The organism is Microbulbifer okhotskensis, from assembly GCF_023895975.1.
In the GTDB taxonomy this organism is placed as follows: Bacteria; Pseudomonadota; Gammaproteobacteria; order Pseudomonadales; family Cellvibrionaceae; genus Microbulbifer; species Microbulbifer okhotskensis.
Window position 1 is genome coordinate 1 of the sequence record NZ_JALBWM010000002.1, and the last position, 57,428, is coordinate 57,428.

Annotated in this window: 57 protein-coding genes (1 of these 57 running past the window's edge); 29 read left to right on the plus strand and 28 right to left on the minus strand. The window is 51.8% G+C overall.

Translation table 11 applies throughout. The features are described from left to right. From MO867_RS00545 to MO867_RS00555, 3 genes are all read left to right on the plus strand, one after another. Nucleotides 1–735, plus strand: a 735-nt coding sequence (locus MO867_RS00545) for a hypothetical protein (RefSeq protein ID WP_252463985.1), incomplete at its 5' end; no start/stop codon positions are given. An 86-nt stretch (nt 736–821) separates the two neighbouring features. Then, nucleotides 822–1,319, plus strand: coding sequence for a hypothetical protein (locus MO867_RS00550; protein WP_252463986.1), 498 nt, complete (start codon nt 822–824; stop codon nt 1,317–1,319). Nucleotides 1,320–1,333: 14 nt separating this feature from the next. Continuing rightward, nucleotides 1,334–1,693: a hypothetical protein gene (locus MO867_RS00555; RefSeq protein WP_252463987.1), complete on the plus strand. Its 360-nt coding sequence runs from the start codon at nt 1,334–1,336 to the stop codon at nt 1,691–1,693. Nucleotides 1,694–1,741: 48 nt separating this feature from the next. Here MO867_RS00555 and MO867_RS00560 read toward each other — a convergent pair whose 3' ends face one another. The 5 genes from MO867_RS00560 to MO867_RS00580 form a co-directional block, all read right to left on the minus strand. Then, the gene (locus MO867_RS00560) at nt 1,742–2,131 is read right to left on the minus strand and encodes an acyl-CoA thioesterase (protein WP_252464082.1); all 390 of its coding nucleotides are present in this window, start codon (nt 2,129–2,131) and stop codon (nt 1,742–1,744) included. Between the two features lie 160 nt (nt 2,132–2,291). Beyond that, nucleotides 2,292–5,873 (minus strand): ABC transporter permease/M1 family aminopeptidase, encoded by a 3,582-nt coding sequence (locus tag MO867_RS00565; protein ID WP_252463988.1) that lies wholly within the window; start codon nt 5,871–5,873, stop codon nt 2,292–2,294. A gap of 19 nt (nt 5,874–5,892) precedes the next feature. Beyond that, nucleotides 5,893–6,786 (minus strand): ABC transporter ATP-binding protein, encoded by an 894-nt coding sequence (locus tag MO867_RS00570; protein WP_252463989.1) that lies wholly within the window; start codon nt 6,784–6,786, stop codon nt 5,893–5,895. A gap of 268 nt (nt 6,787–7,054) precedes the next feature. Beyond that, a complete protein-coding gene (locus MO867_RS00575) occupies nt 7,055–8,419 on the minus strand; it encodes a TRAP transporter large permease (protein ID WP_252463990.1) in 1,365 nt (454 codons plus the stop codon). Further along, the gene (locus tag MO867_RS00580; protein ID WP_252463991.1) at nt 8,416–8,991 is read right to left on the minus strand and encodes a TRAP transporter small permease subunit; all 576 of its coding nucleotides are present in this window, start codon (nt 8,989–8,991) and stop codon (nt 8,416–8,418) included. Before MO867_RS00580 ends, MO867_RS00575 begins: the two co-directional genes overlap by 4 nt. A gap of 182 nt (nt 8,992–9,173) precedes the next feature. Here MO867_RS00580 and MO867_RS00585 point away from each other — a divergent pair, with 182 nt between their 5' ends. From MO867_RS00585 to MO867_RS00615, 7 genes are all read left to right on the plus strand, one after another. Continuing rightward, nucleotides 9,174–10,226, plus strand: a complete 1,053-nt coding sequence (locus MO867_RS00585) for a PstS family phosphate ABC transporter substrate-binding protein (RefSeq protein WP_252463992.1) — start codon at nt 9,174–9,176, stop codon at nt 10,224–10,226. 160 nt (nt 10,227–10,386) lie between these two features. After that, nucleotides 10,387–11,766: a phosphate ABC transporter permease subunit PstC gene (pstC, locus tag MO867_RS00590; RefSeq protein WP_252463993.1), complete on the plus strand. Its 1,380-nt coding sequence runs from the start codon at nt 10,387–10,389 to the stop codon at nt 11,764–11,766. Beyond that, nucleotides 11,759–13,045: a phosphate ABC transporter permease PstA gene (gene pstA / locus MO867_RS00595; protein WP_252463994.1), complete on the plus strand. Its 1,287-nt coding sequence runs from the start codon at nt 11,759–11,761 to the stop codon at nt 13,043–13,045. Before pstC ends, pstA begins: the two co-directional genes overlap by 8 nt. A 105-nt stretch (nt 13,046–13,150) precedes the next feature. Next, a complete protein-coding gene (pstB, locus tag MO867_RS00600; RefSeq protein ID WP_252464083.1) occupies nt 13,151–13,957 on the plus strand; it encodes a phosphate ABC transporter ATP-binding protein PstB in 807 nt (268 codons plus the stop codon). A 23-nt stretch (nt 13,958–13,980) separates the two neighbouring features. After that, nucleotides 13,981–14,682 carry a phosphate signaling complex protein PhoU gene (phoU, locus tag MO867_RS00605; protein ID WP_252463995.1) on the plus strand — a complete coding sequence of 234 codons (702 nt, stop codon included), beginning with the start codon at nt 13,981–13,983 and terminating at the stop codon, nt 14,680–14,682. Nucleotides 14,683–14,765: 83 nt separating this feature from the next. Further along, nucleotides 14,766–15,089 (plus strand): antibiotic biosynthesis monooxygenase family protein, encoded by a 324-nt coding sequence (locus MO867_RS00610; RefSeq protein WP_252463996.1) that lies wholly within the window; start codon nt 14,766–14,768, stop codon nt 15,087–15,089. 290 nt (nt 15,090–15,379) lie between these two features. Then, entirely contained in the window at nt 15,380–16,234 is an 855-nt protein-coding gene (locus MO867_RS00615; protein ID WP_252463997.1) for a putative porin, read from the plus strand. 80 nt (nt 16,235–16,314) lie between these two features. On the opposite strand, the gene MO867_RS00620 is transcribed toward MO867_RS00615, so the two are convergent. Then, nucleotides 16,315–17,601, minus strand: coding sequence for a M48 family metalloprotease (locus tag MO867_RS00620; RefSeq protein WP_252463998.1), 1,287 nt, complete (start codon nt 17,599–17,601; stop codon nt 16,315–16,317). Between the two features lie 72 nt (nt 17,602–17,673). Between MO867_RS00620 and MO867_RS00625 the strand changes: the two genes are divergently transcribed. From MO867_RS00625 to MO867_RS00640, 4 genes are all read left to right on the plus strand, one after another. Beyond that, nucleotides 17,674–18,153 carry a DUF4265 domain-containing protein gene (locus MO867_RS00625; protein ID WP_252463999.1) on the plus strand — a complete coding sequence of 160 codons (480 nt, stop codon included), beginning with the start codon at nt 17,674–17,676 and terminating at the stop codon, nt 18,151–18,153. 69 nt (nt 18,154–18,222) lie between these two features. Further along, entirely contained in the window at nt 18,223–18,999 is a 777-nt protein-coding gene (gene yaaA / locus MO867_RS00630) for a peroxide stress protein YaaA (RefSeq protein WP_252464000.1), read from the plus strand. After that, on the plus strand, nt 18,996–19,607 hold the full coding sequence (locus MO867_RS00635) for a DUF938 domain-containing protein (protein WP_252464001.1): 612 nt from the start codon (nt 18,996–18,998) through the stop codon (nt 19,605–19,607). Before yaaA ends, MO867_RS00635 begins: the two co-directional genes overlap by 4 nt. A 2-nt stretch (nt 19,608–19,609) precedes the next feature. Next, nucleotides 19,610–19,969, plus strand: a complete 360-nt coding sequence (locus MO867_RS00640) for a hypothetical protein (protein WP_252464002.1) — start codon at nt 19,610–19,612, stop codon at nt 19,967–19,969. Nucleotides 19,970–19,991: 22 nt separating this feature from the next. On the opposite strand, the gene phoR is transcribed toward MO867_RS00640, so the two are convergent. The 4 genes from phoR to MO867_RS00660 all read right to left on the minus strand — a co-directional run bounded on the left by phoR (nt 19,992) and on the right by MO867_RS00660 (nt 23,755). Beyond that, a complete protein-coding gene (gene phoR / locus MO867_RS00645; RefSeq protein WP_252464003.1) occupies nt 19,992–21,320 on the minus strand; it encodes a phosphate regulon sensor histidine kinase PhoR in 1,329 nt (442 codons plus the stop codon). A 136-nt stretch (nt 21,321–21,456) separates the two neighbouring features. Then, the gene (gene phoB, locus MO867_RS00650) at nt 21,457–22,161 is read right to left on the minus strand and encodes a phosphate regulon transcriptional regulator PhoB (protein ID WP_252464004.1); all 705 of its coding nucleotides are present in this window, start codon (nt 22,159–22,161) and stop codon (nt 21,457–21,459) included. A gap of 110 nt (nt 22,162–22,271) precedes the next feature. Continuing rightward, nucleotides 22,272–23,153, minus strand: coding sequence for a 4-hydroxybenzoate octaprenyltransferase (gene ubiA / locus MO867_RS00655; protein WP_309143292.1), 882 nt, complete (start codon nt 23,151–23,153; stop codon nt 22,272–22,274). After that, nucleotides 23,150–23,755 (minus strand): chorismate--pyruvate lyase family protein, encoded by a 606-nt coding sequence (locus MO867_RS00660; protein WP_252464005.1) that lies wholly within the window; start codon nt 23,753–23,755, stop codon nt 23,150–23,152. Before MO867_RS00660 ends, ubiA begins: the two co-directional genes overlap by 4 nt. Nucleotides 23,756–23,900: 145 nt before the next feature. Between MO867_RS00660 and MO867_RS00665 the strand changes: the two genes are divergently transcribed. Further along, nucleotides 23,901–25,220 (plus strand): dicarboxylate/amino acid:cation symporter, encoded by a 1,320-nt coding sequence (locus MO867_RS00665; protein WP_252464006.1) that lies wholly within the window; start codon nt 23,901–23,903, stop codon nt 25,218–25,220. A 10-nt stretch (nt 25,221–25,230) separates the two neighbouring features. On the opposite strand, the gene recG is transcribed toward MO867_RS00665, so the two are convergent. Beyond that, nucleotides 25,231–27,336, minus strand: coding sequence for an ATP-dependent DNA helicase RecG (recG, locus tag MO867_RS00670; protein WP_252464007.1), 2,106 nt, complete (start codon nt 27,334–27,336; stop codon nt 25,231–25,233). Beyond that, complete coding sequence (locus tag MO867_RS00675; RefSeq protein WP_252464008.1) at nt 27,315–28,238, minus strand: hydrogen peroxide-inducible genes activator; 924 nt, start codon at nt 28,236–28,238, stop codon at nt 27,315–27,317. The genes recG and MO867_RS00675 overlap by 22 nt, the downstream gene beginning before the upstream one ends. A gap of 189 nt (nt 28,239–28,427) precedes the next feature. On the opposite strand from MO867_RS00675, the gene MO867_RS00680 reads away from it, so the two are divergent. Continuing rightward, a complete protein-coding gene (locus MO867_RS00680; protein WP_252464009.1) occupies nt 28,428–28,688 on the plus strand; it encodes a GlsB/YeaQ/YmgE family stress response membrane protein in 261 nt (86 codons plus the stop codon). Between the two features lie 181 nt (nt 28,689–28,869). Next, nucleotides 28,870–29,754, plus strand: a complete 885-nt coding sequence (locus MO867_RS00685; protein ID WP_252464010.1) for a sugar nucleotide-binding protein — start codon at nt 28,870–28,872, stop codon at nt 29,752–29,754. Between the two features lie 65 nt (nt 29,755–29,819). Here MO867_RS00685 and MO867_RS00690 read toward each other — a convergent pair whose 3' ends face one another. The 8 genes from MO867_RS00690 to MO867_RS00725 form a co-directional block, all read right to left on the minus strand. Further along, complete coding sequence (locus MO867_RS00690; RefSeq protein WP_252464011.1) at nt 29,820–30,203, minus strand: Rid family detoxifying hydrolase; 384 nt, start codon at nt 30,201–30,203, stop codon at nt 29,820–29,822. Between the two features lie 104 nt (nt 30,204–30,307). Beyond that, a complete protein-coding gene (spoT, locus tag MO867_RS00695; RefSeq protein WP_252464012.1) occupies nt 30,308–32,425 on the minus strand; it encodes a bifunctional GTP diphosphokinase/guanosine-3',5'-bis pyrophosphate 3'-pyrophosphohydrolase in 2,118 nt (705 codons plus the stop codon). Between the two features lie 55 nt (nt 32,426–32,480). Beyond that, entirely contained in the window at nt 32,481–32,744 is a 264-nt protein-coding gene (gene rpoZ, locus MO867_RS00700) for a DNA-directed RNA polymerase subunit omega (RefSeq protein ID WP_252464013.1), read from the minus strand. Between the two features lie 98 nt (nt 32,745–32,842). Beyond that, the gene (gmk, locus tag MO867_RS00705; RefSeq protein WP_252464014.1) at nt 32,843–33,463 is read right to left on the minus strand and encodes a guanylate kinase; all 621 of its coding nucleotides are present in this window, start codon (nt 33,461–33,463) and stop codon (nt 32,843–32,845) included. 236 nt (nt 33,464–33,699) lie between these two features. Beyond that, nucleotides 33,700–34,944: a sterol desaturase family protein gene (locus tag MO867_RS00710; protein ID WP_252464015.1), complete on the minus strand. Its 1,245-nt coding sequence runs from the start codon at nt 34,942–34,944 to the stop codon at nt 33,700–33,702. A gap of 300 nt (nt 34,945–35,244) precedes the next feature. Next, on the minus strand, nt 35,245–36,987 hold the full coding sequence (locus MO867_RS00715; protein WP_252464016.1) for a S8 family peptidase: 1,743 nt from the start codon (nt 36,985–36,987) through the stop codon (nt 35,245–35,247). A 711-nt stretch (nt 36,988–37,698) separates the two neighbouring features. Continuing rightward, nucleotides 37,699–38,253: a rhomboid family intramembrane serine protease gene (locus tag MO867_RS00720; RefSeq protein ID WP_252464017.1), complete on the minus strand. Its 555-nt coding sequence runs from the start codon at nt 38,251–38,253 to the stop codon at nt 37,699–37,701. Between the two features lie 89 nt (nt 38,254–38,342). Next, nucleotides 38,343–39,230: a YicC/YloC family endoribonuclease gene (locus MO867_RS00725; RefSeq protein WP_252464018.1), complete on the minus strand. Its 888-nt coding sequence runs from the start codon at nt 39,228–39,230 to the stop codon at nt 38,343–38,345. A 109-nt stretch (nt 39,231–39,339) separates the two neighbouring features. On the opposite strand from MO867_RS00725, the gene rph reads away from it, so the two are divergent. Then, a complete protein-coding gene (gene rph / locus MO867_RS00730; RefSeq protein WP_252464019.1) occupies nt 39,340–40,059 on the plus strand; it encodes a ribonuclease PH in 720 nt (239 codons plus the stop codon). Nucleotides 40,060–40,120: 61 nt separating this feature from the next. Here rph and MO867_RS00735 read toward each other — a convergent pair whose 3' ends face one another. Beyond that, nucleotides 40,121–40,888 carry an exodeoxyribonuclease III gene (locus MO867_RS00735; protein WP_252464020.1) on the minus strand — a complete coding sequence of 256 codons (768 nt, stop codon included), beginning with the start codon at nt 40,886–40,888 and terminating at the stop codon, nt 40,121–40,123. A gap of 114 nt (nt 40,889–41,002) precedes the next feature. Between MO867_RS00735 and pyrE the strand changes: the two genes are divergently transcribed. Next, nucleotides 41,003–41,656, plus strand: a complete 654-nt coding sequence (gene pyrE / locus MO867_RS00740) for an orotate phosphoribosyltransferase (protein ID WP_252464021.1) — start codon at nt 41,003–41,005, stop codon at nt 41,654–41,656. A 47-nt stretch (nt 41,657–41,703) separates the two neighbouring features. Continuing rightward, entirely contained in the window at nt 41,704–42,309 is a 606-nt protein-coding gene (locus tag MO867_RS00745) for a hypothetical protein (protein ID WP_252464022.1), read from the plus strand. A 61-nt stretch (nt 42,310–42,370) separates the two neighbouring features. Here the strand turns inward: MO867_RS00745 and slmA are convergent, their stop codons facing one another. The 4 genes from slmA to coaBC form a co-directional block, all read right to left on the minus strand. Further along, the gene (slmA, locus tag MO867_RS00750; RefSeq protein WP_252464023.1) at nt 42,371–42,979 is read right to left on the minus strand and encodes a nucleoid occlusion factor SlmA; all 609 of its coding nucleotides are present in this window, start codon (nt 42,977–42,979) and stop codon (nt 42,371–42,373) included. 126 nt (nt 42,980–43,105) lie between these two features. Next, complete coding sequence (argB, locus tag MO867_RS00755; protein ID WP_252464024.1) at nt 43,106–44,008, minus strand: acetylglutamate kinase; 903 nt, start codon at nt 44,006–44,008, stop codon at nt 43,106–43,108. 133 nt (nt 44,009–44,141) lie between these two features. Continuing rightward, nucleotides 44,142–46,505, minus strand: coding sequence for a phosphomannomutase/phosphoglucomutase (locus MO867_RS00760; protein WP_252464025.1), 2,364 nt, complete (start codon nt 46,503–46,505; stop codon nt 44,142–44,144). Nucleotides 46,506–46,569: 64 nt separating this feature from the next. Next, entirely contained in the window at nt 46,570–47,775 is a 1,206-nt protein-coding gene (coaBC, locus tag MO867_RS00765) for a bifunctional phosphopantothenoylcysteine decarboxylase/phosphopantothenate--cysteine ligase CoaBC (protein WP_252464026.1), read from the minus strand. 155 nt (nt 47,776–47,930) lie between these two features. On the opposite strand from coaBC, the gene radC reads away from it, so the two are divergent. The 7 genes from radC (at nt 47,931) to MO867_RS00800 (ending at nt 52,591) form a co-directional block, all read left to right on the plus strand. Further along, nucleotides 47,931–48,605 carry a RadC family protein gene (radC, locus tag MO867_RS00770; RefSeq protein ID WP_252464027.1) on the plus strand — a complete coding sequence of 225 codons (675 nt, stop codon included), beginning with the start codon at nt 47,931–47,933 and terminating at the stop codon, nt 48,603–48,605. Between the two features lie 214 nt (nt 48,606–48,819). Continuing rightward, nucleotides 48,820–49,056, plus strand: coding sequence for a 50S ribosomal protein L28 (gene rpmB, locus MO867_RS00775; protein ID WP_067083837.1), 237 nt, complete (start codon nt 48,820–48,822; stop codon nt 49,054–49,056). A gap of 36 nt (nt 49,057–49,092) precedes the next feature. Continuing rightward, nucleotides 49,093–49,248: a 50S ribosomal protein L33 gene (gene rpmG / locus MO867_RS00780; protein WP_020413983.1), complete on the plus strand. Its 156-nt coding sequence runs from the start codon at nt 49,093–49,095 to the stop codon at nt 49,246–49,248. Nucleotides 49,249–49,347: 99 nt separating this feature from the next. Next, entirely contained in the window at nt 49,348–50,163 is an 816-nt protein-coding gene (gene mutM, locus MO867_RS00785; protein ID WP_252464028.1) for a bifunctional DNA-formamidopyrimidine glycosylase/DNA-(apurinic or apyrimidinic site) lyase, read from the plus strand. Between the two features lie 71 nt (nt 50,164–50,234). Then, nucleotides 50,235–50,387 (plus strand): DUF5993 family protein, encoded by a 153-nt coding sequence (locus MO867_RS00790; protein WP_252464029.1) that lies wholly within the window; start codon nt 50,235–50,237, stop codon nt 50,385–50,387. Between the two features lie 14 nt (nt 50,388–50,401). Next, the gene (locus tag MO867_RS00795) at nt 50,402–50,941 is read left to right on the plus strand and encodes a disulfide bond formation protein B (protein ID WP_252464030.1); all 540 of its coding nucleotides are present in this window, start codon (nt 50,402–50,404) and stop codon (nt 50,939–50,941) included. A 111-nt stretch (nt 50,942–51,052) separates the two neighbouring features. After that, entirely contained in the window at nt 51,053–52,591 is a 1,539-nt protein-coding gene (locus MO867_RS00800) for an amidohydrolase (RefSeq protein ID WP_252464031.1), read from the plus strand. A 43-nt stretch (nt 52,592–52,634) separates the two neighbouring features. On the opposite strand, the gene ggt is transcribed toward MO867_RS00800, so the two are convergent. The 3 genes from ggt to rsmD all read right to left on the minus strand — a co-directional run bounded on the left by ggt (nt 52,635) and on the right by rsmD (nt 55,580). Continuing rightward, nucleotides 52,635–54,353, minus strand: coding sequence for a gamma-glutamyltransferase (ggt, locus tag MO867_RS00805; RefSeq protein WP_252464032.1), 1,719 nt, complete (start codon nt 54,351–54,353; stop codon nt 52,635–52,637). Nucleotides 54,354–54,414: 61 nt separating this feature from the next. Beyond that, on the minus strand, nt 54,415–54,891 hold the full coding sequence (coaD, locus tag MO867_RS00810; RefSeq protein WP_252464033.1) for a pantetheine-phosphate adenylyltransferase: 477 nt from the start codon (nt 54,889–54,891) through the stop codon (nt 54,415–54,417). Between the two features lie 107 nt (nt 54,892–54,998). Next, nucleotides 54,999–55,580 (minus strand): 16S rRNA (guanine(966)-N(2))-methyltransferase RsmD, encoded by a 582-nt coding sequence (gene rsmD / locus MO867_RS00815; RefSeq protein ID WP_252464034.1) that lies wholly within the window; start codon nt 55,578–55,580, stop codon nt 54,999–55,001. Between the two features lie 382 nt (nt 55,581–55,962). On the opposite strand from rsmD, the gene ftsY reads away from it, so the two are divergent. Both ftsY and ftsE read left to right on the plus strand, forming a co-directional pair. Continuing rightward, on the plus strand, nt 55,963–57,003 hold the full coding sequence (ftsY, locus tag MO867_RS00820) for a signal recognition particle-docking protein FtsY (RefSeq protein ID WP_373565854.1): 1,041 nt from the start codon (nt 55,963–55,965) through the stop codon (nt 57,001–57,003). Between the two features lie 35 nt (nt 57,004–57,038). Further along, nucleotides 57,039–57,428, plus strand: the 5' portion of a protein-coding gene (ftsE, locus tag MO867_RS00825) for a cell division ATP-binding protein FtsE (protein ID WP_252464035.1). Its footprint extends 297 nt past the window's final position; only the first 390 of its 687 coding nucleotides appear in the window; the start codon lies at nt 57,039–57,041; its stop codon lies off the right edge, out of view.

The window sequence follows — 57,428 nt, forward strand, 5'->3', positions numbered from 1 at the left end:
AGTATCTGGCCGTGGTTCCTACCTATTTCGCCCCCTAAAACTGTCCGAAGTATTGTTTTGGGGATAGTATTTCTTTCGGGTTGTGCGGGGGCACCGCAACTACCTGTAAAGCCGGATCAAAATTTCTGGCAGCAACCAGAAAAGCGTGTAGGTATATTGGTATCTAAGATGCCAACACCTGACGTATATCTTCCGGGAGCAAGTTGTTTACTTTGTCTAGCGGCTGCAAAGGTGGCGAATTCATCACTCAGTAAACACACTAAAAGTTTATTGGTTGATGATGTAGTGGTCATTGCTGCTGATATGAATGAACTACTGCAGTCTAAGGACATTGAGGTACTGGAAATTTCTCAAGAACTCAATTTACGCAAGTTGCCAAAGTATAAATCAGAAACTCCCAACTCTACTAAGAGAGATTTTTCATCTTTTGCAAATCAATACAATATTAGCCACCTTTTGGTTTTAGATTTTAATGCGGTAGGTATGCATAGAACTTATTCAAGTTATATACCTACTAGCGAGCCTAAAGGATATTTTGAAGCTCTAGGTTATTTGGTTGACCTTTCAGATAATACCTATGAGTGGTATCGTCCTGTGCAAGTCCTTAAAGCGGTTTCTGATGAATGGGATGAGTCTCCAAGTTTTCCAGGCCTAACAAATGCTTATTATCGGGCGATCGCGGAAGGAAAAGAAATTATTATCTCCTCTTTTGGAACCGAAAAAATAGTTCAGTAAGGTTTAATTCTCGGCATTTATTGGGCGTTAGTATATTTATTAACGCCCGAACGTAAAAAACGTGTGATCTATCTTCGAGAATTATAATGAAATATCAAGTATTATTTGCTCTATGTGTATTGATGGTGGGGTGTGCAGGTAATAAAACCTCATCATATGTTGAATATATCGATCAATCTATCAGCATTCCTTCAAACTCTTCGATGGCTCTGAAGATTGAAGATTTTGAAAGTCCACCATTTCATGGGCAAGTGAATTTTGACGCCCTAGATGTAAATCACGGTCAGATGGCTTATGTAGGTGTGACTCCGGGAGCTTTTGCTGGTTCCATTCTTGCTCATGCGTTAATCGTGGGAGCTGCTGGAGACAGCAAAAAAAAGGCTGAGCAGGAAAAGGCTGATAAGGTCTTAGATCCATATACAAATATTATCGCTGAATTTACGGCAGTTGATCTTATGACGGTTACTGCAATCGAGTTACAGAAAAAAATATTCGGTTTAGTGTTTGGGGATCAGAAAGTAATGATTCTTGGGTTGTTCATTCATACCCATTATATTTTCTATCTCAAGATAGAAGTACTTTGATTTTGAAGAACGCAGTGTCGATCTTTGATAATAATAATCAAGAAAAACCTAACTACCAAAACTTAATTGAGGTTGTTTCTTCTCCTGTATTTGAAGATAAATCAAATACCATATCGGCGACCGCTCTTAATGAACTCAGTATCAAGTTATTTATTGATTCGCTAGTTGCGATGAAGACTGAGCTATCAGGAAAGCACAAATTAGAAAATAAAGAAAAAACTTTAAGCTTTTACTCTGGCGGAAAGAAAGTCTATGAGCGTGGCCGGATCCTTTCAGAAAGTTGTGGTCGAATGAGTTTTAGAACCTTACGTGGTTGGGTGAAGTCAGTACCAACTGAAAATAAAGGCACCTCATTAACCTGCTTAGAAAGTTAGGCGGTTGGTTCTAGATTCTTGGGGGAGAATACTCCCCCAAAGCCTAAACTAAGGCAGCGGTCGGGTATGCCCTCTATCGTCAATAGCGACAAAGACAAACTCACCTTCGGTGACTTTTACCTGCTCACCGGAATCAACCCGCGTCAGCCATACCTCAACCATTGTTCTAATGGAAGATCGCCCTACTTCACTAGCCTCGGCATAGCAGCTGACTGTAGAGCCAACGGGCACTGGGCGTAAAAACACCATACTGCCAACGGCGACAGTGGTAACCCTACCGCGCGCGATGCTCTGTGCCAAAATTGCGCCGGCAAGGTCCATTTGTGACATCAACCATCCGGCAAAGACATCCCCCTGCGGGTTGGTATCGCGGGGCATGGCCAGAGTTTGCAGGGCTAGCGTGCCCGTAGGTTGCGGGTCTTCATCAAGTGCTGGCAGAGCGGACATCGGGTACTCACAGATTGTTAGAGTTATTGGTTTCCACTACTGGAAAGGTGGCGCATTCTAACACAATTTGGCCAGTATTTAACCAAACAAATTTAGCCCTCGAGTCTTCCCGGGTGCAGCTGCGGCACCTGGGAAGAGGGTTATATTGCCCTTAAAGAGCCTCTATTGTCAGTAAGTTATCGTCCGGATTTTTGTCAATCATTTTGATATAGGGGTCGATGCCGGCGATGCCCGGCTTCTCTGTTACCTCAAACTCCAGCACTGTAGAGCCCTCGCGAATATCGTGTTTAGCGAGGTAGAGCACATTGTCGGAACTGGTATTTTCGTCGGGATCTTCCTTGAAAATGGCGATATCTATCCAGTTTTTAAGGGGAACTTCCTTTTCCTGCCCATCGCCATCCGCCTCGAATTTATGGCTGTTGAGCTCTACAGAGACCCGATAGTTGCCGTTCTCAAGTTGTTCGGTTGAGGCCTTTTCCACCTTGAGGTCGAATAGGACTACCCGCTCGAGCATATCGGTAATCAAATCCTGGTGGTGCGCTTCGGCACGTGCGCGCAGATGGGATATGAGATCCATGCTGGTGGGATAAGGATCACTGGAGAAGCCCTTGTCCTTGAGCAGCGAAGCCAGTGCGGCATTGATGGCCTCTTCACCCATCGCATCTTTGAGCGCGTACATGGCCATGGAGCCTTTGCGGTAGTGGATATAAGGTTGGTTCTCATTGCGGCTGATGGGCAACTCCTCCAGGAGTTCGCTTCCCCGTGCACTTAAGTAGCGGTCCAGCTCATACTTGAGAAAACGGCGTATCTTCTCTGGGCCGTATGCTTGCTCCATTACCATCAGCGCGGAGTACTGAGCCAGGGTTTCCGACAGCATAGTGGCGCCCTGTACATTGGCACCGAGCAATTGATGCGCCCACCATTGGTGTGCCACCTCGTGGGCAGTCACGTAGAAGACGTAATCAATTTCATTCGGGTCCCGCAGGTCGGCGACAAAGCCGATAGACTCCGAGAAGGGCACCGTATTGGGGAATGCCTGAGCAAACTTCTCATAGCCTGGGAACTCGACAATACGTAACTGGCGATATTGGTAGGGGCTGAAAGCCTTACTGAAGTATTCCAGGGACTTTTTCACCCCTTCAACCATTCGGTCCACATTGTAGTCGTGAGGCTTGTGGTGGTAGACCTCGATCGCCACGTCCTGCCACTGATCTTTGACCACGGTGTAGTCCGCGGAAAGGTAGGAGAAGAAGTTGTGAATCGGAACATCCATTTTGTAATGGAAGTAATGGCGCTCCCCCTCTTGCCAGTCTTTTTGCCGGTAGCCCGGTGCCAGCGCCACTTGCCCCACCGAGGTGCTGACGGTGGTTTCAAAATTGATCCAGTCGGAGTCGCTGCGCAGATAGGATTCCCGATAGTGATTCTTGTCCTCCAGTTTGGGCATACGCTGCGGCGGGGGCAGGTTGTGCTTCTTGCGCAGGTGGCGGTCGGTTAACTCAATATTGTTGTTGTAACCGATAAAGGGCAAGGCTTCATAGTTGTTAAAGAAAGTACCATTCCCTACAAGTGTGGTGGAGGAACCGGAATTCATAAAACCGCGATTGATCCTGTTCAGATCAAATTCCAGCGAGAGAGAATCACCGGGTTGCAGAGGCTGATCCAGATCGAAGAAGTAGTGGCCGAAGCGTTCATCCTTTTCGCGCAATTTGGCCTGACTCAGAGACAATTGGTTCACCCTCAAAGCGCGATCCAGTCCGATGACTACTTCATTGATAGCTTCATCGCGTTTATTAACCAGGAAATAACGGCCGCGCACTTGGTAGCGACGCTCATCGGGGAAGATATCCACATCCACTTTGACATCAGTAATATGCGGTGCTGGATTGCCTTCCAGGGCTTTGTACTTTTTTTCGTAGTCTGCGGCCAGTTGCTCGCGATCTTTACTGGTTTCATAGTCGTTGAGAATATTGGTGTTGTAGAAAATAAAGGCCCCGCTAGTAACAAACAGCAGTAAGGCTGTGGCACTGACCAAACGGCTAGGTAGCCCAAGCTGGAAGTGCAGCGCCTTGAACCTGCCCACTAGTGGGGCCAGGGTGCCGCGCTGCCAGAGTCCATAACTCAATATCACCAAAATCAGACTGAAGCTGGTCCAATAAAATGCGAACCAGGTTCTGCCCTGGTCAAAATGGCCGTAGCCATTCATATCTGAATAAGGGGCCGCATTCCAGCCTGCAAATTGATAGAGATTGTGCTCGAAGCCCAGGCTGCCGAGCACAATAGTGCTGATCAGGTAGCCCACCATCAGTAACATACCGAGGAATTTATTACGGGTTAGAACCTGGGCAAAGATGGAGAGGATCGCCATCAGATAGAAGGGCATCGCGAATTGATACCAGAGACCGTAAAAATAGAGCCCTGGCTCCAGGGTTGTATATCCCTTGCCCAGCTGTACAGCGATAGTGGTGAGCATGCTGGCAATCAATATACCGGCAAGAACCACCAGCATTGCAAGAAACTTACTTGCCACAAAAACCCAACTCGGGGTGGGCACTGCATCCATGATTTCGTGGCAGCCTGCCTGCCGTTCGCGCCACACCAATTCAGCGCCGTAGTAGATTAGGATAATCATCATAATCAGGCTAAAAGCACCCTGTATCAGGCTCACCATTGAGCGGGTCACAGGATATACCGAGGTACCGAAGATCGCTTCCAGGTTTAGGGATGCGCCCAGTACGTTGAGCACACCAATTGCCAGGATGACCCAAAAGGCCAGACTTTTCACCACGGCTTTTACTTCAAAACCGCAGCGTACCCGGAACTGTTGCCAAATAGTGGCTGTGCCAAAAGTGGGAGAGATTCGCGGCAAGGGTTTGTGGGTGCGAGGCTCTTCTTCAGGCTGGATTTTAGCGGAGCGACGGCGCGACCAAAGTGGTTTACGCTCGGTAAAGGAAAAGCGTTTATAGCCAAGGCCTATGATTAACAAGCTGGCACTAAGCCATATTATGCGATTGGTCAGGTACTCCCCCTCCAGGGCAATCATGGAAGTATTGCGGTCGAAGGCAGTCCAATAGCGAGTGACACTTTCGAAGGCAGCGAGACCGAAGGGGTCTGCCAGTGCCGCGACATTGCGATAGGCGGGCTCATCCATCATGCCCTGACTGGTGAAATAGAGTACCAGGAAGGCGATCAACCCCAGATAAGTCGCCATCATACTGCGAGTTACGGCAGCCAGGCTGAAAAACAAGGCGCTGCAAAACAACATACTGGGAAGGACGAGAATAAATAGCGTTTGCAGGTAGTGAGATATTTGGGTTGGGCCCAGGCGTTCCGGGTCCAGCCAGGGCATCCAGGAGCCGAATAGCATACCCAGGGCAGATGCTGAAAATCCCAGAAAGGCGACTGCGAATGACCCACTGAAGCGTCCCAATAAATAGTCACGCTTATTGATTGGGGTGCTAAAAACAATACCATCCATTTTCATATCGCGATCGCGCAGCACCGGATTGGCTGCGAATGCGGCAGTAATAAAAATACTGAACACGCACATTACCAACAGGGTTAGCATGATTGCGAAAGGGGAGTTGATCAGGGTGCTGCCGCCGGCACCGCCAATCTGAATATTGTCGACAGTTATGGCGCCGAAAGTCAGCAGAAAAAATACCAGGCTGGTGACATAAAAAACTGGCTGGCGCAGTTGATAATTAAATTCAAACTTAGCAACAGATAAAAACATATCGATACCCTCCCCCGCTTCAGGCGGCGCTAGCTATTCGAGATTCTTTAATACCGAACAGAGTGGAGAAGTAGACATCTTCCAGGTCGGGTTGCAGCTGCTCGAATGCTTCATTCGGCTGGGCGTCTGCCAGGACATGGATTACATGGCGGCCGGCTAGTAGGCGGGTAGAAATCACATCAAATTTATTTCGACACAGTTCCAGCTCCGATTTATTGATGATACGCCGCCACACTCGTCCTCGCAGGTTGGAGGTTAGTGTCTCCGGCTTGCCTTGGGCGACAATTTTCCCGGCGGCGAGAATTGCCATATTGGGACAGAGATCGGCAACATCCTCAACGATGTGGGTGGACAGTATCACCACCACGTTTTCACCGATTTCGCTGAGCAGATTATGGAAGCGATTGCGTTCTTGAGGATCGAGGCCTGCTGTGGGCTCGTCGACAATAATGAGGCGTGGATCGCCGATCAGGGCCTGAGCAATACCAAATCGCTGGCGCATGCCACCGGAATAGCCGCTCAGATTTTTCTTGCGATCGTTAAATAAATTAGTTTGGTGCAGTAATTCCGCCACCAGCTCGTGGCGTTCCTTGCGATCGCCAATACCTTTGAGCACGGCCATATGATCCAGCATATTTTCGGCACTGATTCTCGGGTAGACGCCGAAATCTTGCGGCAGGTAACCCAGGGTGCTGCGGATTCTTTGTGGATTAGAGGCTATATCGATTCCATCAAAAGTGATGGAGCCACTATCGGCAAATTGCAGGGTGGCGATGGTACGCATCAATGAAGATTTACCTGCGCCATTGGGGCCGAGCAGCCCAAACATGCCTTTGGGGATATCCAGATTGACGTTATTTAGTGCGTGCACGCCATTATCATAAGTCTTGGAAAGATTAGAAATTTTCAGCATTTTTAATTCCCTTTACTGTTTTTTTATCCGTTTATGATATCGATAGTCCGGCAGCGCTGTTGATGGAGTAGCGATTACGCCCAATTTTTCAGCTGCTAATGTAACAGGAGCTAGTGATTGATAGGGGGAGATCGAGATGCGTCGATAAATTTAAGGGGCGAAAGGTTTAATAGATATCCATGTTGGTACGGTAGTCTTAGTGAGAGGTTAAGCAGAAGCCGGTATTGGTTCAGAATGGCGTCACTACCGGTCTGTCTGCTTTAGGTGGCTATTGCTGAATGACTCCCGGCAGCCAGGTGGCCAGCGCTGGCCATATTGCCAGCAGGCAAAGCAGCAAAAGTTGAATAGCAATAAAGGGGGCTACCCCGCGATAGATGGCTGATGTGGCCACCGAGCTGGGCGCTACTCCGCGCAGATAAAAGAGCGCAAACCCAAATGGCGGTGTCAGGAAGGAAGTTTGTAAATTGATGGCGATCATAATACCCAGCCATACCGGATCGACGCCCATGGCCAACAAGACTGGGCCTACTATAGGCACTACCACAAAAGTAATCTCAATAAAATCGAGAATAAAGCCGAGTAGGAAGATAACCAGCATCACCAGCAAGGTTGCGCCGATAACCCCTCCGGGCAGGCTGTGGAAAAATCCTGTAACCAGCTCCTCACCGTTGTAGCCGCGAAACACCAGGGAGAACAGCGAGGCGCCGATCAATATGGCAAAGACCATCGCTGAGACCTGTAGTGTGCTTCGGCCGATTTCTCCGGCGCGGTCCCAGCTCAAGGCCTTGCGGCTAAAGGCCAATAACGCTGCACCCATAGCACCGACAGCGGCGGCTTCAGTGGGGGTGGCTGCACCGATAATAATGGACCCGAGCACTATCAACATTAAGGCGATGGGTGGTAAGAGACTTTGCAGTAACTGGGTCTTGCTGGTTTGATTGGGCTGCTCAGCAGGTGCTTGTACAGGGCGGTGGCGGGCTACCCACAACAAGTAAACGATGTAAGCGGCAACCAAGAGTAGACCGGGGATAATGGCCCCGACAAACAGATCTCCCACACTCACCGGCTTGGGGTTAAAAACCCCCGCCGATAGCTGAGCCTGCTGGTATGCATTGGAAAGTGTATCCCCCAGCAAAACTAGGGCAATAGAAGGGGGGATAATTTGTCCGAGAGTGCCAGTGGCACAGATAGTCCCGGTAGCAAGTGTGGGCGAGTAGCCATTTTTCAACATCGTAGGTAGGGACATCAGGCCCATGGTCACCACGGTTGCTCCGACGATACCGGTGCTGGCGGCAAGTAGTGCTCCTACCACGATTACTGAGATTGCTAATCCCGACGGCGCCCAGACAAAAGCTTTGCTCAGGTTAACCAGTAGGTCTTCGGCGATTTTGGCTCGCTCGAGTATGACGCCCATTAAGACAAAAAGCGGCACGGCGACCAGAGTACCGTTTTGCATAATGCCAAAGAGTCTGTTGGGGAAGGCACGTAATAAATCGGCATCAAAGGCACCGTAAACGATGCCCAAGCCCGCCGACAGCAATGCTGTACCTGCGAGAGTGAAGGCTACGGGGTAGCCGAACATCAATAATGCGCAGACAGCCGCAAACATCAGCAGCGGGATCAACTCAATCACGCCTCGACCCCCTCCGCCTGCTTGAGTACGGCTTTTGCCGATGACAAAGGCGTAAGCTCTAGCCGTTCAGACGCCATCAATTGCATTAGCGCACGTAGAAACTGAGCCAGCCCCGCGAGCGCCAGGGTGAGGGAGGACAGGGGGATTAGGCTTTTCAGCAGGAATACTCCAGGCAGGCCACCAGCGTTAGCGCTGCCCTCATAGACAGACCAGCTACTCACGGCAAACGGCCAGCTGCTGATCAGTAGAAAAGCACAGATAGGCAAGAGGAAAACAAGGTACCCGGTTGTATTGACCCATGCCTTGCCGCGGAGACTCATTCTGCGATAGAACACATCCACCCGTACATGGGCATCAGTTTGCAGTGCATAAGCCAAACCCAGCATAAAGGCCGCTCCGTGGAGATAAACCACGGATTCTTGCAGGGCAATTGAACCACTATTGAAGCCGTGACGCAGTACGACGACACCACTTTGTAACAGGACCATGGCCCAGGTAAACCAGGATAGCAGGCGACCTGTCTGGTTGGTCAGGCGCTCGAGTGCCTGCGCACTGCACAGCAGAAAACGCATGGGGGCTTCTCTCTTCACATCTTATTGTTATCTAATCTGCCAGAAGGTTAACGCTTTGCCTGCTCTCATGCCAGCGGGGTGAAAAGCCACTGTAACCTTTTTGTAATCTTTTATTCATAGAATCGTCACCCGTTGTTCCTAGCATCGCCGTGTGAAATATAAATACTCATCGGACTTACACAATGAATAAGCAAATTCTGGCGACTTCCCTGGCGGCTCTGACCTTAGCTACTTCCCAAGTGGCCATGGCAGCTCGTGACTACATTAGTATTGTCGGTTCCTCTACTGTTTACCCCTTCACGACTACGGTGGCAGAGCGTTTTAGCCGTGCTACTCAGTTCAAAACTCCGGTAGTTGAGTCAACAGGTACCGGCGGTGGTATGAAGCTGTTCTGCCAGGGCGTTGGTGAAAGCACTGCAGATATTACCGGTGCTTCCCGTCGCATCAAGCAGTCTGAACTAGAGATGTGTAATCGCAACGGCGTTGACGTTGTTGAAGTACAGATCGGTTACGACGGAATCGTTCTTGCTAATTCCAAGGCGGCCACGCCTTTCAAGCTGACTCGTAAGGATATCTTCCTGGCCCTGGCCAAAGAAGTACCAAACCCCAACGGTTCCGAAACCCTGGTGGCCAATCCTTATAAAACCTGGAAAGACGTAAATCCTGCGCTTCCCAATACCAAAATTGAAGTTTTGGGCCCGCCCCCTACTTCTGGTACCCGCGATGCCTTTGCTGAGTTGGCTATGGAGGGTGGCTGTAAGAAGTTTGGCTGGATCAAAGCCATGAAGAAAAAAGACAAGAGCGCTTACAAAGCGATCTGTCACAACGTTCGTGAAGATGGCGCTTATATTGAAGCAGGCGAAAACGACAACCTGATTGTAAACAAGCTGGTTGCCAACCCGAATGCTCTGGGTATTTTCGGCTTTAGCTTCCTCGATCAGAATACTGACAAGGTACAGGGTTCCTTGATCGAAGCCCAGGCACCGACTTTTGACTCCATTGCTGATCAGAGCTACCCGGTTTCCCGTCCATTGTTCATTTATGTGAAGAAGCAGCATGCTGATGTAGTTCCCGGTATCAAGCAATTCCTGGCCGAGTTCACCAACGAGCGCGCCTGGGGTGAAGAGGGCTACCTGACTGACAAAGGTATGATTCCGCTGCCCACAATGAAGCGCCAACAGGTTGCTAACGATGTGCGTAAGCTGAATGCACTGGGTAACCTAGCAGCCAAATAAATAACCCTGACGCAGTACTGTCAAAGGGAATTGGCGGCCAAGCTCGAGAGGGCTTGGCCGTTCCTTATAAATAGACACTCAAATTGTCGCTACCCCGGCGATGGAAACCGGGGGAAAAGTCTGGATAATGCCGGCGACGATATTTTAGTACGGTAACTCGATGCAAACCCCCACACTGTTCGCTCTTTTACTGCTCTTGATTTTGGTGGCCTACGGCACTGGCTTTCGCCGTGCAGTGAGTACTGCTCGCAGTCTTGGCGGCGTGCGCAATCTGGCTGCCTTGCCCAGTTACTATGGACTGTATACCGCTCTTTGGTGTGGCTTGCCTGCGCTAATATTACTCGGTGCCTGGCTGGTGTTTGACGATGCGATTATTCGTGCAATGGTCTTAAACAGTATTGCCGATAAGCCAGAGATGATTTCTGGGCAAAACCTGCTCTATGCACAGATTCAAAATCTTGCAGCGGGTCACCTGATTGGTGAGAAATCCCCAGAGCTGCAAAGTGCGGCTGATTACTTCAGCTTGTTGCGCAGCCGTTCGAATAACTTGCAAGCTTTCCTGAGCCTGGTACTGGCCAGTGGCTTGGCCGCCTTTGCGCTGTTGCGCCTCTCGCCCAAGCTGCGTGCGCGTGAGAAGGTTGAAAAAGTGCTACGCATTGCGCTGATTGCCTGCGCCTGTGCGGCCATTTTGACCACTGTCGGTATTTTGCTGTCAGTACTGTTTGAGTCCCTGCGTTTCTTCCAGTCGGTCCCCGTGACAGAATTCCTTTTTGGTTTGCACTGGAGCCCGCAAATGGCACTGCGTGCCGACCAAGTGGGGTCCAGTGGAGCCTTTGGTGCTGTACCTCTATTCACCGGTACCTTGATGGTTTCTGCGATCGCCATGTTTGTGGCGGTACCAGTGGGCTTGATGGCTGCAATCTATCTAGCCGAGTATGCCAGCAAACGCGTGCGCTCCCTAGCCAAGCCGATCCTCGAAATTCTTGCCGGTGTGCCCACTGTGGTATACGGCTTTTTCGCCGCATTGACCGTTGCCCCCTTTATTCGCGATTTAGCGACTTCAGTGGGCTTAGAGGCCTCTAGTGAAAGTGCGTTGGCGGCGGGCCTGGTGATGGGAATCATGATTATTCCCTTTGTCTCCTCCCTTTCGGATGATGTTATTAACGCGGTGCCTCAATCTCTGCGCGATGGCGCGCTGGGGCTTGGCTCCACCAAATCTGAGACGGTGCGTAAGGTCGTCATTCCAGCGGCTCTGCCGGGTATTGTCGGAGGCGTATTGCTGGCGGTTTCCCGCGCTATCGGTGAAACCATGATTGTGGTGATGGCAGCAGGGCTTGCTGCCAACCTTACTGCCAACCCGCTGGAGTCAGTCACTACCGTAACGGTACAAATCGTGACCCTGTTGGTTGGCGATCAGGAATTTGACAGTCCCAAGACGCTTGCCGCATTTGCCTTGGGCTTGATGTTGTTTATTTCCACTTTGGTGCTGAACTTTATTGCCTTGCATGTAGTGAAAAAATACCGGGAGCAGTATGACTGATCTTACTCAAGCGCAAGTTCGCGAGCGCATAGAAAAAGGCCTGGCCAGTCGCCATCGCAAAGAAAAGCTGTTTCGTGGGCTGGGAATTGGCAGTATTGCTTTTGGTATACTCGCCGTAGTGATTTTGTTCACCGACATCATCAGTAAAGGTAGTGGCGCATTCGTTCAGACCGCGATACAGCTGGAGGTCCACTACGACCAACAAGTGCTGGGAATTGACAAGGTTGATGATGAAAGCCTGACCTGGGCCAATTTCACCGGGGTAATTCGCCAGTCCTTGCGCGATCGATTTCCATCGGTTGCCGGCCGCAGTGATAAACGTGAACTCTACACGCTGATTTCTTCCGGTGCGCCGTTTACTCTGCGTGACCGCTTGGCTGAAAATCCAGATTTACTTGGCAAGTCAGAAAGAGTATGGCTGTCGGCAGACGACGATGTGGATACTTTCGTCAAGAGCCTGAAGGACTCCAAGGAGGGCTTTCGCGGTCGCACCTCCGACCAGAAGGCCGGGTGGATTGAGCAGCTGCTGGAAAGTGGTGAGCTGAAAAAGCGCTTCAATACTACTTTCTTTACCAATGGTGACTCTCGCGAACCTGAACAAGCCGGTATTCGCGCGGCTTTAATGGGGTCTCTGTTCACTCTGCTGGTAACTTTGGCACTGTCCTTCCCTATTGGAGTGGCGGCAGCCATTTACCTGGAAGAATATGCACCTAAGAATCGCTGGACTGACCTCATTGAAGTCAATATCAATAATCTCGCGGCGGTTCCATCCATTGTATTCGGCTTGCTGGGCCTTGCGATATTTATCAACTTCTTTGAGCTGCCACGTTCGGCGCCACTTGTTGGCGGTTTGGTTCTGACACTGATGACTCTGCCGACCATTATTATTTCTAGTCGTGCAGCTCTGAAGGCGGTACCGCCGTCGATCCGCCAAGCGGCCATGGGGATGGGGGCTTCACGGATGCAGGTGGTTTTTCACCATGTCCTGCCGCTGGCAATGCCGGGCATGCTCACCGGTGCAATTATTGGTATGGCTCAGGCCCTCGGGGAAACAGCCCCTCTGTTGATGATTGGTATGGTTGCATTTATTGTCGATGTACCGACCGGAGTGACTGACCCGGCTACCGTACTGCCCGTGCAGATCTTCCTATGGGCGGACAGCCCAGAACGCGCGTTTATGGAGCGCACCTCTGCGGCGATTATGGTGCTATTGAGCGTGTTGATCGTAATGAATACCAGCGCGGTATTGCTGCGCAAGAAACTTGAGCGCCGCTGGTAACAGAGCGCGGACTATCAGATAGCGGGATAATTTATGAGTACCATGACCCTGGATGCCGCCGGCCGTACTGATACGGCGCAATCCGAAGTAGCGGGTGGGCAGTTAATGACTAACCGGGCTGCGGTAAGAGAAACCGTTGGCCAGCCGTTCTGTGACACCGCCAAGTTGCGTATGCGCAATGTGAATGTTTTCTATGGTGAGACCCAGGCGATTCACTCTGTTGGCCTCGATATTGGCCAAAATGAAGTGGTTGCCATGATCGGTCCTTCTGGCTGTGGTAAGTCCACCTTTTTACGATGCCTCAACCGTATGAATGACACGATTGAAGGCTGTCGCGTGGAAGGTGAACTGAGTCTGGATGGCGATCCAATTTACGGTCCGAAAGTGGATGTAGTGCCTCTGCGTGCTCGTGTGGGTATGGTATTCCAAAAGCCAAACCCCTTTCCCAAATCCATCTACGAGAATGTTGCCTACGGCCCCAAAATTCACGGTATTGCCAGCCGTCGCGCCGACCTGGATGAAATTGTGGAAAACAGCCTGCGCCGCGCGGGTCTGTGGAATGAAGTCAAAGACCGTCTGGATAAACCCGGTACCGGTTTATCCGGTGGCCAGCAACAACGTCTGTGTATCGCCCGCGCTATTGCGGTGAGTCCAGAGGTGATTCTGATGGATGAACCCTGCTCGGCTCTGGACCCAATCGCGACAGCGCGAATTGAAGAGCTGATCGATGAGCTGCGAGAGAACTACACTATCGCTATCGTCACTCACTCGATGCAGCAAGCCGCACGTGTGAGTCAGCGTACTGCCTACTTCCATCTGGGGCATTTGGTGGAAGTTAATGATACTGAAACGGTGTTCACCAACCCCGAGCACGAACTCACAGAAGCCTACATTACCGGCCGCTTCGGCTAAGGTTCCTGCCCGGAGGGAAAACAATGGAAATGCACTTCGATCAACATATCTCACGTCAATTTAATGAAGACCTTGAAAGTTTAAAGACAGAAATGTTGGAAATGGGCGGCATGGTCGCCCGCCAAGTCGCTGATGCAGTCGACGCGTTGGCCAATGCCGACAGTGAACTGGCAGATGAAGTTCTGCGCATAGAAGAAGTAATCGACAAAACAGAAATGGCGTTGGATGAACACGCCACACTGATCATCGCCAAACGCCAACCGGCTGCATCAGATCTGCGTATGGTGCTGTCTGTGATCCGCATTGCTCGCGACCTGGAACGAATTGGTGATGAAGCGAGCAAGATTGCCAAGATGGCAATAGCACTCACGGAAGAGGGTACGTCACCGCGTGGTTACACCGAGATTCGCCATATCGCCAATGCCGTACGAAAAATGCTCAACGATGCGCTGGATGCCTATACCCGCTTCGATGTGCAATCGGCCCTGCAAACCCTGGCTGAGGATGAGCAGGTGGATATGGACTACCGCACGGCAGTGCGTGAGCTGGTGACCTATATGATGGAAGACCCGCGCAGCATTTCCCGGGTTATCAATGTGCTGTGGACCTTGCGTTCACTGGAGCGGATTGGTGATCATGCGAAGAATATTTGTGAGCAGGTAGTGTATTTAGTGGAAGGGGCAGATATTCGACATGGACACCAGGAAAATTTACGGAGATCCTGAGAGATTCCGCTAATCAAGAAAGGTCGCCTAGTGCGGCCTTTTTTTTGCTGTTATCAGCCTCTGGATCGTTAGGTGAAAAGCAGATGAAATATATTTTTGAGATCCATCTACAAGAAGGCTATGAGGCTGAAGACTATGCTGATGCCTGGAGACGCGCCTCAGAAATTATTCAGCGGGCGCCGGGCGCGCTGGGAACAGAGCTTCATCGAAAAATAGATGATCCACGGATACTTATTGCCATAGCAAGCTGGCGGAGCAAGAGGGATAGAGATGCTATGCGGGCTGAGGACCGTATAGAGGTTGACAGAATCATCGGCAGTGTAGCGCCCTTTGTAAAAATTAAACTAATTGGGGAATTTTATGATCCGCAATGGGTCGTAAGCTGTAGCAATAAGCAAGTTTACTGAATTGATCCTGAACGAATGCTGAATAGAGTTTGATTCGGCAATTTTTTTTAAACTCACTATTTTATTTCTTTTCTTGAGTTGAAGTTTTCTCAATTTATTACACTTTATTACAGGCTATTTTTAATCAATAAATTTAACCAATAAAATAATTCATCGAATAAATCCATTCGTTTTACCGCAAATTTGGCCCAAATTGCTTTTGTTGTAATTGGCTGTTGTTGCGTCCCAGAAAACTTTTGTTACAATCCGCAGCCCAATTTGGATCGCCACGTTAACGAAGGATTTTTGAAATGAGATTCAAGCTTGCCGCTCTTCCCCTGATGCTCCTCGCTGCAACAGCAGGTGCTGAAGAATACAACTCAATTACCACTGCCGGTTATTCCAATCTGGATTTCGATGGCGCTGATGGTAATCAGTTTACTGCTGAAACCACCTACTACTTTGGTGGCAAAGAGGCCCTCGGTCCTCTGAAAGAATTTGAATATATCAATAAAGTTAGCAATGTATCTGCAGCTTACTCGCACTACGATGTGTCTAACTACGATACTGATAACTTTGCTGTAGCCGGTGAATATTTTGCCGGCAACGGCTTTATGTTCGGCGCCAACTTAACTGAAGTTGCCGATGACAACGTCAATACCGTTGCCCTGGGTTACCTGTTTACCCCGAACTTCTTGGTAAAACTCTCCCATACAGATTTCGATTCTGATGACGAGACTTTTGTAGAATTTCGCTACAATCACCAGCTGAGTGGTTCTGACTACATCGGTTTCGATTTCGTCACTGATGACGATTTCGATGCGAGCGTTCTCTCTTCCAAGTACTTCACTAACTTGGGTGGAGACCAATACCTGACTGCAGAATTCTCCTACGCCGATTACGATGGTGGCGACGATTACTGGCAGATTGGTGCGGACTACTTCTTTACTCAAAATACTTCTGTTGGTCTGAAGTTGGATGAAAATGAAGATATGAAGCTGGCCTTCTCTCACTTCTTCAACCGCAATGTTGCTGTAGAAGCGGCGTACAGCACTATGCTGGGAGACGGTATGAATATCCGTAGCTTTGGTAACGAAGCTTATGGAGCAGGCAGTGCCGATATTGAAGTAGATAAGTTTGAGCTGGGCTTAACAGTACAGCTGTAAGCGATCTTAAAAAAGGGCTATCAGTGATAGCCCTTTTTACTTTATCGCTTTATTAAAAAGTCACTTTTGAAAGTCTATTTTTACCCTTTATCGGTTATCGCCTTTATCCTACCTTGCGCCATAGTACCAATTTCGCCGCCCGCTCCAGCCGCTGTTTGATAGTGCTTATAGGCACTTTGTTGGTTGCCCTGCTTTTCGTAAGTCTCACCCAAATAATAATGCGCGTAGGCTGTGTCCAGAAAACGCAATGAACGGGTTAGGTCTCTTTCCGCTGCTACATAGTCCTTTAATTGTAGATTGATAAGCCCGCGTTTTAGCCAGTTGGAAAAAAGCGAAGGGTTTTTTTGGATGGCATGATCGTACGCCTTGTAGGCGTTTTTAAACTGCTTGGTCTCCCCGAGTAAATCCCCCTCTAAAGTAAAGAAAGCAGCCTCTTTGGGTTGTTGCTTTTGAGCTTTTCTTACCAACGTCAGCGCGGAGTCAAATTTTTTGTTATTGGCTGCCGCTACTGCTTCATCGTAATTGTCGTAGGCGCTGGCATCGCGTTTTAGTTGTGCTATGGCTTTTTGGTAGACAGCTCGATGGGTGACTCCACCCTTTGGGAGAGATTCACTGTGTTTGATATTGGCGCTGACCCGGGATTGGGAAGGGGGGTGGCTGGCGAAGAGCGCTTCCAGACCTCCAGTTTGTCGATCCTTCGACAGTTCAACAAACTTTCTCTGCAGGCGCACTGCACCCTGGAGGTCATAGCCAGCGGCGGCCATATATTTCATGCCATATTGATCTGACTCTAACTCATTTCCCCGGCTGTAGCGGGCGATATAGGCAGAGCCCCCCAACTGGCTTCCGCTAGCAATCAAGTCAGAGTATCCAGTGTTCTGTGTGGCGGCCCCAACAATAGCCAGCCCCGCACCCAACAATTGCTGCTGTGACATGGCGGTAGCAGAGTGGCGCGCAGCGGCATGGACTATCTCGTGGCTCAGTACCGCAGCGAGTTCCGCTTCGTCGTCCAACAGTATCAGCAGGCCGCGATTGACGGCGATTTTTCCCCCAGGTAAGGCCCAGGCATTCGGGATTGAATTATTGAGTACGACAAATTCATAAGGCAGCTGGGGTTGGTCTGATACCCGTGCCAATTTATGGCCAACGGCGCTGACATAGTCTTGCAAGGCTGGGTCAATGGTGTACTGGCCGCCCTGCTGTTGCTGATTCGCACTGTAGTGCTGTTGCCCCAGTTGCAGTTCCTGCTGTGTAGAGATTAATGACACCTGCTTCTCACCGGTGACCGGGTTAACCACACAGCCATTGAGAATGGATGTCGTTAGTAGGGCCGCGCTTGCGGCTAAAGCCTGGGTACGCGAGATCATTGCCTCCCTCCCTGTATAATGTCGAACAGTTTAAATGGTTACTCATTGTACACAGTACGGGAATCGAGGTTTATGACGGCACTTCAGGTCATTGAGTTATTTGCGGGCAACAACCCGGATGGCGAGCCGGTGGTAGAGCGGCTGCAGGTGAGTGTTAACGAGGATAACAGCTGCCAGCTGGTGCGTTCCCCGGTCTTTATCAAGGGGATCGCCAGCGGGGATTATATTAAGGTAGATAAAGAGACCCAGCAGTTTGAGTTGGTTAAGCGCTCAGGAAATTTGGCGGTTCGTATTTTTTGTCGGGAAGACAGTACAGGATTGTCGGACAAGCTGACCCCTCGTTTGGAAAAGCTCGGTGGAGAGCTGGATCTCGAGACAGCCAGGGTTTTGGTATACAGCATCCATGTCAGCTGTGGTTTTGATAAGATCGAAGAGATCCTTAACAGTGTTTGTGATGGAGCCAATAGCGTCTGGTATTACGGTAATGTTTACGATCCCAAGGATGGCCAGACACCGCTTAACTGGTGGCAGGATGTTTTAAAGCCTGAGTAGTGCCTGCGACTATCAGTAATAGATTGCTACCGTGTGTCTTAGGCGATAGCGAAGCGAGAAGAACACCCGATGTTAATAGTTATTTCACCGGCAAAAACGCTGGACTATGACAGTGATATTCCCTCACTGGAAACAACCCAGCCGGATTTCCTGAAAGAATCTGCAACCTTGATCCGGGAGTTGCGCGGGCTGAGCCCGCAACAGGTCTCCAGTTTGATGAAAATTTCAGACAAGCTCGGGGTCCTGAATTACGACCGTTTCCACGCATGGAAGCGCCCTTTTACCGATAATAATGCACGCCCTGCTCTGTTTGCTTTTAAGGGCGACGTTTACACAGGCCTGGAAGCTGAGAGTATGGGCAAACGGGATTTTGCCTATGCCCAAAAGCACTTGCGGATGTTATCCGGTCTATACGGATTGTTGCGCCCCCTGGATTTGATGCAGCCCTATCGTCTCGAAATGGGCACCAAGTTTGAAAATGCTAGGGGTAAAAATCTGTATGAATTCTGGGGAGATAAGATAACCGGGTCAGTTAATGAGCAACTACAAACCATAAAAAGTCGCGAGTTGATAAACCTGGCATCTAATGAGTATTTTAAATCAATAAAAGCAAAGCAACTCAATGCTCAGATCATCACGCCGCATTTCAAGGAATTAAAAAATGGTCAATATAAGATGATCAGTTTCTTTGCTAAAAAGGCGCGGGGCATGATGAGTCGTTGGGCCATTGACCAGAGGGTGAAAAAGGCAGAGGAACTCAAAAGGTTTGATGTTTCGGGCTATCGCTATAACCCGAGTATGTCCACTGAATGGGACTGGGTATTTACCCGGGATGAACCACAATGAGCCGTGCCGAACTGCCTGATGCCCCTGCCTGTGCGCGTAACCGCGACTCAATCCTCATGCACCTGGCTCGCTTGCTTTGCGGTAGTTCCAGGGTGTTGGAGGTGGGTAGTGGCACCGGCCAACATGCAGTGTATTTTGCTCCGCGCTTGCCACATCTGCAGTGGCAAACTTCAGAGAGGGCGCAGGAACTTACGGGGGTTGAGTCCTGGCTGGTAAAGCGGCCCTCGGAGAATTTACCTGCTCCTCTGCAGCTGGATGTTGATGGGGCTTGGCCAGGTATTAGGGCAGATGCTATTTTCACGGCCAATACCCTGCATATTCTGTCTATGCGGTCGGTACAGCACTTTTTCTGCCGTGTTGCCGATATCCTCGAGCCTGATGGACTGCTTATTGTTTATGGCCCCATGAAAATCAAAGGGGAGTTTGTCGGCTCCACTAACGCTGATTTTGATCTCGAGCTGAAAACACGTGACCCCGAAAGAGGAATCCGTGACCTCGAATGGCTCGATCAGTTAGCCACTGATGCGCGGCTGAGTCGTGAAGAATTAAACTACCTGCCAGCCAATAACCAATTGGTGGTCTGGCGTAAAAACGATAACAAGGAGTAACTATGCCCGAGTGGTTTGAAGTGGCGGTGATCGTGGCATTTGCGATCGGAGCTGTGTTCTTTTTTGCCAAGTACCGCGAAACGGCTGCGGCCTTACACGAAAGTGAGCGGATGAAAGTGCGCTTGTCCAATGATTTGAATCGTTACCGGGATGTTCCCAGGCTGCGCGCTCTGCGCGATGCCCTGGTCGGTGTAAAGCCCCTGCCTACCGACGATGAAGGCAATGAGCACCTGCTGTTACGCGATGCCGATTTGCAGTTGCATCACTTGGTATTGCGGCGGGAGAGTAGTGCTCTCGGCAAGGAGGAAGCTGCCAGTTACACCAGAGATGGCAAATCGGTTGCGCTACAAGAGCTCGAGTAGCCCCAAAGTGGTCCTGGCATCGCTATAAACCAGCCGCCTCAGAGTTGACGGCTGGGGTCGCCTTGCTGGTCAGCTTGCCCACCGGGAAGTGCAGGGTGAAGAGACTGCCTTGTCCGGGTGTGCTTTCCACGCCCATTTCCGCATTGTGTCGCAGCAGAACATGTTTCACGATCGCAAGTCCCAAGCCAGTACCGCCGCTGTCTCGGGAGCGGCCGGGGTCAACGCGATAGAAACGCTCGGTCAAGCGGGGTATATGGATAAGGTCGATACCAATACCGTTATCCTCCACCGAAAAGTGGCCCCCTTGATTATCCTGCCGCCAGCGCAAGTGGATCTCACCCTTTTCAGGTGTGTATTTCACGGCATTTAAAACGAGATTGGCGAAGGCACTGTGTAATTCGCCGGGATCGCCACTGATAGAGGTGTTGGTATCGCACTGGACTTCGATATGGTGGCGGCCGCCGCTGAAGCTGCGTGCCTCTTGCGCTACCCGCTCTATCAGCTCGGTCACCGCTACCGCCATATCCCCGTTTTTGCGCTCCGAAGTTTCCAGGCGGGCGAGAAGCAGAAGGTCGTTGACCAAGCTGGTCATACGGGCAGCTTGCTCCTCCATCTGTGTCAGGGGCCTTTTCCAGGCTGGCGGCGCCATATCACTGCTCTGTAATGTCTCCAGGTAGCCGGCAATGACGGTCAGCGGAGTGCGTAATTCGTGAGAGACATTGGCGACAAAGTCCCTGCGCATTTGTTCGAGATTGTGCAGTCGGGTGATGTCTCGAACAATGACCAGTGCTTCATCCTGGCCGTATCGGGTCACCTCAAGCTGGAGCATGCAGGCTTCGTTACCCGGTGCAGGGAGTGTCAGAGGTTCGCGGGAGTTGCCATTTTCACTGTGCATGTAGTCAACAAAGACAGGATCTCGGACAAAATTAACCAGTGATTGACCGGAATCACTGGCTTGTAAGCCGAGTAATTCTCCAGCAGCGGGGTTCCACCAGGCCAGGTTATCCCCGTCCTCCAAAGCGATAATACCTTCGCGAAGTGCGCTGGTGCTGTCTTGAACCCGGCGCAGCATCGCGTGCAGTTTTTGTTTTTCGCGGCGGTGGCGGCGCTGCATGCGATAAAAATCGTCGTAGATTTCTCCCCAGATACCAAAGGCAGTAGGAGCTGGGCCACGCCTGCCGTTGGTGAGCCAGCGATTGAAACGATGCTGTTGCCACAGCACGGAAAATAAGTAGCAGGAGAGGGCTGCAATCAAGGCGAGAGGCCAGTTATCCGAGGTGAAGCCGAGAATCGTGCAGCCCAAGGCAATAATTACAAAGCGTGAAAACTCGCCAATACTGCGATCCAACATAGAGTTGCCGTGTTGCCTGATAGACGGCGGGAGCGGCTAACTCGCACCCCCGCATTCAATACCTCATGGAATCAGGCCCGCACTATAAGTGCGGAGATTTGATTCTGCAGGAGTCAGTAAAGATCCAGGTGAATTGTCACACTTTTTCGACAGTTTGCACAGAAAATCGATACCCGGTGCCACGAACAGTCTGGATATAGCGGTCGTGATTGTCGATTGCCAGGGCTTTTCGCAGGCGGCGGATATGCACATCGACGGTGCGTTCTTCTACGTATACATTGCCGCCCCAGACATGGTCGAGAAGCTGGGTGCGAGTGTAAGCGCGCTCCTGATGAGATAGAAAGAAGGTGAGGAGCCGGAATTCGGTGGGCCCCATGTCCACCGGCTGCCCAGTGATAGTGACGCGGTGACTGAGTGGATCCAAAATCAGGGCGCCCGCACTGAGTGGTTCCTCGGGGGTTGCCGGTCCCGCCCGGCGCAGCACGGCCTTGAGGCGTGCGACCAGTTCACGGGGGGAGAAAGGCTTGGTGATGTAATCGTCCGCTCCGGTCTCTAACCCTTTGATTTTATTATCTTCTTCACCTTTGGCGGTGAGCATGATGATAGGCAGAGAGGTGGTGAGTTCATCGCGTTTGAGTCGACGAGCCAGTTCTACGCCAGAGACATCCGGCAGCATCCAGTCGAGTAGCACTAAGTCGGGCTTCTCATCGATGATCAGTGCATGTGCCTCTTGGGCGTTTTCCGCCTCAAGACAGCGATACTCTGCCATCTCCAGTGCTACCCGCAGCATATCGCGCACCGCGGCTTCGTCATCGACAATCAGGATCGTTTTACTGTGCATTTGCCTGCCATACCCGCTCTGTTGTCAGGATTTCCCCAGTTATGGCTGGGGATTAAACGGGATTTTCATGACAAATATATGACGGATTGGCCCGGGTGCCCAATCAGGTTTCAATTCAGCAGAAAATGCAGTGATATGCCCAGAAAAATGGCAAATCCTACCCAATTATTGTTGATAAAAGCCTGAAAGCAGGCCTCTCTCTCCCTGTCCCGAATCAGCCACTGCTGATAGGCAAACAGGCCGCCAACTGCCAGTAACCCCAGATAGTAAAAAATACCCAGGGAAAAGCGCGATCCAATAAGAAGCAGTGCCAGCACGACCAGGGCCTGCAGGGTGGCGGTTAGCGCCTTATCCATATCGCCAAATAAAATGGCAGTGGATTTGACCCCAATTTGGAGGTCATCATCACGATCCACCATTGCGTAGAAAGTGTCGTAACAGAGTGTCCAGAGTAAATTGGCGGTAAAGAGCAGCCAAGCTTGTGGCGGCACTTCGCCGGATACGGCGGCAAAGGCCATGGGGATTCCCATACTGAAGGCGGTGCCCAATACTACCTGCGGTAGGTGGGTGTGACGTTTTGCAAATGGGTAAGCAAAAGCCAGTACCAGCGCCACTAGGGAGAGCAGGATCGCGAGCTTATTGGTGGTGAGCACTAGCAAGAACGCGACGATACTCAATCCCATAAACAGTGCCAGTGCCGATTTTGGCGTCAGTGCCCCGGTAGCCAGAGGGCGCGCTGCAGTGCGCTCCACATAGGCATCTATTTTGCGGTCGGCATAGTCGTTAACTGCACATCCGGCTGCCCGCATCAGGATCACACCGGCAGTAAACACAATAAACAAATGGAATCCGGGCCATCCTTCTGCAGCCAGCCACAGCGCACACCAAGTGGGCCAGAGTAACAACAGTGAGCCGATAGGTTTGTCCATCCGCGTCAGTTGCCAGTAGGGTAGTGCGCTTGGCCAGCGTTGAGCGATCTGTTGGCTGATCACGGTGAATCCTCTGTCAGAGTCGGTTTGGCTAATTCTTGCAAATATGGGGCGCCTGTTGGCTGGAATAGGGGTAGAAACGCTTCCGCTACTAATAACGGCTTGTCCCGCAGCCAGAAAACGGAGCGTCGTCCCCAAGCGGTAGAGGCGTTATCGCCGAGTTCCACACACTGGCAAGCGGGTGAGCGCTCCAGCAGGTTGAGAGTAATTTCTCCGCGCCGAATTCCCGGCTCACAAAATAGCAATTCCCCCAGTGGGCGCGAGTCCAGACTGCGCAGGTTACGGGATTTTCCCTGGAGACTGCGTTCGGGCAAGACGCTGCGGGCATATACCCAAGGCTGGCCGCAGCCGTGGAGTAACACCTCTCGTATCAGGGCTCGGCTGCCGTCGCGCAAGCCGAGTGCGCGGCACTCTTCCGGGTGAGGTGACTGCCAGCCCTGGTGAAGAACCTGCACATAAAAGTCGCCACCACTTTGTCGCTTGAGCGCGGCAGTCAGTGAATCGGAATAGCAAAGCCAGGGGATCAGGGCTTTGGGGGGTTGTTGCTGGGTTTCTAGCGGCAAACTCTGCCAATCGCCAGAGGGCACAAACGGTGATTGGTGCAACGTTAACTCCGCAGTCTGAATAAAGGGTGCATTGTATCCCGGTCAGTGGCGACGGGTCTCCCCTGTTGCATTTTTGCTCCTCAGCAACGCAATGGATATAGTGCTCACTGCAACGAAAACAACGAATCATAAAGAGAAGCTTGTTATGGGGCTTACAACCAAAATTTTAGTGGGGATGCTTGCGGGTATTGCCGTGGGATGCTTATTCAATTTCCTCAATATGAGCCAGCTGTTCGGTGCTGGCGTGAACAATTTTATTAACCTTTACCTGACCGAAGGCCTGTTCGATATTATCGGCCGTATCTTTATCGCCTCACTGAAGTTGATGGTGGTGCCTTTAGTTCTGGTATCTCTGATCAGCGGTGCTTGCGCCTTGTCAGAAGGTAGCCGAATTGGGCCACTGGCAGGTAAAACTATCCTTCTTTACATGGTGACAACGGCCATTGCGATTACTTTGGCATTGTGTCTGGCATTGATATTCCAACCTGGAGTTGGTGTAAATGAAGCTGCCGCAGCCGCAGCTTCAGCTTTTGAGCCTAAAGAGTCCCCACCGCTTTCCGAAGTGTTGGTGAATATATTCCCCACCAACCCGGTGGCGGCCATGGTCGAAGGTAATATGTTGCAGATCATCGTATTTGCCTTGCTGATGGGCTATGCAATTTCCCGCTGTGGGGAGCCGGGCCAGCGTATTGCCGCCTTCTTCAATGACCTCAACACGGTGGTTCTGCGTATGGTGGGCGTGTTGATGGTATTTGCGCCTTACGGTGTATTTGCCCTGCTCGCGAAGACTTTTGCTGACCTTGGACTTGCTGGTTTGGTCCAACTTGGAAAGTATTTCCTGGTCGTACTCTGCGCTCTGCTTCTGCATGCATTGGGTACTTATTCCGTGATTTTGAAGCTGTTGAGTGGTCTCAACCCTCTTGAATTACTCAAGAAGATGCGCCCAACAATGATATTCGCATTCAGTACGGCCTCTTCCGCAGCTACCATTCCAGTTACCCTGGCAACGGTAGAGAAACGCCTCGGTGTGGATAATAAAATTGCTGCATTCACTGTTCCCCTCGGCGCCACCATCAATATGGATGGCACCGCGATTATGCAGGGGGTGGCTACGGTCTTTATTGCTCAGTTCTTCGGTATTGAGATCGGCTTAACTGGATTCCTGACGGTGATCTTGACAGCGACCCTGGCTTCTATCGGCACTGCCGGAGTTCCGGGTGTCGGCCTGATTATGCTTGGTATGGTGTTGCAGCAGGTGGGCCTGCCACTTGAAGGCATCGGTATAGTGATCGGCGTTGACCGCCTGCTGGATATGGTGCGCACTGCGGTCAATATTACTGGCGATGCGGTGGTGAGTAGTGTGGTGGCCAAGAGTGAAGGCGCTCTGGATGAGGAGACCTACTATGACGCCAATTACAAGAGTGTCAGTATCAACGATAATACCAATACGGTTGGCGCCCACTAAGACGCCTCTATCAAGCCTCGGCGAAGCGGGGCTTGTTTTGTAACCAGCGTCTGATCAACCGTTGTCGCATCCCTGCTGAGAGCTTTGCAGAGGCCGCAATTTTCTGCACATACGGCAGCAGCTCTGCATCCCTTTGCAAGTCTGCGATACGGTGCTGAATCTCTCCCGTCTGACGGGTCCCCAGTATTTCGCCGGGCCCGCGCAGGCGCAGGTCCTCCTCGGCAATGGCGAAACCATCGCTGTATTGTCTCAGGGCCTGCAGGCGCGCACGGCCATTTTGCGACAGCGGTGTGCCGTACAGCAGCACGCAGTGACTGGCAATAGAACCCCGTCCTACCCGGCCGCGTAACTGGTGTAACTGGGCGAGTCCCAGCCGCTCTGGGTTTTCAATAATCATCAGGCTGGCATTGGGCACATCGACCCCAACTTCGATCACTGTAGTGGCCACCAATAGATCCACGTCCCCCGCTTTGAAGGCGCTCATAACCTGCTCTTTTTGCTCGGGTTTGAGACGGCCATGAACCAGGGCCACGCGCATACCTTCCAACATTTCGGCGAGTTCTTCGGCTGTCGATTCAGCAGCCTGGGCTTGCAGGCTTTCAGATTCTTCAATCAGGGTGCAGACCCAATAGGCTTGGCGTCCTTGGCCAATGGCACTCTGTACCCGCTCCATTACCTGGTCGCGGCGATCATCCGAAATAGCCACGGTGTTGATAGGCTGTCGTCCTGGCGGTAGCTCGTCGATGATGGAACAGTCCAGATCGGCGAAGGCGGACATGGCCAGGGTGCGCGGTATAGGTGTCGCCGTCATGATAAGTTGGTGGGGCTGCAGCCTACCGGTAGTGCCACTGGCTGAGCCCTTTTCTCTTAGCTCTAAGCGTTGACGTACACCGAAGCGGTGCTGCTCATCAATAATGACCAATACCAGATTGTGGAAAACCACCTCGTCCTGGAAAAGTGCATGGGTGCCCACCACCAGTAATGCTTCACCGCTGGAAATTTTGGCCAGCTGTTTACGTCGTTCGGCGGCTTTTAAGCTGCCTGTTAATTGGGCGACTTCAAACCCGAGAGGTTCGAGCCAATGACAAAAGTTAATTCGGTGCTGCTCGGCGAGGATCTCCGTCGGCGCCATCACCGCCACTTGAGCACCGGCGCCAATACCTTTTAACGCTGCCAGTGCCGCGACCAGAGTCTTTCCGGCCCCTACATCCCCTTGCAGAAGGCGCATCATTGGGGTTTGTTGTGCCAAGTCTTCAGAGATTTCCTCACATACTCGCTGCTGCGCACCGGTCAGGGAAAATGGTAGACGCGATAGAAAATCCCTCTCCAGGGATCGATTGACTGGCAGAGGGGGGGCGGCAATTCTTGCGCTGTTGCTTCGCAGCTCCAATAAACTGAGGTGGTGGGCGAGTAATTCCTCCAGGGCCAGGCGCTGTTGTGCGGGGTGGATTCCCGCTGCCAGTTGATCGAGCTGGGTGCCGGCTGGGGGAGAGTGCAAATACAGCAGGGCATCCCCGAGTGGATAGCGCAATGCTTTTGGCAGCAATTCAGCCGGTAGCAATTCGGTGACAGCCCCGCCTTTGAGTAGTGTCAGGGCTTGTTCAAGCAGGCCGCGCATGCGGGTCTGGCTCACACCTTCTGTGAGTGGGTAGACGGGTGTCAGGGTGTCAGCGGTTACCGCATTTTCACTGCCGACCACTTCGGTTTCCGGGTGGTAGAGCTCCAGGCCGTTGGCGCCGCGGCGGGCCTCTCCAAAGCAGCGTATCCGCACACCAGGGGTAAAGCGGCTTTTCTGGGCGGCAGAAAAATGAAAGAAACGCAGTGTTAGGGTGCCGCTGTTGTCCTGTATACGCACTATGAGACTGCGACGCCGGCCAAAGACGATATCTGCCGCGCTGACTTCCCCTTCAATCACGACATCCATACCTGCGGTGAGGCCTGCGATCGGCACTACTCGAGTACGATCCTGGTAGCGCAAAGGCAAGTGGAACAGCAGGTCCTGCAGGGAGTGGATATGGAGCTTGGCCAATACCTGGACAAATTTGTCCCCTACCCCTTTCAGGGTGATGATAGGTAGTTCAGCCAGATTGTTACTTATGCCTCTTTCAAGTGACACTGGCTTATGGCCTCGCGAAGAATATCGATTGCGCGGTGTCGGGGAAAGCTCGCACGCCAGGCCAGTGCAATTGTCCGGCGTGGGCCGGGTGCAGTAAAGGGGCGGGTTTCCAGCAGGCCGCTGGCGTATTGCGATGCTGTGGCGGCAGACAAGGGGAGTACGGTGATGCCTAGGCCCGATGCAACCATATGTCTAAGCGTTTCCAGAGAGCTGCCATCGGCCGCAGTGCGGATGCTGCCACCACCAGCCTCTTTCTCCATAGTCAGTTGCAAGTCCGGGCAGGCTTCTAATACCTGATCGCGAAAGCAGTGGCCCTCTCCGAGCAGCAGAACATTGTCATCGGTGAGTTGATTCGGGGAGATAATCTCCTGTTGTGACAATGGGTGGCCAGCTGGCATCAGAACGACAAAGGGTTCGTCATACAGGGGCTGGGTAACTACGTCCGGCTCAGTAAACGGCAGAGCGATAATAATGGCATCCAGCTCGCCTTTGCGGAGTCTCTGGCGCAGAGTGGCGGTATAGCCCTCTTCTACATAGAGAGGCATACCGGGTGCCAAGTGTTGTAGCTGAGGAATAAAGTGTGGAAACAGGTAGGGGCCAATAGTGAAGATAGCGCCAACTGACAGAGGGCTTGCCAGTTGATCCTTACCGGCGCTGGCAATATCTTTGATTGCCGCTGATTGCTCGAGGACCAGTTGCGACTGGGCAACGATTTTCTCCCCAAGAGGCGTTGCCTGTACCCGGGTTTTTGAGCGTTCAAACAAGGCGACGCCGAGCTCCTTCTCCAGCTTTTTCACGGCGATAGACAGTGTTGGTTGGCTGACGTAACAGCGCTCGGCGGCACGGCCAAAATGCTGTTCCTGGGCGAGGGTGACGATGTAGCGCAATTCATTAAGGGTCATGGTCAAGGCAATTAGGTGTCCGCTAGTAATAGTTATTATTCATAAATAATCGCCGCTGGCCAATATCCTGTCTCAATCTGTAATTTGAAGCCAATTATTGGGGTAATTTACTAGTTTTGGGAATTCATGTGGGATTGAGGCGCAAAATTTTGCTATATCTGTAAGGGGCACACCGAACGGAGGTACGTCATGGGAGTTCTATCCTGGGTCATTCTCGGATTGATTGCCGGCGCATTGGCGAAGTGGATCATGCCGGGGAGAGATCCTGGTGGTTGGATAGTCACTATGGTGATCGGTATCGTTGGTGCCTTCATTGGGGGGTGGCTCGGAGCACTGGTCGGTTTGGGTGGGCCAGTGACTGGTTTCGGAATTGGCGACATAATAACGGCAACGATTGGTGCGGTTATCTTTCTCGCTATCTACCGCATGTTCAAACGGCGGGGTAACTAGTTCAGTTTTCAACAGGATTTGAACCGCGAGTCGCACATTCCGGTTTCGATATAGGTTTTCGAGGCCTGCAATCTTTTGTGGGATGTTTTGAGGTGCCCGTATAACTAGCACCTTCACTAGGATTAAACAGCACTGAACCAAGGGAATAAGGCGAATAGCATGACTATTTGCCGGGAACTTTATGACACAACAAGAAAAGCTATGGATCCTAGGGTGTGGTGACCTCGGAGCGAGATTGGCATTGCATATAGATCGTAAGCAATATGCGATTTACGGAATGCGGCGCAACCCACTGGTGGCTCTCGCGAGTAAGCGACGAGCTGATGTGGTTAAGTGGCGCAGGGGGGATGCCACCAAGAAAGAAGATATTGAGGGCTTGCTGTCGACCGGAGCGGATGTTGTTCTCGCCACTTTTACGCCCAGTGAGCATACCCAGGCGGGTTATCACCGCGCTTATGTGGAAACTGCCAAAGTGCTTGCGGAAGTGATTCCGAATCTACCCAAAGCGCCGCGCTTGGTAATTTGGGTTTCCTCCACTCGCGTCTATGGTCAGAGTGGAGATGACTTTATCGATGAGCAGACGCCGCCGCTACCCAGTGGGTTTCAGGGTGACAGTCTGCTGGCGGCAGAAGAAATCATCCGTCATGCGATACCGGATAGCTGTATTGTGCGTTTTGCCGGCATTTATGGTCCGGGGCGTGATCGCCTGCTGTCTCAGGTGCGTGCAGGGCGCTGTGCGCCGCCACAGCCGCCGCAATACAGTAATCGTATTCATGTGGATGATTGCATCGGCTTTTTGCTGCACTTAATTGAAAAGCACAAGCAGGGCCAGGCGCTGGAGCCGCTTTATATCGGTGCGGATAGCTTACCGGTGCCCATGTATGAGCTGCAGCAATGGCTGGTAAAAGCCATGGGTTATACCAGTGCGCACCTGCGTGAAATAGTACAAACCAGTGAGCGTCGCTCAAAGAAACTCAGTAATAGGCATATGCTCGCCAGTGGCTACGAACTAAAATATCCCGATTACAAAGTGGGCTACAGCGCGCTGCTGGAGGCAGAGGGTTAGGCCGGGCCCCTTTGTTATCCCCCCATAAATTCCAGTGGGAAGGTCTCCCGCTGGAATCGTCTATATCAGGTCACCATAACTGCTTCGGCTTCAAATAGGGCTCCTCGCGGTAATTCCTTCACCGCCACGGTTGCTCGCGCGGGATAAGGTTCTTCAAAGAATTCCGGCATTACCTCATTAACTGCGGCGAAGTGATTGCTGTCGGTCAGGTAAAGATTGAGCTTTACGATATGCTGGAGTGATCCATCTGCGGCTTCACACACTGCGCTGAGATTGCGAAACACTTGGCGAACCTGGTCAACAAAGTCCCCGACTATCATTTTTTGCGTCAGTGGGTCCATGGCGATTTGCCCGGACAAGTAGACGGTGTTGTCTACTTTGACTGCCTGGGAATAGGTACCGGCTGCAGCGGGTGCCCTGTCGGTTTTAATAACGGCTCGATTGGGCATTAGGTACTCCATTACGTATCAATATTTATTGGAAAGGAAGACCGCTAAATATATCGCGCTTTGCGGGCGAATGGCAGCCGTATCCGGTTTCCCACCCAGACCTTTTAGGGGCGGGCGATTCGGATAACTGAAGGTAGGTTGCGGAGTCGCTTCATCACGCGTGCCAGGTGGATACGGCCACTGACTTCGAGAGTCAGGGAGATGACACTGTTATGTGCATCTTTTTCATCCACATTGATTTGCTCGATACTGGCGCCTTCTTCTGTAATACGAGTGGCCAGGCGGGCAATGATGCCTCTCTCGGACTCGACTTCAACGCGTACATCGCCAAGGAATTCCCCGGTTACATCCGGTGACCAGTTCACCAGCATGATATTTTCCGGGTGCTCGCGAAAATCATTGGTATTGCGGCAGGTGTCGCGGTGTACCACTACGCCTTTGCCAGAGCTGATATGACCGATGATGGTATCTCCGGGAATCGGACGACAACAGCGGGCAAAGCTGATCATCATGCCCTCCTGGGCATCGATAGTCAGCGGCGAGGAGATATTGCTGGCCTCGGTCTCTTCACTGGTAACAGGCGCTAGCAGTTTAGCGGCGGAGAAGGCGACTTTGTTGCCCATGCCTATTTCTTCCAGCAGTTTGTCCAGGGTTGCGCATTTAGCTTCTTTTAAGGCGCCTTCCAATTGCTCCGGCAGCAGAGCATCGAGATTTGTATCGAATTTACCCAGGGCTTTTTCCAGCAAGCGCCGCCCCAAGGTAATTGAATCGTGGTGGCGCTGGTGTTTGAGGAAGTGGCGAATAGCGCTGCGGGCTTTAGCGGTAACGACAAAGTTGAGCCAGTTGGGGTTTGGCTGTGCGCTTTTGCGTGTGAGTATTTCTACCTTCTGTCCACTTTCCAGGGGTTGTGATAGGGGCGCAAGGCGGTGATTGATACGTACTGCCACACAGGAATTGCCGATATCGGTATGTACGGAGTAGGCAAAATCCACCGCAGTGGCGCCGGCGGGGAGGTCGACAATTTGTCCTTTGGGGGTGAAAACGTAAACTTCGTCCGGGAATAGGTCGATCTTTACGTTTTCAATAAATTCCAGCGAGTCCCCGGCGTGCTGCTGCATCTCCAGAAGCCCCTGTACCCAGCGCCGCGCGCGCACCTGGCTAGTGCCGCCGGTGTTGATCACTTCGTCGCCGGAGGCTTTGTACAGCCAGTGAGCGGCAATACCGCTATTGGCCATTTCATCCATTTCCTTGGTGCGGATCTGTACTTCGATCGGCACCCCGTGCATTCCCAGCAGGACCGTGTGCAGCGACTGATAGCCATTCGACTTGGGAATCGCCACATAGTCTTTAAATTCTGAGATTACCGGTTTGTATAAGCTGTGCATTACGCCGAGGACCCGATAACAGGTGTCTACGCTGTCCACAATAATGCGAAAGGCGTAAACATCCATAATCTCCTTAAAGGATTTCTTTTTGGCGCGCATTTTTTGGTAAATGCTGAACAGGTGTTTCTCGCGGCCGATCACCAGTGAGCTGATACCTTCGCTTTGCAAGCGCAGCTCTATCGCATTTTGGATTTGCTCCAGCAGTTCCTTACGGTTACCGCGTGCGGCAACCAGCGCGGCGCGCAGACGGCTGGCACGTAGTGGAAAGATGGCGAAAAAGGCACGGTCCTCGAATTCAATACGAACGTCATTCATGCCCAGGCGGTGGGCGATCGGTGCGTAGATTTCCAGAGTCTCACGGGCGATACGGGCGCGCTTTTGTGGCTTCAGTGCGCCGAGGGTGCGCATGTTGTGCAGACGGTCGGCCAGCTTGACCAGAATGACACGGATATCGCGAGCCATAGCCAGCGCCATCTTCTGGAAGTTTTCTGCCTGTTTCTCTGCCGGGCTATCGGTCTCGAACTGGGTCAGTTTGGATACGCCATCGACAAGATCGGCAACCTCACCCCCAAATTGTTCGGCCAACGCCGCTTTGGGAATACCAGTGTCCTCAATCACGTCGTGCAACATGGCGGCGGCCAGGCTCTCGTGATCCATATGCATGCCCGCGAGTATGGTGGCGACTGCCAGCGGGTGGGTTACATAGGGTTCACCGGAACGGCGCTGCTGACCATCGTGAGCCTGCTCCGCGTAGAAATAGGCGCGGCGGACTATTTGAATCTGGTCGGGGGGAAGGTATGAAGAGAGGCGGTGGGCCAGACTATCTATGGTGTGCAATGCCGCGCGTGCCTCTCATAAAACTCACAAATTATTCAGCTCAAACAAACCGGAATCAGATTTCCTGATCGGAAAGATAGGCCGGTACTGACATTGCCGATGGTGCTTCATCGCGCTCAGGTTCGTCCAGAATACCGGCGTCTACCAGACCCTCTTCGATTTCGCGCAGGGCGATTACCGTCGGCTTGTCGTTCTCCTCTGGAACCAGAGGTTCCCTGCCGCCTGTAGCGATCTGACGGGCGCGTTTGCTGCCGACGATAACGAGTTCGAAGCGGTTGTCTACATGATCAAGGCAATCTTCAACGGTAATACGTGCCATAAACTTTCGATTCCAATTTCTCTGCCCGAAGGCAAATTCTGTACAGGGGACCGGCTATTTTACCGGACCGGGGAATGTATGCAATTCGATCAATGAGTTCAGTGGCGCAACAGTGCTTTAAGTAGCACCCCATGGCGCAACTGTTGTTGTTCCAGACGCAGCCGTTGGGCGGTAATTATCGCACGGAGTTCAGTAAGCGCCTGGTCAAAATTGTCGTTGATGACCAGATAATCCGCTTCTACGTAGTGGGTCATCTCGTCGATAGCCTGATCCATACGGCGATCGATCACCGCCAAATCATCCTGGCCACGGCCTGTCAGTCGCTCGCGCAGGGCTTCTTGAGATGGGGGCAGAATAAAGATGCCGATCGCATCGGGGCACAGGCGGCGCACTTGCTCGGCCCCCTGCCAGTCAATTTCCAGAATAACATCGCGGCCACTGGAGAGAACTTCTTCAATGCCCGCTTTGGCAGTGCCGTAATAGTTATCGCCGTAGACTTGTGCATGTTCAAAAAAGGCATCGCGCTCCAGCATCGACACAAATTTATCGCGCTCGACAAAGTGATAGTCAACGCCATGGGTTTCGCCTGGGCGTTTGGCGCGAGTCGTGTGGGAAACGGATACGGTAACCTGGTTATCGCTGTCCACCAGCATTTTAACCAAGCTGGTTTTCCCCGCGCCAGAGGGGGCGGACACGGTGTAGAGGGTTCCTATATGCACAACTAATCCTGTTCGCGAGCAAAGCGACCATTATAACCGAAGCTGTCGTCTTGTCGGCGATCGATGGTGGCGAGGTGTCGTGAAGGGACAAGGCTAGCCCCCGACCGGAGTGGGGGTATGTGTTGGGAGATTCAGGGTACGTGACTAGCCGTACACCTGAGCCCGGTCGGGATAGCCTCGCGGGAGTTTTTCTCAATCACCACCAACCTCCTGAGATTGAGGGTTACCCCCTGTTGCTAATCGCTAACGAAAGTGACTTTATCCTCTTTACGCTTGCTTGCCAACCACCACCATACCAAAGCGCTTGCGATGAGGTAGGATACGAATAGTGGTACAAACATGTTGCTTAGTAGGGGGATAGCGCAAGCCAGGGCTGCGAGCCGAGCGCTTTCCAGATAATAAGACTTAGGATGACCATCCAGTATCCTTCCATTGATAGCTAGGCAGAAAATCAAGGTTGTCACGGTCCCGAGTAGTTGCCAAAAGCTCAGCTGGCTGTTCAGCCACAACAGAGAAAGCGTCGCGGCGGAGTAGCAAAAGTGTTGGATAAAAGCGTAGTTACGCAAGCCACGACTGATTTCCGGGTTGAAGCGTTTAAAGTTGGCGAGGTTAGTGGAGGTCACAGGCATGGCGCTTTCTGCATCTGCGGGCCTGTAGCCGGTAGGTCGGAACCACAGTGTAAATTTGTCCCACCAATTTTTAGTATGCCAGGCATCTAGAGCCATGCGTTTCAGATGCTGGAAGTTGGCCGCGACAGGATCAAAGGTATTCAGGGGTTTGCGCACACCATAAAGGCAGGGTTCATCCTCCAGCTCTGGCTGATAAGTGCCAAATAAGCGGTCCCAAATAATCAATATTCCGCCGTAGTTTTTATCCACATAGACGCGATTCTGGGCGTGGTGCACTCGGTGATTGGAGGGGGTAATCAGAAACCATTCCAACCAGCGTATCTTGGGTATTTTTTGGGTGTGAACCCAAAACTGGTAAATGAGATCAATGGCTCCGGCTGCAATCACAATCTCTGCTGGCAGACCAATCAACAGCAGCGGCAGATAGAAAATCCAATTCAGTTGCAGGCCTCCCGATGACTGACGCAACGCCGTGGTGAGGTTGTAATCCTCGCTCTGGTGGTGCACCAGGTGCTCCGCCCAAAAGATATTGACCTCGTGGCAAATACGATGCTTCCAGTAGTAACAGAAGTCGTATGCGAGAACTGCCAGGGCCAAGTGCCAGCCATTGTCGATAGACCAATGGAAGCCAACCAGTTGATAGTAGGGTTGTAGCAGTGCAAAAAGAGGGATGTAGATAACGAGAAACAGGCTTTTGTAAGTCAGCCCGATAATGCGGCTGAGAATTCCTGTGCTGAGGTTTCCGATAGCATCATTCAATCGATAGAGTCCCCAGCCCTTCCAGCGGTCCAGGATGACTTCCAGTAATATAGCGAAGAGGAAAAAGGGAATAGCGAGAGTAATCAGGTTCACAGCAACCCCAAATTTTTATTATTGAATAGCTTATCCCATGGACTCTGCCACATAGGCATGAGATCGCAAACGCCTGTAAAGCTTGGATTATGAAATCAGTCAGTATTCACTGGGGCGTAGGGTATTAATCGCAAGGATAAAAAAGATCAGGGATCTGTGCGGCAGTTATGCTGGGTTCGAACGAGTAAGAATGGCAGTGAGTGCCTGGGTTTCGTCCAAAGGGGAATGAACCTCATGAGGCTCTACCCAAAGAAAAAGACCGGCATATGCCGGTCCTAATTCACTCTAGAAGGTTGTTATTTAAGGTGCGGCTTCCGCTTGCAGAGTGACACCACTGTAGGCTTCGTAGCCGTAGATACTGATATACCAAGTGCCGGAATCTGGGTTGCTAATGGCACAGCTTTCTTCATTGCCCCAAAGATAAGGTCTGCAGTCATATCGACGTAGAGTTGGGTAGTTGCCATGGCGCACATAGAGGTCGACCTCACCAGAGCCACCGGACATCTCTATGTTAAGGCTGGAAGTTCCCGCCTCGACTTCGATAGTGAAATCGCTCCAACTGCCCTGGCTATCTGAGAGGTTACTCTCTGTCCAGCTAACGCCACTGCTATCTCCATCTCCATCACCGTTGCCGCTATCGTCACCGCTGGCCATTGCTACAGCCGCTGCCGCATCGACAATACCGGCACCACAGCTGCTGCATGAAGAGGGGAAGCTACGCGCGGTGCTGGTGAGTATAGACTCGACTTCATCCGGGGTTACATCGGGGTTAACGGCATAGATCAATGCAGCAGCGCCGGCGACATGGGGTGCCGCCATACTGGTGCCCTGGCTGTAGTAGTAGCTATCGCTGCCGGCATTTGTAGAACCACTGTTATGGGTGGAGAGAATACCATTGGGATCGTTGGCAAAGCTCTGCGCTCCGCCCGGTGCAGCAACGTCCACCACATTGCCGTAGTTAGAGTAGTAAGAGCGGCCGCCACTGCGGTCAGTCGCAGCGACGGTAACAACACCATCACAGCTGGCGGGAGAGTATTGGCTTGCGTTAGCGCCATCGTTACCAGCAGCTACAACAACTGTTGCGCCGAGGCTGCGAGCGGTATCGACGGCGTTTTGCGTGGTGGTGTCACAGCTACCGTTACCGCCGAGACTCAGGTTCAATACTTGGGCTGGGTTTTCATTGGCCGGCAGACCGCTGACGGAACCACCTGCGCCCCAGATGATGCCGTCGGCAATGTCTGAGGTGTAGCCACCACAACGCCCAAGTACACGTACGGGTACGATCTTGGCCTTATAGGCAACACCGGCAATGCCCATGTTGTTGTTGGTAACCCCGGCGATGGTGCCGGCTACGTGGGTACCGTGCCAGCTGCTGTCACTTTCAGAGGGAATATTTGGGGCATCACCACAGGCAGAGTCGGTATGCCAATCACCTGGATCTGTGGGATCGTCATCGCGCTCGTCGCCATCCACAGAGACAAAGGTGTCGGAGATCATGTCATAGCCCGGCAGAATATTGCCTACCAGATCTGCGTGGGGGAGGTAACCAGTATCGAGTACCGCCACTACCACCCCATCGCCCTGGGTGACATCCCAGGCTGATGGCAGATTCAAGCCACCGGTGGACTCGTAGTAGTGCCATTGATTGAGGTAGCTGGAATCATTAGGTTCAGCCATCGCTTGCATGATCAGGTCCGGTTCTGCGTATTCTACGTCCGGGTCCTGTTTCAGGCGGTCAATAATCGCGTTCACTTCGGCTCTGTTTTTACGGCCTTCCAGGCGCATTACCTGGGCACCAGTGGCCATACGGCGTAGGTGACGCATCTTGTGGCCGGCGCGCCGGGAGGCTTTTTCTACCGTCTCCTTGGCCATGGTGGTAGCTCGTCCGACCTTGGCGTTTTCCTTGTATTTCACGATGATACGATCGGTTAGTAGTGTGTTGTCAGCTTCTTGTGCATGGGCAGTGAAAGGTGTTGTGCACAGTAACGAAAAAGTACTTGCCAGAGCTGTCTTTTGTAAAAGACTTTTCAATGTTAATTTCATTATTGTTATTTCTCCGAGATTATTTATATCCGGTTATCAGTATCCTGGTAGACCGGTTACTCCTGAATTGCTCCGAGCTGGCGAAATAAATTTGCCAAACGGACAGTCCAAAAAACTGCCAAATTCGAGATCAATTAGTCAGTTTGATCAAAATTGGTACCAAAGTTTCAATTCGGTACAGTTATGTGACGATCTTAAAATTATTGTCCTCAGTGGAGGTGTGGAGGATTGCGTGGCTTATGACGACAATTTTATGTATTTTGAAAAAAATTTTTGCTAATGAGATTTTGTTACGGAGGCAATGTGTCGTGGTTCACAAGGTGAGAGGAATAGTGTTTCCGAATATTTTCAAATAAAGATGGTGAGAAATCTATGTCTGTTAGGAAGTCACATTATGACTTTGAAAATTGTTATGCAGCTTTGATCATGCCGGTTTTTGATATCCTGTCATAGCCAAGTCATACACCATCCATAGGGCCTTTGGGGGACGTTAGCCCAGCACCTGCGACTAAATCAGCAACCTATTACTCCCAGGATATATCTCCGCTGAGCGTACACTCAGATGATCATCCAGCGCCAAAAAATATCTTTATTATTTGAAAAACACAGGCTGGATTAATTTATGCTTTTTATGAAAGTTACACTTAATTCTATCTACCAGCAGAGTGGGGGTAGCGGCTCTACCTCCACTCTGCTCCAAGGGATAGATGCTTAACGGCTTATATTGTAGCTGGGCACTCGTGCCCATATCTTTGCAGCCAAGAGGCCGAAAATAAAACCAAATAAGTGTGATTCCCAGGAAATATATCTTCCATGTGGTAAAACACCAAAGATAAGCCCTCCGTAAAGCAGGCCAACCACAATAGATATCAGTAAACGGCTAAATTGCTTGCTGATAAAACCGGCCAGCAGCAAAAAACCGAAATAACCATAGATCACTGAGCTTGCCCCTAGGTGATTGCCTCTTCCAGCAAAAAGCCAAACGGCTAGGCCTGTAGTGATAATGATGGTCAAAGTCACTTTCAGGTAAGTATTAACTCCGTACTGCAACAATAAAAAGCTGAAGATGCACAGGGTTAATATATTTGAAAAGAAATGCCAGGTGTTTGCATGGAGCAGTGGCGCAGAGAAAATATGAGGCAGGTGATTGATTGAGCGGGGAACAATACCAAATTGATTTAGTGAGCGGCCGGTTATTATGTTAATAATTTCAATTACGGCTAATGCTAAAAATATAGCCCCAACCCATTTCAGGTTTTGTCGCATAGGTTTTGCTCAGTGAAATAAAGCGGAAAATTCTCTCGGTTGGGATCGCGTTGGGCATTCACAAGGGATGGTGAGAATGCCCCTATCGATTACTCGATATTCTGGATTTGTTCGCGCATTTGTTCTATCAGGACTTTGAGCTCTACTGCAGCCTGGGTTGTATCGGTTACAACGGACTTGGAGGACAAGGTATTGGCCTCGCGGTTAAACTCCTGCATCAGAAAATCCAAACGCCGGCCGATTGAACCGCCGCCGGCCAATACTCGACGGGTCTCGGAAGTGTGGGCACTAAGGCGGTCGAGCTCTTCATCCACATCGGCTTTTTGGGCCAACAGGACAATCTCCTGCTCTAACCGGTCTTTGTCCAGCTCAACCTGTAACTCCTCGAGGCGACTGCGTAACTTCTCTCTCTGCGCCTCAAGGATTTGCGGAAGCAGCTCGCGAACATTCGCCACTTGCTCCTCAATTCCCATTAGCCGGGCCTCGATAAATTTGGCCAGCTCAGCGCCCTCTCGTTCACGGTTTGCACACAGCTGTCCCAGGGCTTCACGAAAAGCTGCCAGTATGGTCGAGGATTGTTGATCCGGATCGGCTTCAGGCTCGCTGATAACGCCGGGCCATTGAAGCACCTGCAGAGGGTTGAGCGGTTGCATTTCAGCGCCGCTTGCCACTTGCTTTGCCGCTTGAATAAGCGCTTGAGCAAGGGGCTGGTTGATTTCAAGTCCGGTATTTTCGGCACTGATGGGTTTTAGGGTAAGGGCTAACTCAATTTTGCCGCGAGAGAGTGTTTTGCGAAGTATGTCACGCAGCTGTGTTTCCAGGGAGCGTGCGGCTTCCGGCAGACGGAAATGCGGTTCAAGGTAGCGATGGTTAACCGAGCGCAGTTCCCAGATAGCGGTGCCGCTTGCGTAATTAGCTTCGGCGCGTCCGAAAGCCGTCATGCTCCGCACTTTGTTCTGTTCCCGTTGATTGGCCATAGCTGATCCCCTGCAGGCGTATTAATCGGCCCGGGATAATAACACAGCGTTTGGATTGCGATGCTGGGGTATATAATGCGGGGCTTTCATTCAATATTTGAGGTGAACTATGCAGCGTCCTAGTGGCCGCGCACTGGCGCAACTGCGCTCTGTAAAAATTACCCGCAACTATACCCGACATGCAGAGGGCTCCGTGCTGGTTGAGTTTGGCGATACTAAAGTTTTGTGTAATGCCTCCCTGTCGAGTGAAGTTCCGCGGTTTCTACGTGGTCAGGGCAGTGGATGGATCACTGCGGAGTACGGCATGCTGCCGCGCTCAACCGGCTCGCGTATGCCGAGGGAGGCTGCCAAGGGCAAGCAGAGTGGCCGTACGGTGGAAATTCAGCGTTTGATTGGGCGTTCCCTGCGGGCGTCGGTAGATCTTAAAAAGTTGGGTGAGAACCAGATCACGATCGACTGTGATGTCATTCAGGCCGATGGCGGCACGCGGACGGCCGCAATTACTGGTGCTTGTGTGGCATTGGTAGATACTTTACGCCATATGCAGCGGGAAAAAATTATCAGTGAAGACCCACTTAAAAATATGGTGGCCGCTGTGTCTGTGGGAATTTATAAAGGGGAGCCACTTTTGGATTTGGATTACCCCGAGGATAGTGCAGCCGATACAGATATGAATCTGGTGATGGCTGAAGATGGCGGCATGATTGAAGTTCAGGGTACTGCTGAAGGCGAGCCGTTTTCCGAGAAGCAGTTTGCACAAATGCTAGGGCTTGGCAAGGCAGGAATCAGTGAATTGATCGGGTTGCAAAAGAGGGCGTTGGAGGAGTAGCTCCAGTAGTTACTCACCCCCGGTCCTGCCCTAGGTGGGCGGGATCGGGAGTGGGCGCTATTTAGACTTCGATGTCGTAGTCCATGATAACGGGCAGGTGGCTGGAGAAGTTCACATTCTTATTAATTGCGCCGTATTCGATACGATTTTTTAATCCGTGTGAGACGATCTGCATATCAGTCCGCCAGCCGTCGCCTTCACCTATGGCGCCGCTCGGCCACCAACTAAATTCGTCGGTGTCTTTTACCACGCGCCGGAAAGCGTCGACATAACCGACATCGTTGAAGAGCTGATCCAGCCAGCGCTGTTCGTGACGCATAAAACCGGGAGAATCCTGATGGTCCTGCCAGTTTTGTACATCGGCACGGCGGTGTGCCATGCCCCAGTTCCCACAGAAAATAAAGTCACGCCGCTTGCGGCTGATTTTAAGCAGGTGCGCCTGCATATCTTCAAAGAATTGCACCTTTTTCTCTAAAGACGACTCATCAGAAGCCACAGGCGCAAGCAGCGAGCCAATACTTAATCGCTCAAAGTCCGCCTGCAAATAACGGCCGTACATATCCTCGCCATTGGCAAAGCCCATGCCAAAAATAATGGCCTTGGGCTGACTTCGGGTGTAGATAGCCACTCCATTTTCATGGGGTGTACCCGAGTCGAAGAAATAACTGTAATAACCGTCGGGGTGGAATATAGGGTGGTCCAATTCGGGCTCGAGAGAGCACAGGTCCTGGAGGCAGATGATGTCTGCATCCTGTTCCGCCAACCAATCGTAGAGACCGCGTTGTGCAGCCTGATGAACGCCGTCTACCGACAAACTCACTATTCGCATTATTAGCCCCTTACCAGCGGACTGTGTATCATTAGAAACATTATTTGCATGCCTATCCCCGGGAATGCTACGGGGAGGTCTCCCTTCACCTTAGCCAATAGTTAACAATTTTTCATGCAGCAATATCAGCGCGACTTTATCCACCTTGCCCTGAATCATCAGGTCTTGTGTTTCGGCGACTTCACTTTGAAATCAGGCCGTCAGAGTCCTTATTTCTTTAATGCCGGTCGATTCCATTCCGGTGCAGCACTGGCCGCACTGGGACAGGCCTACGCCGAGGCGATTATCGCTTCTGGAGTGGAGTTCGATGTCATTTTTGGACCGGCCTACAAGGGTATCCCGCTGGGTGCGGTGACTGCCGTGGCACTGGCCCAGAAAGGTGTCGACAAGCCTTTCTGTTACAACCGAAAAGAAGCCAAGGATCACGGTGAAGGCGGAACCTTAGTGGGTGCGCCGCTTAATGGCAAGGTTTTGATTATCGATGATGTAATTACCGCGGGCACTGCCGTGCGCGAAGTAATGCAAATTATCGATGCGCATGGCGCTGAAGCCGCGGGCGTCGTGATTGGTTTAAACCGCCAGGAAAAAGCGAGCGAAGATTGTGAATTCTCCGCTATCCAACAAGTTGAGAGACAGTACAATATCCCGGTGGTCAGCATTGTGCAGTTGGACAATGTGATCAGCTTTCTCGAGCAGGAGTCGAAGGATAGTGAAATCCTGCAAAAAATCGTGGACTACCGGCAGCGCTATGGTGTGACGGGTCAATAAATCTTGATCTTATGCCCAGTGGGCCGGGCTATTCAGAGAGAAGAGCGATGCGAATCGCCCCTGTGGCACTTCTATTGATTACTTCCCTCCTTTGGGTATCGGCCAAGTCTCATGCTGCGGCGGACACCCAGGACAGGGTTCTCTATCGATATACCGATGACCAGGGCATCCTGGTGATCAACGATGCAATTCCGCCCAAATTTGTTGCTAACGGCTATGAAATTCTGGCGCTCACCGGTCGTGTTGTTGAGGTAGTTGCACCGCAGTTGAGCCCGGCAGAGTACGAGGCGCAACGCCAACTCGAGGTCCAGCAGGACGCGGACCGCAAGCTGCTCAAGCGCTACAACAGTATCGCGGATATCGAGAGCGCGCGATCGCGCAAATTGGCGATAGTCGAGCAGGACATGGCGATTATGCGTTCAAATGTTGGCAGTTTACGCCGTCAAATTGCTCAGGAAGAGGCCTCTGCGGCGCGCACCCAAAGGGGGGGCCGCGAGGTGGCGCCAGAGCTACTGCAGCGCATTGTTGATCTGAAAACAGAGGTGACGGTACTGCAGGAGCGCCTCAGCCAGCGTGTTGCAGAGTCTGATGCTATCGGCACAGATTTCGATAAAGCGGCAGCCCGCTACACCGAACTTGGCGCTGGGGATTAGTCAGCAACGGGTCACTTACCCAGGGTACCCTTTCCCACTGCTGACCTTTTTGCGCAAGCCTCTATCTGGCGGTGGCGACCGTTTCGCGAAAAAATCCTGCGGTCAGCACAGGCCATTGTTCGGCCCAATACTCTGTGGGCTTCCGTTTAAAGCCGCTGCGCACATACTGCACGATACGTCCTTCGGCACTGGCCAATAAGAGATTGGCAGCTCCGCCGAGAGGCAGGGTTGGACGCAGGTGCTCGCGCAGCTCAGCCTCGCGCAGGATCTGCCTGATCTGGGTTTCCAGGCGATCGAACAACTGTAGGATGCGCCCGTGTAATCTCTCGGTTTCTCCGGTAAGGGCATCGCCAGTGAGTAGGCGGGTAATCCCGGGATTGCGCTCACAAAAGCCGAGCAGGAGCTGCAAAATTTTCTGGCAGCGGTTGAGGGCTGAAGGCTCTTCTTGCAGAATTATGGCGATACGGCTGAAGATGGTCTCTTCGATAAATTCGATCAGTCCCTCAAACATTTTCGACTTGCTGGGGAAGTGGCGATATAGCGCGGCTTCAGAGAAGCCGACCTCCTTGGCCAGTGCTGCTGTGGTAATACGTGCGCCGGGGCTGACTTCCAGCATATGTGCCAGAGCTTCCAGGATTTGTTGACGCCGATTGATTTTTTCGCTGCTCATTGACTGCCTTTGGTCCGCTTGGGAGACGGAATTTAGTTTTGCTCTTGTCGCCTTAATTTGGCGGCGGCGGAATCCTACCGATTCGCCGGGCTGTCTTCAATTGCCAAGGGCCTACCGGGGCACAGATTACACCTCATTGTTGGTAATCAAAGTGCCAACCCCTCTATTTGTAAAAATTTCGAGCAATATTGCATGGGGTACACGGCCGTCGATAATGTGAGCAGAAATAACACTTGCCTGTACGGCATCCAGAGCGCAGGTGATTTTCGGCAGCATGCCGCCATAGATAGTGCCATCCTTGATCAGGCCTTCGACCTGGCTTGTACTTAAACCGGTGAGCACTTTCCCTTCTTTGTCTTGTAGGCCCGCAACATTGGTTAGCAGCATGAGCTTTTCGGCTCTCAGCCGCTCTGCAATTTTGCCAGCAACAAGGTCTGCATTGATGTTGTAGGAAACCCCGTTACTGTCGACCCCGATAGGGGCGATCACCGGGATAAAATCACTGTGGATCAGCATATCGATCACATCGATATTAACCTTTTCCACTTCACCCACCTGGCCGATGTCAATAATTTCAGAGGCATGCAGCCCTGCGTTCTCGTTTTTTCTGGCCAACTTACGCGCTTTGATCAGAAGGCCATCCTTGCCGGTAACGCCAACAGCGCGGCCCCCGTTTTTGTTAATCAGGTTGACGATCTGCTTATTGACGGTACCTCCCAGTACCATTTCAACAACATCCATGGTTTCGCTATCGGTAACTCGCATCCCGTCCACGAAACGGGATTCAATATTGAGTTTTTCCAGTAGCTGCCCGATTTGTGGGCCGCCGCCATGCACAACCACTGGGTTCATCCCGACCAGTTTCATCAGGATGATGTCTCGCGCAAAACTATTTTGCAGCTGCTCATCGATCATGGCGTTACCACCGAACTTGACCACAATGGTTTTGCCTGTAAAGCACTGGATATAAGGCAGTGCCTCGTTGAGAACCTGGGCGATACGCAGTGCGGAGTTTTGATCTAGGGACATGGACAATTCCTTATACTATGCGACGGGGAAGCAGGTGTTCCGCCCTGTTAGGGGTCGCCAGAGATTCTATGCAAATCGAGGATTCTTTTGATTGAAAGACCGCAGCTGGACGTCAAGCTGCGGCACTTTTATCCTAATCGAGCAATTGCCAGTCGGGTACTGCAATTTTTGGGGCTATTAACTTGAGCTGTCCCATGACTTCTGCGCGAATGCGCTCAAGGGCTTGCTCATTTTCCGCCTCAAAGCGCAGGGTCAGAGCGCTGGTGGTGTTGGAGGCTCGTATCAGGCCCCAGCCATCAGGAAATTCAATACGCAAACCATCGATGGTATTGATGTCAGCATTGCCGAAGCTCCCTTTACTGCGCAGTTGTTCAATCAGTGAAAATTTCTCAGTTTCTTCTACCGGTAGCAGGATTTCCGGAGTGCTGTGCATTTTGGGCAGAGTGTCGAGAAGTTCGTCCAGGCTTTGCTCGCGCAGGGCCATAATTTCCAAAATTCGCGCGGCCGCATAGATGCCGTCGTCGAAACCAAACCAGCGGTCTTTAATAAAAATATGCCCCGATAGCTCGCCACCCAAAATAGCGTTGGTCTCCAGCATCTTGGCCTTCATGGGAGAGTGACCGGTTTTCCACATCACCGGTCGACCACCATACTGACCGATCAATTCGGACAGGCTGCGGCTGCTCTTAACATCGAAGACGATATTTTCTCCGGGATTTCGAGCGAGGATATCTCTTGCCAAGAGCATAACCAGCTGATCGGCCCAGGCAATGCGACCACTGCTTGAGATCAGGGTTACGCGATCACCGTCGCCATCCAGGGCCACCCCCAGGTCTGCTCCGGTCTCCAATACCTTGTCAGTCAGTGCTTCGAGGTTCTCAGGTCTGGAGGGGTCGGGCGCATGATTGGGAAAGTTGCCATCCACTTCGCAAAAAATCGGCGTCACGGCACAACCCAGCTGCTCGAATAGGCGGGGAGCCAAGGTAGAGGTGGCCCCGTTACCTGCATCTACAACCAGGTGAGGCTGACCGGCCAATGCAATATTGTTGAAAACTTCATCAATATATTTGCTGGTGATCTCTTGCTCTCTGTTGCTGCCCTCTCCCTTTTTGAATGGGCCCTTTTGCATCAGCCGGTAGAGACCCTGCAATTTTTCTTCCGCCATGGCACGGCCTTTCAGTACTATTTTAAAGCCATTGTACTCAGCGGGGTTATGGCTTGCGGTAACAATCACGCCGCTGCTGGTATTCTTCCCTTTTGCACAGGCGTAATAGAGCAGTGGTGAAGGCACGAGGCCGAGATTTATAGAGTGACACCCGCTGTCGAGAATACCCTCGATCAGGCATTGGCTAAGTTGTTCACTACTGTTGCGACCGTCCCTGCCGACCAGCAGTAGATGCTCGCCAGCGTGCTGTGCCAGCGTGCCGAGGGCTCTTCCCAGCTGATAGGCAAAAGGCTCGTTAATTTCTCGACCGGCTATACCGCGGATATCGTAAGCGCGGAAAACAGCTTGTGAAAATTCAGTACTCAGTGATAGCTCGGTCTTATTGACAGCTTTACCCTCTGAACGCTTCGTAACCGCTTTCTTTTCGCTGTTATCCGTAGAGCTGGTGGCACTGGGTGCGGAGGCCAGGCCTTGTGGCAGAAAGTCTCTGCTCGGCACCTTCTCCGAGCTCTCATCAGTAGTCTCCGAGTGGGCTTTATTCAGTTCGTTGCCCGTCTCTTCCTTGTTTCTTTCCCAGGGTGCTCGGGAGTCCCGTGGCAGGAATTTGATCAGTAGGAGTAGCGTAATCCCAATCCCAATCCCGGCGCCGGCATAAAACCAAACTGTCGGTAGGCTGTGTTCTTTTACAAAAGTGCTGGAGGGACTGAAATTAAGGCTCAGGTAGCTCCCCTTTAACGCTACAGATGCCTGATGGCCATTGCCGTCACCGCCGCGCCACAGCGTCTGACTGTGGGCATCGGGAAATTTCTGCAGTAATTGAATCTGTCCGCTAGCAGTATCGAGTTTTGCTAGCGTGTTTTCGAGTACCGCAAAGGGCTGGGTCACCAGCAGTTGTTCACTTTGTCGACTGACGATACTGTGTAATTGCCAGTTGTTTTCATTGCCGGTGCGCAATATTTCTACAGGCAGCTCAGCGACCTGCTGGCCGCGCTTTAATAAATCGACCAGTGCAAAATTAAGTGAAGGGGACTGCCCCGAGCCGACCAGAATTTGCTCGGGAGAAAAAACCTGGACTGAGGTTTGGTCGGGTAAGTCGCCGGATGTAATCAGCGCGGTCACTGGAGTTTTGGCTGATGCCAATGCTCGCAGCTTGGTTGAACGGTTCGTAAGATAGGCCTGTAGGGGATCGGCAAACTTTCGTACTTTTTGTTCCCCGGCTTGCTCTACCTGGGTGTGATTGTGCGGCGTCACCATGTGCTCGACGATCAGGTAGGCGCCGCCTAGCCAGGCAACGATAGCCAAAAGTGACGGCAGGATCAGTCCTTTATACATGGTAACGCTCGGTTTTTCTCGTTGTTGGAGACCACAGGTATCCCCGTTTTATAGATAAATATTGTCACAGAGCCTTGGAGGCAATGAGGTCGATAAGTTGTCGGGCCAGATTGGTTTTCAGAGCCGGGGCCAGTCGCTCACAGCCGTCGGAATCTATGACCAGGACCGCATTGTGATCGCTGTTAAAGCCCGAGTCAGGCAGGCTTACGTCATTGGCAATAATCATGTCGAGATTTTTTCGCTGTAGTTTATTCTGCGCGTGAGCTTGCAGTTGCTCTGTTTCAGCGGCAAATCCGACTGTGAATGGCCGCAGCTCGGTGCGTGCAGCAATGGCGGCGACGATATCAGGATTCTTGATCAGAGCGATCGCGGCATCATCCTGCCCGTTTTTCTTTTTGATCTTTTGCTCGGCGGCCTGGACCGGGCGAAAGTCAGCGACAGCTGCGGCACTGATGAAAATATCGCAATGGTCTGCGGCACGCTCTGCAGCTTCGTACATGTCTTGTGCGCTAATAACATTGATCCGCTCCACCTGAGGCGGCGTATCCAGATTGACCGGGCCGGCGATCAGAGTGACGTTTGCGCCGGCACTTTGGGCTGCCGCAGCCAAGGCAAACCCCATTTTGCCAGAGCTGTGATTGCTGAGAAATCGCACGGGATCAATCGCTTCTCTGGTCGGCCCAGCAGTGATCACGACTTTGCGCCCTTGCAGCGCGGAGCTGTAAGTGAATAGCGCCTCGGTTTGTTCCGCCAGCAGTTCCGGCTCCAGCATTCTTCCAGGGCCTACATCGCCACAAGCCTGACTGCCGGCTCCGGGTCCCCAAAACAGCACTCCGCGACCTTTCAGGGTTCTCGCATTAGCTGCCGTGGCGCCGTGGCGCCACATAGCTTGGTTCATCGCAGGGGCCAAAGCCAGGGGTGCCTCGCTGGCCAGGCACAGGGTTGTCAGCAGATCGTCAGCCATACCACAGGCCAGCTTTGCCATAACCTGGGCGCTCGCCGGGGCGATAAGGATCAAATTGGCCCATTTGGCCAGTTCAATATGCCCCATGGCTGCTTCGGCTGAGGGGTCCAGCAAATCAGTGTGTACCGGGTTGCCGGATAGGGCTTGGTAGGTCAGCGGCTGCACAAACTCTCGTGCACCGGCGCTCATCACCACCCTGACGTCTGCACCGCGCTCCTTGAGGCGGCGGACCAAGTCGGCACTTTTATAGGCGGCAATACCACCGCTAATACCTAAAAGTATGCGTTTGTCAGCCAGAGAGGACATAGGGATTGTTTCCGAATTGGTGCGAACGGGTAAGATTAGCATTTATGTGTCGCTTCTTATAAGGCGGCGCTATCGCTTCACCGATACAGCATGGAAAAGAGGTTGCGTGGACCCATGCCGGAAACGGGTGAGTCACAAACAGACTGGGCTGAAAAATGAAAATAAAGGACTGGCCTGCGGGCGAGAGACCGCGGGAGAAGTTGTTAGAGCGGGGCGCCGATGCTCTGTCGGATGCAGAGTTATTAGCAATTTTTTTACGGGTTGGGTTACCGGGGGTCTCTGCGGTGGATCTGGCCAGGGGCCTACTTAATGACTTTGGTGGCTTGCGGGCGCTGTTGGAGGCAGATCGAGAGTGTTTTTGCCGTGCCCGCGGCCTTGGAGACGCCAAGTTTGCCCAGCTGCAGGCGACTCTGGAGATGGCGAAGAGACACCTAGCGGAAACCATACAGCACGGTAGCGCGCTGTGTAGCCCGGGTGCGGTCAGGGACTATCTGGCGATCCAATTGCGGCATCGCCGCAGGGAGGTGTTCTGTTGTCTCTACCTGGACAACCAGCACCGTGTGATCGCTTTCGAGGAGTTGTTTGAAGGGACTTTAAACGCAGCGAATGTCTATCCCCGCGAAGTGGTGCAACAGGCACTGTTAAAAGGGGCCGCTGCAGTTATTCTTGCACATAACCACCCATCTGGAGTCAGTGAGCCCAGTCAGGCAGATATCTGGATTACCGAACGACTGACACAGGCGCTTGAGTTGGTGGATATCAAGATATTGGACCATCTGATCGTCGGTGAGGGCAGGGCATTATCCTTTGCTGAGCAGGGATTGCTGTAAAGGTGCCATTCTTGGCGATGAAATGTTGTACAAAACTTGCTCCCCAGGGGCTCTTTTGGTATAAAACGCCGCTCTTTGCGGCCGGGCCAGATTCTGAACAGGTTCCGCCGCCATCCAGGAACCGGATTAGAATCCCGATTTATATGTTCCCGCGCCGTCCTTTCTCAGAAATAGAGGGCCGGTGTGAGAACAAGCGTTTTGAAGAGGCCAACAGATGTCTAAGGTATGTCAGGTAACCGGTAAGCGTCCGGTCACCGGAAACAATGTATCCCACGCTAAAAACCGCACCAAGCGTCGCTTTGTGCCGAATCTGCACAGCCACCGCTTCTGGGTTGAGTCCGAGAAGCGTTTCGTGAAGCTGCGTGTATCCGCCAAAGGAATGCGCGTGATCGATAAGAAAGGTATTGATACCGTTCTGAGTGAGCTGCGCGCGCGCGGCGAAAAAGTGTAACTGGCTGTACCCAGCTAACAGATTGGAGATAGAGCAATGCGTGAGAAGATTCGTCTGAATTCCAGCGCTGGTACTGGTCATTTCTACACCACTACCAAGAACAAGCGTAATATGCCCGAAAAAATGGAGATCAAAAAATACGATCCCGTTGTTCGTAAGCATGTAATGTACAAGGAAGGCAAAATTAAGTAATTGCCAACCGTTACTGTACAAAAAAGCCCGGCTTATTGCCGGGCTTTTTTGTGTATCGTAGAAAGTTAGCTGTCAGTTTCCATGTGGTAACAACAGAAGATGCCTGAGCTCCCGGAAGTAGAAACCACCCTTCGCGGCCTGCGACCTCACCTGGAAGGCCGTAAAGTACGCGCCGCTCAAGTGCGCCAGCATCAGTTGCGCTGGCCGGTAGAGCCGGGTTTTACACGGTACATCCGAAATGCCCGGATATTGAAACTGGAGCGCCGGGCAAAATATCTTCTAGTACATACTGATAAGGGCTGCGCGATTTGGCATCTGGGGATGTCTGGCAGCTTGCGTTTGGTCGAGACTGGGGTGGCACCGGAAAAACATGACCACATTGACTGGCGATTGGACAGTGGCCTCAAGCTGCGCTACCGAGACCCACGTCGCTTCGGTGCCTTGTTATGGACAGTGGCCGACCCCCTAGCTCACGAACTGCTCAGTCATTTGGGTCCGGAACCACTTTCGGAAGCGTTCGATGGTGACTACCTCTTCGCTAGCTCACGCAAGCGCAAGCTGTCGGTAAAAACCTTTATTATGGATGGCCGTATCGTCGTTGGGGTAGGCAATATCTACGCGAGTGAATCTCTGTTCCAGGCTGGTATCCGTCCAGATCGGGAAGCGGGATCCATTTCTCGCGCCCGCTATCAGCGTCTGGCGGTGGCCATCAAACAAATTTTACAACAGGCAATTGCCCAGGGCGGGACCACATTGCGAGATTTTATCGGCGGTGATGGCAAGCCGGGTTACTTTGCTCAGCAACTGAGTGTCTATGGGCGTACGGGTGAGGCCTGCCCCTCCTGCGGACGCGCAGTGCGAGATATGGTACTGGGACAGAGAAATACCTTCTTCTGCTCTAGCTGCCAGCGTTAAATCATTCCTGGGGAATACTTTCAGGCAATACTAATATCACCGTATTGTCGATAAGGAGTTCACCAGTGGTCATGATATTGCCCTTTCTCACGGCTGCCCTGACGGTTTGGGCCGTATGGAATGGTCGGCGCCGCGCCGCGATGGGTTGGTGGTTGGTAACGGTGCTGATCTACATCGCTTGGTATGGCTATCATATGACAAGGGAGCTGAACCTTTCTTTCTAGGGGGCGATGTCACTATGGTGTTCACGGTGCGGAAGCTCGACAGCTTAGCGCTACTGGCAATTACTGTTATTCTCTGGATAGCCTTTCTGGTGGAGTTGGTTGAACATCAGATTCCCTGCCCATTGTGCCTTTTACAGCGCGTCGCTTTTACAATGGCGGGCGTGGGCTTGATGATGAATTTACGTTTCAATCTGCGCCCGGAACACTACGGTATTGTGACTCTTTCCAGTCTCTCTGGCTTAGTGGTATCCGTCAGGCAGATACTTCTACACATAATGCCGGACAATCCAGGCTACGGAAATCCAGTATTCGGATTGCATTTATATACCTGGTCTGCACTAATTTTCTTTGCTCTGCTCATTTATTCTGGTGTCATATTAGTACTGGGATTTAGGTGGCGTAACTTCGTTACTCGGGATTTCAGTTTTCCAGAAAAGTGCATTGTGTATATCTTTTTCACGATAGTGCTGGCTAACTTAATAGCGGTAGTCATTGAGTGTGGCGTGGGTCCATGTAGCAGTGGGGCATTCAGTTACCACTGGCTGTGGAATTGAATTTAACCCGCGAGGTATCAAGGTTTCCTATGCTTTACCTGCTAATAGCTAATTCATTAATAACCCCGGTTCTCTCAGAAGCAATTTTTCGAACAATTGTGAGGTGACACTATGCGGTTGGTCTGCACCCTAATCTGTCTGTTGCTGATGGCTTGTAGTCAGGGTGAAAACTCTCAGGATAAAGTTTTTTCCCATAGTACCCCAGCTCAGCTTGTATTAAAAAATGCCTTTATATACACCGTTGACCCATCCAGAAATATTGCTTCAGCAATGGCTATCTGTAATGGGCGTATTGTCTCTATTGGTACAGACCGTGAAATCAATGCATTTGTGGGGCCGCAAACACAGGTTAAAGATCTAAATGGGAAAATGGTACTACCAGGTTTTATCCAGCAAACGCCTGATGCGAGTATCCATGGCGCCCTGGATTTATCATCGGGTAGGTCAGTCGAAGCTTACCAAGCTAAGATCCGTGATTACATACAGAGTAATCCCGATCAACAAGTAATTGCTGGTACCGGGTGGCGGCATCAAGTGTTTAAGCCAAGTAGCCCTCATAAAGCGATCCTGGATCAAATTAGTGATTTGATACCCATTATTTTATTCTCTGCTGACAGTACTAGTGTGTGGACTAATTCTGAGGGGGTTGCGGCAGCGGGGATCAATATGAATTCCAATTTCACGTCTGGAGGAATAATTGAAAAAGATGAAGATGGACTGCCTATCGGCGTGTTCCATGGCGGAGAAACAGTAGATATTTTTTCCCGGTTGATACCGAATAAAAATTCCGATAGTCCCTCCGCTAGTATTTCAGCGATCAGAGATCTCGCTGCAGAAAGAGGGGTAACCACATTTTATCAGGCCATTATGCCGACCCAAAATCTGGCTAAATACATTTTGGGTTATGGCTCAGTTGCCCCAGCAGAAAATTTAAATCTACGTATTCGTGGTTCATTTAAGGTAACCCTGAATGTAACTGCTGAAAAAATAGATGAATTAAAAAAGATCGCGGAAAAATATTCTGGAGATGATTTTAAAATAAACTCAATCAGGCTGAGTCCGAATAAATTCATGTCAGAAAACCAACAGGAATTGAAAGGGGGAGGGACACTACTATCCCAAGTAGTTACGCAAGCCAATATGCATAATTTCCAGGTTCATTTGGATGCAGGCAGTAATACGGATTTTAAACCCCTTTTAGCTGCATTACAGGACTCCACCGGCATCGAACCGGTTGTACTCCTTTCGATGCAGGTGGGTTCGGTTAACTCATTAAAAAGAGCGTTTATAGAGAAATGGAAAACCTTAAAAGAGATGTTTCTCGATAAGAGTATAAAGCTTCACTTTCCACAAATGACCGGCGTTATGGATGCCGTATTTATTGCTGGGAGACAGGTTGCACCTCTTCAAAATATTCATAACGGTGTCGCGAACAAGATACCACTGGCGGTAATGATTGAGATGTTCACCTTAGCTGGTGCTGTTACGAATCATTTGGAGGGGGATACCGGTAGCCTAGAAGTGGGCAAATGGGCAGATTTTATTGTATTGGATAAAAACTTATTCGAGATCCCGCAGCGGGATATTGGTTCGACCCGAGTACTACAGACTTACTATAAGGGCAGGCAGGTATTCGATCGCAACCACTGAAGGATGGAACCCGAGGCACTTTTGAGTCTCTCGGGTTCCAAATTTAGCGACCCTGAGCACTGCCTTCACGGCGGGGGTCAGCACCACCGTAGAGTTTGTTGTGCTGCAAGGCGATCGCATGAATACCACTGTTGAGGCCTCGCTCAACGACCTGGTGTCCGCGCCCCTCAAGTTTTTCGATAGTATCGCGACTGAAGAAACCTGGCTCCAATTCAACGCTTCTACCGATAGCACCGATATTGCCGGCAGAGATAGCTTCGGCAATCGGCATATTTAAGCCGAGGTGGTAGAGAATGGTGCGAGCAGTGTAATCAATAATGCGGGAGCCACCCGGAGACCCCACTAGAAGGCGCATACTGCCATCTTTGTTGAACACGATAGTGGGAGACATGGAAGAGCGCGGTCGCTTGCCCGCTTGAATGCGGTTGGCGACACGTTCACCATTGTCGTTCTTTGGTGTGAAGGAGAAATCGGTGAGTTGGTTGTTGAGCAGGAACCCCTTCACCATAAGGCGAGAACCAAACCCGGTTTCGATACTGCTGGTCATGCTGATACCATTGCCGTAGCGATCAACAATCACAAGGTGGCTGGTATTAGGCAATTCCGGCGACTGGGCCATTACCCGCTCGGCGGCGAATTCAGTGGGTCTGCCTGGAGTGGCCTCGGTGGCGACATCGGGGTCAATCAACTGGGCGCGCTCAGCCAAATAATCCTTTGATATCAATGACTTACTGGGAACTCTAACAAAGTCCGCATCGCCGGAATAAGTATTGCGATCAGCAAATGCGAGTTCAGAGGCCTCGACAAATAAGTGAGTTAGCAGATCGCTGCCGGGTTCAAAGCGATCCAGAGGGAACTGTTGCAGCATTCCTAAGATGCCGCCGACTGTGGTGCCGCCTGAAGAGGGGGCGTCGGCACCGCACACGCGATATTCCAGGAAGGCGGAACACAGAGGGTCGCGCTCTTTGGCGCGGTAACCGGCCATATCTTCCAGGCTGAGTTGGCCTGGATTGGCATTATCGTAGCGGACGGCTTTGACAATCGCCTTGGCGATATCGCCGTGATAGAAGGCATCTGCGCCCCCTTTGGCGATGGCGTTCAGGGTCTCTGCATAGGCGGGGTTCTTTAAGCGGTGCCCTATTGCCAGTGGCTCGCCGTTACTGTTGAAAAAGTAGCTGGCGATGGTCGGCCGGGCAGCGACCTTTGGCATACGCAGCAGGAGCTGGTGCAGGCGAGGAGATATTTCAAAACCGGATTCAGCCAGGTGAATTGCCGGCTGAAACAGCTGTTCCCAGGGCAGCTTGCCGTCGCGCTGATGTGCCATTTCCAGCATTCGAATAACACCGGGGACACCCACCGAGTAGCCGCCAATCACCGCCTCGACAAACGAGCGCGGCTTGTTGTCGCGAATAAAGTAATTTTCATCGACTTGAGCGGGGGCAGTTTCACGGCCATCGTAATAGCGGAGCTTCTCTTGGGTGGCGTCATAGCTCAGCATAAATGCGCCACCGCCAATCCCGGATGACTGGGGCTCTACCAGCCCAAGTACCATCTGCGCGGCGATCGCGGCATCGACGGCAGTGCCTCCTCTGGCGAGGATCTGCTCGGCGGTGCGGCTGGCGTGGGGATTGGCAGTGACTGCCATGTAGAAGCTGGCCGTCGAAGACTTGACAGCACTGCGCCCAGTGTCAATTTCCGGTTGCGGCTCGTCGGCAAAGACGGGGCTCAGAATAAGTGCAAAGGCGAAGAGAAAATGGCGCACGTAACACCCGCGGATTGTGGAAAAAACCGCTCGAGTGTATCAGAAATAACCAAATTCCGGTTTAGCGGAATTTCTCTTCCAGTGCACTTTGCACTTCAGCTGGAACAAACTTAGCCACATCACCGCCAAGAGAAGCGATTTCACGCACTAATGAAGAGGAAATGTAGGACAGATGTTCTGCCGGTGTCAGAAACAGGCTTTCCATATTCGGGGCTAACTGGCGATTCATATTGGCCAGTTGGAACTCGTACTCGAAGTCAGATACTGCGCGCAGACCACGCAGTACGCCATAGGCGTCCACCTGGCGCACCAGATCGGCGAGCAGTATGTCGAAGCCAATGACCTCGACATTGGGCAAGTGGCCGAGAACTTTTTGCGACAGTTCCACCCGCTCATCCAAGGTGAACAGGGGGTTTTTGCGGTTGCTGGCCGCCACAGCCACGATAACGTGGTCAAACAGGCGACATGCCCGTTGTACCAAGTCCAAGTGGCCATTGGTGATGGGATCGAAGGTTCCGGGATAGACGACTTTTTTCATACGCCAAGGCTTAATGCGGGCCGAATGGGATGCGAATGGTAAACAATTTACGGCTAAGGTCAAAACCGAATCTGCTCAGTAACCTATTTCCCGCGACCGTTGCAGGTTTACTCGGCATGGCGGTAGAGCCGCATGCACACCCGACCCGCCCCCTTTTCTTTCTCCAAATACCAGCTGGTTAGCACTGATGGCACCGTGTTCCGCGGTGTCTCTACGTAAATCAGTGCCCCCGGTGCAAGGCGGGCGCTCAATGTGTCCAGGCTCTCCTGCCAGAGATCGTCGGCAAAGGGAGGGTCGACAAATACAATGTCATATTTTTTATCACCGCTTCCGAGAAAGTCGTAGGCCTTGGTATTGTGCACCAGAGCCCCTTCAGCACCGAGAAATTTCAGTTGCTCTGTCAGAGTTCGGGCTGCGTGGGTATTCAGCTCCACAAAATCGACAGAACGTGCCCCGCGAGATAAGGCCTCCAGGCCCAGGGCACCGGAGCCGGCAAAGAGATCCAGGCAATGGGCGCCGTGCAGATCAAACTGCAGCCAATTGAATAGGGTCTCCCGCAGTCGATCACCAGTGGGTCTCAATCCCTCCACGGGAGCAAACTGTAATTTGCGTCCACGCCATTGCCCGCCAATGATGCGCAACTGTGAAAGGATTTGCGGGGTATGCTTTCGCGATAAACTTCTGGCCAAGGTTACTCTCTACTGGGGGCTTAGCGATGCTAAGATTAGCGTCTTTCTGCTAGCGGTACATCCGGATAAACGAATGATTTTTGACTTTCTGCGCAAAAAAAAGAAACGTAAGCCCGAACAAAGTGAGCCCCAGCACCCACCGGCCGAGGCCACAACTGCACCTGAAGAGGAATCATCGGCGCAGAGTTTAGAGCCCTCAACTTTTGGTCAAGCCACGCTCACTGAGGACAAAAACCTGTCCGTTCTGGTGAATGAACCAGCGGTATTGGATCGTGAGCTAAGTCGCCAAGCACCAGAGACCGCCGGGGAGAGTCGCGATTGGGCACAGCACGCTGGCCTCGCTGGTGAGGTCGAGCCAGCGGTTACAGAGCCTGAGGTCCCAGTGGTTCTCGTTGAGCGCGAGCAACAAACGGCAGCTGAGCCCGCGATTGTACAGCCTGAGCCGGCACCAAAACCCTCTGCGTTAGAGCAAGATAAGCCGACGAAAAAAAAGAAAGAAGGTTTCTTCGCGCGTATTCGACGTGGCCTGAGCCGGACCAGTAACCAATTTGCCGAGGGTATGGGCAACCTATTCTTGGGCGCCAAGGAAATTGATGAGGACTTGCTGGAAGAGCTGGAAACACAGCTGTTGATGGCAGATGTCGGAGTTGAAGCTACCAGTGAGATCGTCGAGCGGCTGACAGAGCGAGTATCGCGTCGCGAACTTGCCAATGGTGATGCACTTTACAAAGCGCTGCAACAGGAGTTGGCTGACCTGCTCACCAGCGTCGATTCCTCCTTGGAAATTGATATCAGCAAAAAGCCTTATGTCATTCTCGTGGTTGGGGTTAACGGCGTGGGCAAAACCACCACGATCGGCAAGCTGGCCCATCGCTTCCTGGGTGAGGGCAAATCGATCATGCTGGCTGCGGGTGATACTTTCCGTGCAGCGGCGGTGGAGCAATTGCAAGTTTGGGGGCAGCGTCACGAGGTCCCAGTCGTAGCCCAGCATACGGGTGCCGATAGTGCCTCGGTGATTTTTGATGCGGTTCAATCCGCCCAGGCGCGCGGTATCGATGTGGTGATCGCCGATACTGCCGGGCGTCTGCATACCAAGTCGAATTTGATGGAGGAGTTGACTAAGGTGCGTCGGGTTATGGGTAAGCTCGACCCTAGCGCCCCGCACGAGGTGCTGTTGGTGCTAGATGCAGGTACAGGCCAAAATGCTATCAACCAGACTTCCCAGTTTCGCGAGTCGGCGGGTGTTACCGGCTTGGTACTCACCAAGTTGGACGGCACTGCTAAAGGCGGAGTGATCTTCGCCCTGGCGCGACGTTTCGGTATTCCCGTGCGGTTTATCGGTGTGGGAGAGCAGGCGGAAGACCTTCAGCCATTTAGCGCCCGAGAGTTCGTATCGGCTCTGTTTGGCCGCGATATTGCCTGACAGCCAGTCCAAGAAATAACAACAAGAAAAAAACAGTGATCACTTTCGATAATGTGAATAAGCGTTACGCATCGGGGCAGGATGCCCTGGTGCGGGTCAGCCTGGAAATTCCCAGCGGTGATATGGTATTCCTCACCGGGCACTCCGGTGCTGGAAAAAGTACCCTGCTAAGACTGCTTACTGCCATTGAGCGCCCTACTAAAGGCAGTATTCTTGTCGCAGGTCAAAACCTCAATCGCCTGCGCAACGGCCAGGTCCCCTATTATCGCCGCAACCTGGGAATCGTTTTCCAAAACCATCAATTGCTGTTTGACCGAAGTGTCTATGACAATATTGCCCTGCCTTTGTCTGTGGCGGGGTGCAATAAGCGCGAGGTGGGACGCCGGGTACGCGCCGCACTGGATAAAGTCGGTTTGCTGAACAAA

What these genes read in the sequence shown, in the direction of transcription:
- MO867_RS00550 (WP_252463986.1), top strand. Translation starts at nt 822, where the DNA reads ATGAAATATCAAGTATTATTTGCTCTATGTGTATTGATGGTGGGGTGT.
- MO867_RS00565 (WP_252463988.1), bottom strand. Translation starts at nt 5,873, where the DNA reads ATGTTTTTATCTGTTGCTAAGTTTGAATTTAATTATCAACTGCGCCAG.
- MO867_RS00570 (WP_252463989.1), bottom strand. Translation starts at nt 6,786, where the DNA reads ATGCTGAAAATTTCTAATCTTTCCAAGACTTATGATAATGGCGTGCAC.
- MO867_RS00580 (WP_252463991.1), bottom strand. Translation starts at nt 8,991, where the DNA reads ATGCGTTTTCTGCTGTGCAGTGCGCAGGCACTCGAGCGCCTGACCAAC.
- MO867_RS00585 (WP_252463992.1), top strand. Translation starts at nt 9,174, where the DNA reads ATGAATAAGCAAATTCTGGCGACTTCCCTGGCGGCTCTGACCTTAGCT.
- pstC (WP_252463993.1), top strand. Translation starts at nt 10,387, where the DNA reads ATGCAAACCCCCACACTGTTCGCTCTTTTACTGCTCTTGATTTTGGTG.
- pstA (WP_252463994.1), top strand. Translation starts at nt 11,759, where the DNA reads ATGACTGATCTTACTCAAGCGCAAGTTCGCGAGCGCATAGAAAAAGGC.
- pstB (WP_252464083.1), top strand. Translation starts at nt 13,151, where the DNA reads ATGACTAACCGGGCTGCGGTAAGAGAAACCGTTGGCCAGCCGTTCTGT.
- phoU (WP_252463995.1), top strand. Translation starts at nt 13,981, where the DNA reads ATGGAAATGCACTTCGATCAACATATCTCACGTCAATTTAATGAAGAC.
- MO867_RS00610 (WP_252463996.1), top strand. Translation starts at nt 14,766, where the DNA reads ATGAAATATATTTTTGAGATCCATCTACAAGAAGGCTATGAGGCTGAA.
- MO867_RS00615 (WP_252463997.1), top strand. Translation starts at nt 15,380, where the DNA reads ATGAGATTCAAGCTTGCCGCTCTTCCCCTGATGCTCCTCGCTGCAACA.
- MO867_RS00620 (WP_252463998.1), bottom strand. Translation starts at nt 17,601, where the DNA reads ATGATCTCGCGTACCCAGGCTTTAGCCGCAAGCGCGGCCCTACTAACG.
- MO867_RS00625 (WP_252463999.1), top strand. Translation starts at nt 17,674, where the DNA reads ATGACGGCACTTCAGGTCATTGAGTTATTTGCGGGCAACAACCCGGAT.
- yaaA (WP_252464000.1), top strand. Translation starts at nt 18,223, where the DNA reads ATGTTAATAGTTATTTCACCGGCAAAAACGCTGGACTATGACAGTGAT.
- MO867_RS00635 (WP_252464001.1), top strand. Translation starts at nt 18,996, where the DNA reads ATGAGCCGTGCCGAACTGCCTGATGCCCCTGCCTGTGCGCGTAACCGC.
- MO867_RS00640 (WP_252464002.1), top strand. Translation starts at nt 19,610, where the DNA reads ATGCCCGAGTGGTTTGAAGTGGCGGTGATCGTGGCATTTGCGATCGGA.
- phoR (WP_252464003.1), bottom strand. Translation starts at nt 21,320, where the DNA reads ATGTTGGATCGCAGTATTGGCGAGTTTTCACGCTTTGTAATTATTGCC.
- phoB (WP_252464004.1), bottom strand. Translation starts at nt 22,161, where the DNA reads ATGCACAGTAAAACGATCCTGATTGTCGATGACGAAGCCGCGGTGCGC.
- MO867_RS00665 (WP_252464006.1), top strand. Translation starts at nt 23,901, where the DNA reads ATGGGGCTTACAACCAAAATTTTAGTGGGGATGCTTGCGGGTATTGCC.
- MO867_RS00675 (WP_252464008.1), bottom strand. Translation starts at nt 28,238, where the DNA reads ATGACCCTTAATGAATTGCGCTACATCGTCACCCTCGCCCAGGAACAG.
- MO867_RS00680 (WP_252464009.1), top strand. Translation starts at nt 28,428, where the DNA reads ATGGGAGTTCTATCCTGGGTCATTCTCGGATTGATTGCCGGCGCATTG.
- MO867_RS00685 (WP_252464010.1), top strand. Translation starts at nt 28,870, where the DNA reads ATGACACAACAAGAAAAGCTATGGATCCTAGGGTGTGGTGACCTCGGA.
- MO867_RS00690 (WP_252464011.1), bottom strand. Translation starts at nt 30,203, where the DNA reads ATGCCCAATCGAGCCGTTATTAAAACCGACAGGGCACCCGCTGCAGCC.
- rpoZ (WP_252464013.1), bottom strand. Translation starts at nt 32,744, where the DNA reads ATGGCACGTATTACCGTTGAAGATTGCCTTGATCATGTAGACAACCGC.
- MO867_RS00715 (WP_252464016.1), bottom strand. Translation starts at nt 36,987, where the DNA reads ATGAAATTAACATTGAAAAGTCTTTTACAAAAGACAGCTCTGGCAAGT.
- MO867_RS00720 (WP_252464017.1), bottom strand. Translation starts at nt 38,253, where the DNA reads ATGCGACAAAACCTGAAATGGGTTGGGGCTATATTTTTAGCATTAGCC.
- MO867_RS00725 (WP_252464018.1), bottom strand. Translation starts at nt 39,230, where the DNA reads ATGGCCAATCAACGGGAACAGAACAAAGTGCGGAGCATGACGGCTTTC.
- rph (WP_252464019.1), top strand. Translation starts at nt 39,340, where the DNA reads ATGCAGCGTCCTAGTGGCCGCGCACTGGCGCAACTGCGCTCTGTAAAA.
- MO867_RS00735 (WP_252464020.1), bottom strand. Translation starts at nt 40,888, where the DNA reads ATGCGAATAGTGAGTTTGTCGGTAGACGGCGTTCATCAGGCTGCACAA.
- pyrE (WP_252464021.1), top strand. Translation starts at nt 41,003, where the DNA reads ATGCAGCAATATCAGCGCGACTTTATCCACCTTGCCCTGAATCATCAG.
- MO867_RS00745 (WP_252464022.1), top strand. Translation starts at nt 41,704, where the DNA reads ATGCGAATCGCCCCTGTGGCACTTCTATTGATTACTTCCCTCCTTTGG.
- slmA (WP_252464023.1), bottom strand. Translation starts at nt 42,979, where the DNA reads ATGAGCAGCGAAAAAATCAATCGGCGTCAACAAATCCTGGAAGCTCTG.
- argB (WP_252464024.1), bottom strand. Translation starts at nt 44,008, where the DNA reads ATGTCCCTAGATCAAAACTCCGCACTGCGTATCGCCCAGGTTCTCAAC.
- MO867_RS00760 (WP_252464025.1), bottom strand. Translation starts at nt 46,505, where the DNA reads ATGTATAAAGGACTGATCCTGCCGTCACTTTTGGCTATCGTTGCCTGG.
- coaBC (WP_252464026.1), bottom strand. Translation starts at nt 47,775, where the DNA reads ATGTCCTCTCTGGCTGACAAACGCATACTTTTAGGTATTAGCGGTGGT.
- radC (WP_252464027.1), top strand. Translation starts at nt 47,931, where the DNA reads ATGAAAATAAAGGACTGGCCTGCGGGCGAGAGACCGCGGGAGAAGTTG.
- rpmB (WP_067083837.1), top strand. Translation starts at nt 48,820, where the DNA reads ATGTCTAAGGTATGTCAGGTAACCGGTAAGCGTCCGGTCACCGGAAAC.
- rpmG (WP_020413983.1), top strand. Translation starts at nt 49,093, where the DNA reads ATGCGTGAGAAGATTCGTCTGAATTCCAGCGCTGGTACTGGTCATTTC.
- mutM (WP_252464028.1), top strand. Translation starts at nt 49,348, where the DNA reads ATGCCTGAGCTCCCGGAAGTAGAAACCACCCTTCGCGGCCTGCGACCT.
- MO867_RS00790 (WP_252464029.1), top strand. Translation starts at nt 50,235, where the DNA reads ATGATATTGCCCTTTCTCACGGCTGCCCTGACGGTTTGGGCCGTATGG.
- MO867_RS00795 (WP_252464030.1), top strand. Translation starts at nt 50,402, where the DNA reads ATGGTGTTCACGGTGCGGAAGCTCGACAGCTTAGCGCTACTGGCAATT.
- MO867_RS00800 (WP_252464031.1), top strand. Translation starts at nt 51,053, where the DNA reads ATGCGGTTGGTCTGCACCCTAATCTGTCTGTTGCTGATGGCTTGTAGT.
- coaD (WP_252464033.1), bottom strand. Translation starts at nt 54,891, where the DNA reads ATGAAAAAAGTCGTCTATCCCGGAACCTTCGATCCCATCACCAATGGC.